This window comes from Bacillus cereus group sp. BfR-BA-01350 (assembly GCF_022663775.1).
GTDB classification, from domain to species: Bacteria; Bacillota; Bacilli; order Bacillales; family Bacillaceae_G; genus Bacillus_A; species Bacillus_A paranthracis.
Genome location: NZ_JAKUGD010000001.1, coordinates 461,373 through 519,043, shown reverse-complemented (window position 1 = coordinate 519,043; position 57,671 = coordinate 461,373). Strand labels below are relative to the sequence as shown.

Sequence of the window (57,671 nt, the reverse complement as noted above, 5' to 3'; positions counted from 1 at the left end):
AAAAAGTACTGCAATTCCTTATTGCTAGTCATTGCTTCTTGTACAATTTCTCGTGACATTTTATAAGAACTATTGCTATTTAATCCTTTACTAATCAACTTTTGCCCAACATCAGTCTTGTCGTTAGTTGCTCCGATCCCTTCATTTGCTAATTGTTCACGAAATCGGTCGCCGACTATTGAAATATTCGTTACGGAACTTGTTGCTTTATTCGGATTTGGATCATTTGTTAAATTCAATAACGGCAAATAAGATTCCCAACTATGCGAATGATAAATAAATGCAACTTGTCGTTTTCCTGTCGTTTGAGCTGGTTGCTTTTTCTCTTTATTCGTATCCGGCTTTGGAGCCTGTCCACCTTCTCCAGTCCGTTCTTTTACTACTTCTTCAAGTGGAACGCTCGACTCTATAGGCAAGTTAGAATAATTTGTTCCTTCACCCGCAATGACAATTTCTGTATCGTACTTACCGAAACCAGGTAGCTCTTTGCCGACAAAACTGCGTACATCGTTAAAACGAATATTTGTAGCCATAGAAAAGAGAAACGAAGATATTGAAAAATCTTGATTTAAATTTCGATATTCCTGTGTAAAATAATGATTCTCCTTCCCAAGAACGTACATGTAACCATTCATTGATAACTCATTTAACCAATTATATAAATACGTTGACTTTGTCTCTTTCATAGAGGTTACCATCATACTAATAAGAAAAAAAGTCGCTAGTACTGTAGCAATAATAAATAATACTAACTTACGTACACTCGTGAACTTCACATAAAAAAAGCCTCGATTCATACTATCACCTCTCTATTTCAAGTTATGTACAAGCTCTAGAGAATAGACCGTCTAAATTCCGGCTATATTGTTAATGAGGTGAAATGAATTGAAGCTACTAATAGGAACATTACCCATTGTATTATCATTTATTTTTTATTGGCTCGCTAAGCATTCTACAGTCCGCGTTGTGTTACATATTTCAGCGTACTTCGCACTTTATGTACTCGGTACAATCATTTCTATTCATATATATGATGTTTTAATGCAAGATTTAGTTTTTATGACAAGCATTCATGGAATTTTACTAAATCCATTTTTTCTTATTTCAGGAGCATATATAGGGATATACACTTTATACTTACTTTTATCTTACACTATTACAAATATAAAAAATGGAGTATAATGAAATGCGACCACCATTCATCTGTCATACATGCAAAAAAAGAATTGCTCGAAAGAAAGATCTTATTACTGCCACACGATACTTCCGCTTGTATTTATTTCACAGTGATTGCTTTAAGCAACAGCAAGTGTTTCTCTCACGATTTATCCCTGTGAATACACTTTTTAATTTCTTTCTTATTATATATGGACTTATTTTTGGCAGCCTTCTTATGCTTACAGAGCCATCTATCATTTGGCTTATTTTCTTATTTCCCATTTTATATCGGTTTCTTTCCTTTTATTATGTTGAACGTTTTTTCTCTACATAACATGCAGACTGTCCTCTAGGAATGCTTAAACATTCCCACTCATTTTCTTTTAACATTTTACCAATGTAAATTATTTGTCCAATATGTAAAGCATAATGAGAAATTTGTCTTTCAATTGCTTGTATGACAGTATGTGCTTCACCGCGAATATATACCGTCTGTATTAAATGTTCCGGCGTTAACACATTCATCGTTTTAAAAACGTATTCCCATCCTTCATTCCATGCTGCGAGTACCTCTTCCTTAGAAGAATAACCACCTTCAAATTCAGCATCTCGGTTACGATCTATTTTTTCACCGTCAGATGTTAGAAAATCCGTCCATCTAGAACGCATATTACCGTGTAGATGCTTAATTATGATTGCTATGCTATTTGTTTCTTCATGAGAAGACCATTCAATCTGTTCATATGATAATTGTGAAAGCACCCGTTCCCCTTGTTTCTTTGTTGATTTAAAATTGGAAATGGCACATTGTAAATATTCTTGTCCAATATCCATGTTCTCCCGCCTTTACATTAACTAATTTTTGTTCCATTTGGTAATTCCATATTAGGCTGCAGTAATACAACATCACCAGCTTCAGGTACTCCTCCTAAAACAAGCACTTCTGATTTAAATCCAGCTACACGTTTTGGCGGGAAATTTACAACAGCAACGATTTGCTGACCAATTAAATCGTCCGGGTTATATCTCTTCGTAATTTGAGCACTTGACTGCTTCATTCCAAGCTCCCCAAAATCAATTTCTAGTTTAATCGCTGGAACTCTCGCTTCTTTAAATTCCTCTGCGTGTGTTACAGTTCCAATTCTTACATCCAAAGTTAAGAAATCTTCAAAGTTAGCCATTTTATCATTCCTGGTTTGAAATTCTTATAAAAATCTATACATTGTTGGCGAACCAAGTCAAATGCCAACTACCGAAAAGGAATCTCACCTTTTTTCCTGTCCGTAAGGGTTGTGACCTTTTCATCCACCTATTGTGAAAGAGTGACGGCAGGTTCCTGTTAGGAACGGTCTGTTTTTGCATACTACCATTCATCCAAGTCAGTAGTATGCAAGAGGTTATAAGAACGAAACCAGTACCCCCTTCTCATTTAAATTTTAAATACGAATTGTTGATTGCTCATATAAACAGTTTTGTGAAGAATGCTCCACAATTTCCAATTATGATGTTCTTTCCACGTTTGAATTGTTTGTAACCATTTTTTATATACTTTTTTCGTATTCTTTTTACTTTCTTCCATAGAAGCAACAAGAATACGCAGTTTTGTTGTAATTTGGTTTTTTAATAATAAAATAATTTCTTTTGGTACTTGTTCTTGTAATTCTAATCCACGTCTTGCGATCGTGAATGCGGCTGTTTCATGAACGCTAATACCGTATTTCTTACTATATTTTAATTTTCCAATCACACTTGTATAAGCAGGATTCACTGTTTTGACAGAAAACCCATTGCGAAGAGCCATACGAATTAAACTGTTCAACATCTTTTTATACGTAAATTGATGGAAATTACGATTACTGTATGCATCAGTATCCTGAGATTGTTGAAACTTTAAATCTTCTAAAACAATTCCACCTACATTGTTTTCCAACAACCATGTTTTAATTTGTTGTACGATTTGTCCAATTATCGTTCCGCGTTTGTTTGTTGAAAACGTATTAAGATTGTGTAGACAAAAAATTTTTGAACCTTTAAAATTACCTTGTTTTGTACATAAACTAACTGCAATACGGTCCGGATTTACATCGATTCCTGCAATTACATCTGATTGTGGTGTTTCCTTGAGATCTAGTACAAGACCTATTTCCGTTTCATCAAACGTAATATTTACATAAAATTCATTTTGTTTACGAATGATTTCTACACTATATTTTTGATGCTCTATAATCGGTTTTCCTTTTGGATTTACACCGAGTTGCTCTCCCATAACGACATTTGTAATTTGATGATAAAAACGATATGGAATGATAATCGGAACTTTGATTCGTGGGCTTTTTGTTTTTCCATTTGTTAGTCTTAATGGATTTGCAATTTCTAACCATCCTTGCCCACAGTCATCAACTGTAATGCGCATGTTCAAATTCCCTTTTTTACTTTTATCTCCACGATAATTGTCGTGTACGCAAATCTTTCCATTCTTGATTGGATATCTTGCTTTTCATTCTTTCATAGAAATTTTTCCGCCCACCAAAAATAATAGGAGGTAATGTTTTATTTTTAATATGTTTTGCATACATTTCTATTCTCTGTTCTAATTTTTGTTTTCGTTTTCTTAAACCAATTAAACAAGTTTCTAATGAAACTTGTTTAGGTCTTTTTTTGCCGCTTTCATAATCATCTATTTTTTGTAACGTCTTTTCTAACTTTTTTTGATTGTTTTCTAGGTAAACAGGAAGAAGTTCTTTTTGAGAGGAAAGGATTGTTTGCGCTTGTAAAACCGCATCTTCACAAAAACGTTTATTTAACAAATATTTAGGCTGTAGTTTTTTTATCAATTCTTTCTCGTTTTCGCCCTCAATCAAACGATTCAAACTATATCGTTTTGCACTTTCGAACGTACGAATCAAAGTAATTAAATCTTCCGTTTGTTCTTTTGTGATAGAACTGATTTTACAAGCCCGTGTTGTTTTCATCCTTTCCACCCTTTTCTAATACGGATTTTTTAGTGTTCTATCCGCAATAAAAATACCTTCTTTATCCCAATTCCGTAAAGTTTGTTGTGTTTTTCCTAATATGTTTGTAGCTTTCTCAATTGAAATATAATTTTTCATTTTCATCACCTAAAAATATTACGTGTTGAATTCCATAAAATAAACAACCTTAAATTATATTTTTTTATATTTATTTACTCTTATTTCCTCCCAATTATTAATTAGACAAAACCTAAAAATCCCCTTTTAAAAAAGAAAGGCGCCTAAGCACCTTTCTTTTGTAATTCACTTGATTCATTTGATCTATAGAAAAAGAAACCGAGAATGCCGCCGATACATGACGGGATTAACCACCCTATTCCTTCTTTATATAATGGTAACATTTGTAATACGTTAGAAATCGCTTCAATTTTAATGTTCGCACTTTCTAAACCATTAAAGAAACTAATTAACAATGCACCTAAAATAGCTCCAATATAAATGGTATTACGCTTCCCAATCCATTTATGGAAGTAAGAAAGTATGATTAATACGATTGCAACTGGATAAATAATCATTAACACTGGTAAAGTAACTGCGATTAATTGTGTTAAACCTAGGTTAGATACAATTAAACTAAATACACATACCATTGTTACAATCGTTTTATGCGAAAGTTTTGGGAATAAGTTTGTAAAGAAGCCAGCACAGGCTGATGTTAATCCAACAGAAGTTGTTAAACAAGCAAGTATAATAACAAGTCCTAATAAAATTTTACCACCTGTTCCATATAACTCATTTACAACATTCGTTAAAATAAGTCCACCATTCTCTGATATTCCAAGTGATGTACTTGTTGAACCAAGATACGCAAGTGATAAATAAATTAACGTTAAACCAAGTACTGCAATAATACCTGATACTACTGTTATTTTTGCAATTTGATTACTCTCTTTTATTCCTTTAGAGCGGATAACTTGTACAACGACAATTCCAAATACAAGTGCACTAATCGCATCCATCGTTAAATACCCTTGAATAAATCCACCAAAGAAAGCATTTTCTTTGTATGCCGCTAGCGGCGCAGCTGGTTCTCCAATCGGATCAATAATTGCCTTTCCGACAATTACAGCAACAATTAATACTAACAATGGTGTAAGAAATTTCCCGAACCAATCCACTAATTTTGATGGATTTAAAGATAAATACCAAGTTATTCCGAAGAAAATTATAGTGAAAAGAAATAGCATGTACCACTCTGAAACCAATGCCTCTGATAAAAATGGCTTCATACCCATTTCAAATGAAACGGCTCCAGTACGCGGAATCGCGAAAAATGGTCCAATCGCTAAATAACTAATTAACGGGAAAACAAATGCAAATATAGGGTGAACTCTAGAAGATAGCGCTTTCAAGTCCCCCTCTACAAACGCGACAGCTGTAACAGCTAATAGGGGTAATCCGACTCCCGTTACAAGGAATCCAATTGTAGCAACCCAAACATTCTCTCCAGCTTGTTGCCCTAAAACTGGTGGGAAAATTAAATTTCCTGCTCCTAAAAATAGTGCAAATAACATTAAACCAATTGCTACCGTATCACCTGGCCTTAAACGTCCCTTCATGCTTTTCATTTGCATAGCACTTTTTCATTGTTTATCTCTATTTTCACAATATGCTATGCATCCTCCTCTCTGCTCAAGATGATAAAATATGCCCCTTACAAAGCAGTGTCTTTCTCCATAATTTCTCCATTCCCCTTATTCTTACTCTAATTATTAATTTTTGATTTTTTTGAATTTTTAAATCATTAGAGTGGTATTGCGTGGAGTATAGTTGTCAGACCTCTTTGTTTTTATCACACATATAGTAACATATTTAGTTGAAAAATAAAAACATATTTTCAAATTGACTTTTTTGAAAATCAAAATTATCTACATTTTTTATTCTTTTGCACAAATATTGTTTCAAACTCACTTATTATCCTATCGTTATTTTCAAATAATTTTATACACGTAACATAACAAAAGCCATCCAACATAATTAGACGGCTTTTGCATATTATTCTATCGTTTCAACTTCACGTGGATTTTTCATCTCTTCCACATACACCACTCTAAATCCGTGATCTTCTAAATCTTTCAATAACGTCTCTAATTCACCATCGTTAAACTCTTCTCCTAATGTAAACATAATTCTACGAACCAATAAGGCATCATTATCAAAAGTCATTAAACTTTGGATACCTGTATATTTTTTTAATACTGTCGATAATTTTTGAATTGCGCCATTATAATCCTGTGTCCCAATCATAACAGAATATTTACTAGAATGAACGCCCCAAGCGTCTTCTAATAACTCAAAAACTTTTTTATGCGTTAAAATCCCAAGAAAGGCTCCTTTTTCATCAACTACTGATAAATAAGGTAATTTTTTTATTGTAAAAAATACTTTAAAGAACGAAGAATCTTCTCTGACATATCCTTCTTTATCGTTTAATAGTTGTAATACACTCTCTTCCATTGAACCTTTATATTCTAAAATATCTACTTTATATATATTCCCTAAATATTTCTCTTTTTTTTCATCTAAAACTGGTACACAACGATAACCAGTTTTATTTAAATGCTCTAGCGCTTCCCCTACTGTAATTGAACTTGAGCAAAATAAAACTTCCCTTTTCGGCACATAATTCCCTTTAATCCTCATAAACAGCCTCCTTATGTTAAAATACTTTCTGTGCCATAACTATATTATATTTTCAGAAAAAAATAAATAATTTATTTTATTTTTCTGAAAATTATTCATTTTCTTGTCATAATTTATTCACGTTTCATTCAATTCTATCCACTACAATACTAAACTTCTTTAAGAAAAATATATTGTAACTTACTCCGAAAAAAGCTAAAATAAGAATAAGAATTTTCTGAATATTCAAAGAGTAGGTGATTACATGTCTTTATTGCGCTCACATATATATAAATTTATCGTTGGTGTTCTCATTATATTTATCATTAGTCCTATTCCAGCTTTATTCATTACACATAAATACTCATACATCACCGGCTTTATAAGCATTTTCCATAACTTCGCACAACTTTCTTCGATGACAATTCCAACGATTGATTGGATGCACGAATCTATCTTTTTCTCAGCAAATGAGATGGTACATACTGCTAATCAATCAACACCGTTATTCCCTTACATGTGGGAAATATATTTTTTATCGATTGTTCGTTTTACCTTTACTCTTGCGATCGGATTCTTCATCAGCTTAGGGGTTGGCCATTTATTTTTTAAAGCACCTCAATCGGTTAAAAAGTTCGCTTCTTTATTAAGATGGATCCCTTATTCTTTATGTACTGTATTATTACAATGCGCAGTCTTATTACTACTCCTATACATCACAAAATTTATAAAGATTCCTTACTACTCATCTTTTATCATCGTTTTTAGTACTTCCATGCTTATCGTTATGCAAGCAATAAAAAAATGGATTCCTTTCTTAAGTAATACAAATGAATATGAAATAAAACAAGCTTCTTTCCTTGTAGATACATTGTTTTTAGCGCTTACTTCGAATCATAAATCTATTTTAGGTTCCATTATTCTTTCATTCGTTTTTATGGAATGCGTTTTTCACGCAAGTGGGCTATTGCAATTTATCGTTCAATTCGGCGGAAATGCCCCTATTATTGTTACAATTAGCTTATTGCTTTTATATATCCCGTATTGCATACTCTCATTCCTTCAAACACTATGGACGACAAACTACTTTAAACAACAATCATACGCTTTAACGAGAAGTATTCCAAAACCTTAATTTGAAATAACCCTCTAGAATCTGAAAGGAGGGGGTTATTCCTTTTGTATAGCGGACAAAATAACAACAAATTCAAAAACCATTGCAGAAACATACCAATATTTACCCTTTTTCTTTGACTATTCTTTTCATTTGGATTTATTATAAAAGTATAACATAATTGCAGGAGGTGACATCTTTATTCCAAACGACGGAATAGAGAATACACTTGGACATATTAAATATTTTTCTCATCTTTGTTCTTATCCTTATTTCCGGCTTTTTCGTTGCATCAGAATTTGCTGTTGTAAAAGTACGAAAAAGTCGAATTGACCAGCTTGCAAACGAAGGCAATAAACAAGCCTTAGCTGCAAGAAGTGTCATTTCTAATTTAGATGTTTATTTATCAGCTTGTCAGCTCGGGATTACAATTACTTCTTTAGGGCTTGGTTGGCTTGGTGAACCGACTGTGGAACATTTACTACGACCGCTCTTTGAAAAGATTAATATTACTGGAACAATGGCAAATACTTTATCATTTATTATTGCTTTTAGTGTGATTACATTTTTCCATGTTGTATTAGGTGAATTAGTTCCAAAGTCATTCGCAATTCAAAAAGCAGAGGCAATCACGCTTAAGTTTGCACGACCACTTATTTTATTTGATAAAATTATGTACCCGTTCATTTGGTTACTTAATAGTACTGCTATCTTTTTCACAAAACTACTCGGTTTAGAACCTGCGAAAGAAAATGAACTTGCCCATTCTGAAGAGGAACTACGACTCATTTTAGGTGAAAGTTTCAAAAGCGGCGAAATAAATCAAACCGAATATAAATATGTAAATAATATTTTTGAATTTGACGACCGAGTTGCGAAAGAAATTATGGTCCCTCGTACAGAGATGATTTGCTTATCTACTGAAAATACGTTAGAAGAAAATATGGATATCGTCGCAACTGAAAAGTATACACGCTACCCTATCATCGAAAAAGATAAAGATGATATTATCGGTATGATCAATACGAAAGAAGTATTTCACGATCAAACGAAAGGCATTCATAAGCCACTTGAATCTTACATACATCCAGTACTAACTGTATTTGAAACTGTTCCAATTCGTAAAACACTGGTACATCTACAAAAGAATCGCGTTCAGATGGCAATCGTTATGGATGAATATGGTGGTACTGCTGGACTTTTAACAATGGAAGATATTCTTGAAGAAATCATTGGAGAAATTCAAGATGAGTTTGATGCAGATGAATCACCTATGATTGAAAAACGTACGCCTAAACTTACTGTTCTAGATGGAAAAGTACTTATTTCTGAAGTAAATGATATGTTTGGCTTACATATTGATGAGAGCGACTTAGATACAATTGGAGGCTGGCTATTATCGCAAGCAGTTGACGTAAATATTGAAGCTGGCTACTCCATCGAATATGCCGGTTTTCAATTTAAGGCATTAGAACTTGATGGACATCAAGTCAAAAAAATTGCTGTACATAAATTAGATATACAAAAGGAGTTATAAAGTGACTGTTTTCTTAACAATCTGTATCATTGCCTGTTTCATTATTTCATTTCTAGCTTTTATTTATCCTATTATCCCGGGCATCCTAGCTGTCTGGGCTGGATATTTCATTTACCATTTTGGTATAAATGGCGGAGAACTAACGATTTCTTTTTGGATTATTCAAGCTATTTTCACACTATTCATTTTCGTTGCTGATTTTATTGCAAATGGATATTTCTTAAAGAAATACGGTAGTTCTAAATGGGGCGAACGTGTCGGAATGATTTCGATCATTGCCGGATCTTTCTTCTTCCCACCATTCGGACTTATTATCATACCGTTCTTAGCGGTATTTATAACCGAATTAATGCATAAAAAAGCGCCAAAAGACGCTTTTCTAGTAGGAGTTGCTACTGTAGTTGGTTTTTTAAGCAGTACAGTAGCGAAAGCCATTCTCCAAATCATTATGATTATCATATTTGTATGTTATATCGTCTTTTAACCATCCCAATTTCGGGATGGTTTTTTAATATGAAATACCTACTCGACTATTCTCATATTTGTTTTCACTACACAGATTCCATGTAAATTGCGCTGTATCACCAACTGTTATTTTTGCTCCTCCTTCTGGTAATACATCTTTTTCAGTTCGATATACCCCTGTCACATCACCGTCAATTAAATGCGTCGGACAAACGACCGTCCAACATAAATTACTACTACTAAGTATCTTATATGCAGCTAAATGATCTTCTGCTGCTGTTGTCGACTTTCTCTTTGATTCCGTTGATTGAAAACGATATAAATTTAGATTTGTTCTTGCTTGTAAAATACCGGCTGTTCCTATTGTAATGATTTTACGAACTCCTTCTTCTTCCATTTTCTTTATAATTTGTGGCATACTCTTCGCTAACGTCCCATTTTGATCCGTTCCAAGTGCACTAATTACTATATCGCTTCCTTCTATCGCTTGCTTTATATCATTTTCATTTAATACATTACCTTCTATAACTCGTAATCTTTCATGATTTATTTCTACTCTACTTGAATCACGCGCTAATGCAGTCACTTCTGCTGAATCTTTTAATGCTAATTTAATTATGTTTGAACCTACTCGCCCTGTTGCTCCCAATATACATACTTTCATTTGTTTTCCCCCTCTTTCATTCTTTCTCTATTTTTCAATAATCTCAATCAATTTACAACAAAAAAGCTTCCTCACATAAAAGAGGAAGCTCTATTATTACATTATTTCTTTTCTTTAGAATCCGTAGACTTCTCAGTTCCACTTGTTTCTTTATCCTTTTTATCCTCTTGTTGTGTTGTTGTATCGTCTTCTTTCTTCTTGTCCTCACCTTTACTACAACCTACCATTAATAAAGAACTTGCAAGTGCCATAGCAGTTAATGATTTAACCCATTTGTTCATTTGCGTTTCCTCCTTGTGATAGAATATGTACAACCTTATATTACTCTCTGTTTTTAAAGTAGAGATTGATAAATAGTAAATAAACAGTAAATCTTTGTAAATTTTCTGATAATAAATATGTAAACTTAATCATTTTTCTCCACGAAAAATAAAAAACTAAGGCGCCTATCTTTCCGCCTTAGTCTCTTATGCAAATTTCTCATTTTCATATACATGTTTAATCTTATACTCTTTCTTCACCACATATTGCCATACACTATAGGCATAACGATTCATTTTCAGGAAGCAGTTTTCTAAAAACGAGCGAAATTCTGGATTTGCAACTTCAACTGCCACTTGAGCAAACTTTAACGCTAACCGTTTCAAATGCGCAATATAACAAGTTGCAATATAAATATCATCTGTATATTTACTATCAGTTTCCTTTTCCATTTCATGAAAATGAAATGAAATTGGTTCACAAGTTATATGCTGTACATTCTCTCCTTCTTGAAAATTCACTTGTTCATTATATGCTTGCAACATATATGGTAAATGATGCTGTAATAGCTCCTTTAATTCTTCGTCTCTTACCTGTCCTGTATACTCCCCAACCTTATATATAAGCATATAACTATACCTCATCAATTCTTTCATACAATCCATGAAAGTGCCTCCCTACTTTTTGTCTATATGCTATAAATATGATGCTATAACATTTGCTATTCTTGCTAAAAACCAATCCCATTTACTAATTTTCTCAAAATCTTCTTCCGAAAATCTTTTTGATTTATGGAAGTCTTCTTTTAGTCGATCCCATACGTCAGCAACAACTGTTCTATCATATATGACACAGTTAGATTCACAATTTAAATAAAAACTTCTATTATCAAAATTCGCTGTACCTATATCAACAATTTCTCCATCAATGATTGTTACTTTCCCATGAAAAAAACCATTCCGATATTGATAAATCTCCGCTCCAGCATGTAACATGTCTTTCAAATACGGATAGGCAGCTTGTTTTAACAATACTGCATCACTTTTAAATGGTACGAGAATTTTCACATTGACACCGCGGTTTAATGCATCTTTTAACGCTTTTATCATTTCTTTACTTGGTACAAAATATGGCGTTGCAATAATTAAAGATTTTTTAGCCTGCTTTATAAGCGCTCCATATTTTTCCCATAAACCTTTTCCGTCTGAAAATAAATATTGATATTTCACATTCCCTATTGCAGGTAAACTTTCATGTACAGGCATTTTTTCTCCCGTATCTTCTTTCCAGTCAGCAGAGAATTTTCTTTCCATATCCGTGGCACCATTCCCCTTGACTCGTACATGATAATCACGCCACGGACCAAATTTCGGATTTTGTCCAAGGTATTCCTTGCCGATGTTAAAGCCACCAATATATGATACTTTTCCATCTATTGTAACAATGCGTCTATGGTTCCGTTGATGCAACGAGTAGAATATATGTTTCAGTTTAGGTTTTTTACTAAATGTAAACTGAACACCATTGCTTTTCAGTTGACGAATTACCTTTTTCCTCAGCTTATATCCACCTATTCGATCGACTGACAATTTCACTTCTACTCCGCTAGATGCCTTTTTCTGGAGCAACTGCAATAACTCTTTGCTTATTTCATCTTTACCTACAATATAAAAATGGATATATATGTACTTTTCTGCATTGCGTATATCATCAAATAATTTCGTATATAATTCTTCACCGTTCGTATACAGTTGAAATTCACCCAATCGAACTTGTCCTAATTCATATTCACTAGCCATTTTTTTCCCCATTTCCACATCGATGTTCATCCAAATGAATACACCTATTAAACAAAGGATTACAACGAAAAAGTGTTTCATGGATATTTTCCTTTCTCCACTTACTGTTATTTCTATATCTTCCCTTTTTTAATACAATATCATTCAAGAAAATATGTCATTGCATGATATATGTCCATATCAAACGATAGCTCATTTGCATATTGTATGTTGTATCTTAAAATAAAAGGAGGAAATAACAATGGGCTTCGCACATGGTAATGGATTCGCGCTATTAGTCGTATTATTTATCCTCTTAATCATCGTCGGTGCTGCTTGCTTCTGCTAAGTAGTTACTGTCACATGATATGCGGATAGAAAAACTATAAAAGCGGACACCTACTTTTAGGTGTCCGCTTTTCATATGAAAAACATTTCGGTCTGTTATAATACCATTAACGACTAAATATTCAACTCAAAAAGTTAGTAATGTAGCTACTTTCTTACTCTCTGCCTTACGTATATGACGTTGTTCTGCACGCAACACTGCAATGCGATGTAATTCTTTCTCTTCTTCTGTTTCAGGGATTACTCGCGGCACAGGAACTGGATTATTTTCCTTACTCAGTGCAACAAAAGTAACAAAAGACGTTGCTGCGATACGCTTCTCACCTGAAATTAAATCTTCCGCTACTACCTTCACAAATACTTCCATAGAAGTTCTACCCGTCCAAATTACGAAGGATTCATAACTAACACAATCTGAAGAGCGAACTGGATGTAAGAAATCAACCCAATCCATAGAGGCTGTGACACATTCTTTTCTTGCATGCCTCGTTGCTGAAATAGAAGCAACCATATCCATCTCGGCTAATATCTTTCCACCAAATAGCGTATTGTGATCATTTAAATCTGTCGGAAATACTCGGCTCGTTTTAAACACTCTGGATTCATTTGCTGTTTTTCCCTTTACTTCAGTCATTGTTATCACCTCTTTGATTATTTAACCCGCTATTTGTAGACAATAAGAATCCCACCACAAAATTCGGCTCGAGCAAAGAAGTTTGGCAAGAGTTCCCTTCCCCATTCACACTTGAACAGTATGATCCTATTACAACTACTCATTTAATATTAACAACATTCAGAACCTTTAGTCCATAAAAAAGAACCGATGTTATCAATCGGCTCCTCTAAATACATATTGCTCTTTCGGTTGTTCAACTTTATTCCATTTCGTTACTTCTAAAACAGGGATATTCGCATGGAACGGCTGATAAAATTCAGTAGAAATTTCTCCCTCTATTTGAATCCAATCATCGTTTTTCCATTCTACACCTTCTGGCTTTTTCACTAACATACCATATACACCAGAATCCGCTACACAATGTATAATACCGAAACGGAATAAGAAGTATTGTTCTTTTTTAGAAGAATCATCTTTGAAAACAAAACCTTTAAATGATAATTTTTTCCCAGTAAACTCACCAGGGTAATTGTAAATCGTCTCCATTCCTTTTAGGAAGTTTTCATCATTTAAAGTAACACTATCCTTTGTTACAAACTCTTTCTTCCCTTTCTCCATTACACCACGGTATCCTTCTTTTCCGTAATATATACTCGTGTCAGGTCTTAAAAATTGCCTTCTCATAAATGGATCTGTACTTTCTGCTTGTGCAACAGGAAAATGAAACCCTTTTGCCTTAACTATATCTGAATCTAACGTTGCAATTGGAAAAAATAATCCCGAAACAATTGGAAAACAGAACAATGTGTACGAGAATGCTTTTTTCCACCATGTATTCTCATCTTTTGAATGGTCATGCCCGCAATGGCTATGATCACAACTACAATCCTGTTTTCCTTGTTCTTTCTCATGTTCTTTTTGGAAAACGATAATAATTTGAACGATCGTTAAGAAACCTAAAATAATAGCTGCTGTTGTTGATAAATAGGCATACTTCATATTGATATACTTCGTAATATTACCTGAAATATGAAGCTGCGCGATTAAGATTGTAAAACCTAATAATATATATGCTCGAAACATAACCTACCACCCCATCGCATAAATGAGTAGTGAGCTTGCATAAACAACAAGTGTAACTGTAACTGTAACGACAATTACAAATTTTGTTTTAAATGTCGCAAGCATCATAAACATATTTTTAATATCCACCATCGGTCCATATACAAGGAACGCAACAAGTGACGCTGTTGAAAATGTACTTTGGAATGATGAAGCAATAAACGCATCCGCTTCTGAACAAAGTGATAATATATATGCAAGTCCCATCATAACAGCTGGTGAAGAAAACGGCCCTTGTCCTATAGCAAGAAGTGTTGAAGTTTGTACGAATGTTTGAACTGCAGCTGCAATTAACGCTCCTAATACTAAATATTTCCCCATCGAGAAAAATTCCTCAACAGCATGCGTACATACATCCCACATTTTTTTACGTAACGGACGCTTATGATTCACTTCTGGGAAGTGATCATCTCGTAATTGATGTTCTTTAAACATAAATGATAATATAATTCCAACGATAATTGCTACGATAATCGCTACAATCGAACGATACCATACCATGTGCATACTACTTCCAAAAGCAACGTATGTTGCAAATAATACGACCGGATTAATAATTGGACCAGTTAACATAAATGCAATCCCGGCATATGGCGGAACCCCTTTTCCGATTAATCGCCTAACAATCGGAACGATTCCACATTCACAGCCCGGAAACATCATACCTAAAAAAGTAGCCATTAAAACAGACAGAAAACGGTTTTTCGGCATCCATTTTGCTACCATATCTTCTGTCACAAACATTTGAATGAATCCTGAAATAAATACACCAATGAGCACGAAAGGAAGTGCTTCGATCAATATGGAGATAAAGATTGTATTCATTTGCAGGAATGCTTTCGGTAATTGAAACAATTCCATGATGTATTTCCTCCAACTTTTCATTAACAATATGTAATTTTAACCCCATTTTATTAATTGGACAAGACTTATACGGAATTCACACCTTTCATATACATGACATTTTATAAGTTTTATTCTATTCCAAACTTTGGATTTCATAGCAAAAAAGCTGCTCTAGCGCAGTTATACAACTATGCTAGAGCAGCTTTTTTATCGTTAAAAGTAACGTTTCTTCCAAAAAACAAATGCTAATGTAAGAGATAGTGTTACACATATGATGAGTACAATTACAAAACCATGTGCTTCTCCTTCAAACGGAACTTTTACGTTCATTCCAAAGAAACTAGAAACCATCGTTGGCAACGATAAAATGATTGTAATAGACGTTAACAATTTCATAACACTATTTAAATTATTTGATATAACGGAGCTAAAAGTATTCATCATTCCACTTAAAATGTGACTATATATTTCCGCCATTTCAATAGCCTGTTTATTTTCAATTAATACATCTTCTAATAAATCTTGATCGTCTTCATACATTTTTAAAAATGTACTGTTACGCATTAATTTTTGAATTACAATTTTATTCGCCTTTAATGATGTTGTAAAGTAAACTAAACTTTTTTCAAGGCCTAGCAATGTGAAAATCTCTTTATTTTTCATCGATTTATTTAATTGGTGCTCTAAATCAATTGTTTTTCTGTTAATTTGCTTTAAGTATCTTAAATAATAAGTAGAAATCGTATATAAGAGCTGAAGTGCAAAGCGTGTCTTTTTAAACGTATAAAATTCTTTAATACGTTGATTAATAAAACGTTCAAAAATTGGATTTTCTTCTAAACAAATTGTAACAAAGCAATCTGGCATTACAATCATACCTATTGGAATCGTGTCATAAATCGAATTTCCTTCTTCATCATGTCTAACTGTTGGAATATCCACGATTATTAAAGTATTATTGTCTTCCTTTTCGATACGAGAGCGTTCTTCATCATCTAAAGGGTCTTTAATGAAATCTAAGTCTACATTTAAAGTTTGTACTAGATATTGAATTTCTTCTTCCGTTGGATGAAGTACATTAATCCAGCAACCCTTTTGCATTTCCTCAACCTCTTGTAGTTTTCCGTTTCGGTCTGTTAAATAAATATTTAACATACTATCACCCCGATTCTTTTTACATGTAGGAATCTACCTCTCTTACATAACAGTTTTTGAACCGCCATTCTCAGCATATGAAACATACGTTTAAATTTCAATAGAAAAATTATTTTGAAAACGTTTTTATAAGAAAAATATTATAAACAAAGAAAAAGACAGAGTGCTCTCTGCCTTAAAAAGCTTATGTTGCCTTTATAACATATTTAGAAAGCATCCACAAGTTAAAGCCAACTGAAATCGTATAACCAGCGTATGTTGAAATAATAAAACTTACATAATCAAAATACGGAAGCAATACAATATTTAAAACTATCTTTACAATAATGCCAATCACTAACCCTAGCACCGTTTTCTGTTGCTGATTGATTCCTTGGAGCATCGCAGCTGTTACTGTAAAAAGCGAAAATAGTATACAGGCAGGAGCGTAATACTGTAAAATAATACTTCCCATCTCTGGATCATTTCCGGCACCGAATAAAAGAGTATATACCGGCTTTGCTAACATCATCATTCCAATCGCCGCTGGTACCGTAATACCTACTACTAATAGATTCGTCCTCGTAAAATGTTTGTACAGTAACTTCACATTTCCTGCTGTATAAGCTTTTGTCATCTCAGGTACGAGTGACATACTAAAAGCAGTCGCAACGGAAACTGGGATAAGTACAACCATCTGAACAAGTCCAATTATTGCATTAATCTTCTCTGCTTCTCCTTGCATATATCCCATTTGTATAAGCAATTTATTAATTGTAAATGTGTCAATCGTCTGATACAACGGAATTGCTAAACCAACCACCACAAATGGTATTGAATATGTAAAGAGCTCCTTATATAGCGAAAAAAAAGATTTCGTTGTTTGCGGTATACTTACCATTTCTTTTTTCTTTAAGTGCTTTCTCCTCCTTATGTAATACGCACTTAAAACAGTCAGTCCACCTATCGCTCCCATAAAAGCACCGAACGTTGAAATACCAACAGCTAGAGAGACAGAAGCTTTTAAAATATATAAAACGACAAAACTTCCTATCAAAATGGTTAAGACTCGAAAAAATTGCTCTACAACTACACTTAGAGCAGAAGGCCCCATCGATTGGAACCCTTGAAAAAAGCCTCGTAATAAACTCATTACTGGTACAAGTATTAACGCAAAACTGACAATTTGAATATTAGTAGTAACCGCCGCTACACTATTCCCCGTTTGATCATTTCCATCGATTACAAGTTTAGCCAAATGCGGAGCTAGCATATATAACGTAAAACACGAAATAACTCCCATTATAAACATAAACACCATTCCACTTTTCAGCACTCTCTTCACCGTATGATAATCATTTAGTTGATCATATTTTGATACCATCTTTGAAACCGCAAGTGGTAGTCCCATCGTGGCAATGCTGAGCATAATTGTATATGGACGATAAGCATACGTGTATAAAACATACCCACTCGTACCGACCATAGCTGTAAATGGTATAACATATATAAACCCTAACATTTTAGATATCATCGTTGCCATTGTTAAAAATATCGTTCCACGTATAAACGGTGACCCTTTCATCACATTCCCCCGCTACACTTTATTATTACACATTATGGACAACTCTTTTTTTTTAGAACCGAAACAAGTAAAAAAAGCCAATGAAAAATCATTGACTTTAACGCGCTGCTTTTTTCTTTTTGAAATACTTTAAACCGAAGTATAGAGCAATAAAGAGAATCGCTCCTATAATTATGTAATGTGTGTAATCAGATGCATATTCTTTAATATGTCGCCAATTTCCACCAAGCTTTTCACCTAAATATATAAATAGTATTGACCACGGAATAATCGCAACTACTGTATACAGTGTGAATAGTTTTAATGGCATCTTAGCTAATCCTGCTGGAATAGAAATTGCATGACGTACAACTGGGATAAAACGTGCCGAAAAGATTACTCCTGCTCCGTAACGCTTAAACCAATTTTCTGCTATGTCTAAATGGTTTTTATTAATAAGCAGATATTTCCCATATTTCTCTACAACTGGACGTCCCCCGTAGTATCCAAGCCAGTATAAAAAGATTTGGGCTAAAGTACCACCGATTGTTCCAGCAATAACTGCACCAACAAAGCTAATTTTACCATCTGCGACTAAAAAGCCAGCATACGAAAGTACAATTTCACTCGGGATAATTTCAATCATTAAAGCTAGCGCTACTCCAAAGTAACCTAAACTTGCAAAAAATTGCAATAACTGATCTATTATGCTTGCTAACATCTTATTTTCTATCTCCTTTTTTCTTCACATACCATCTCATTATTACATAAAGGTTGCATTCTGCCAATATCTTCATGCCGACAATATCACAGGCATACGCATTATTAATCTATTACTATTTCTTTCTGAGGTTCTTTTAGGTAGGCAAACATTTGTTTAATTTGCTCTTCTGTATTTCTAGCAATCGATAAATTAGGCAATTCATTTTCACCAAAAAACTCCACATCATCTGTTTCAATACTAGTTTTCTTTTCACCACCAATAATTTTACAGCCAATAAAAATTTTATATACATGCGTTGCTGAAGGCGATGGTTGATGTTTTTCTTTATCAAATATAGCTAGTAACTTAAAATGATCTACCTCATAACCTGTCTCTTCGAAAACCTCTTTTGCTGCTACTTCTGTCGGCGTATAACCGATATCAGCCCATCCACCTGGCAATGCCCATTTCCCATCACTTTTTTCTTTCACAAATAATAACTTTTCATTTTGAAAAACGACTGCTCTTATATCGACTTTAGGTGTTTGATAGCCTGTCTCACTTGCAAATAACTTCTCTACAACTTCCCAATCTGTCTTTGTATAATGTGACATCATCGAAATGGAAATATCCCGTAATTGTTGGAAACGTTCTATATCATACACATCCTTAGAATACGTTAAACCCGCTTGAGCTATAGATTGTATTTGTTTTACCCAATCAATCCATTTTACCGTCATGTTTCCACATCTCCATCCTTTATTAAGTATATATTACGCCAATTCTACCAATACTTCTTTATTATACAAAAAAAGAGATTGATAATGTTCCAATCTCTTTCAAAATTAATCCAATTCATGTAAATGATCTTGTATATACTTTCTTCTTTTATTTATATATTCCTCAATCATATCAGCTTCTTGATCAAATATTTCTAATTTTTCTTTCATATATGGATCTTGTAGTAAATAAGGACGAATCGACTCACACAAACTTTCTACTTTCGGCATCATAAATGAAACGGTAAATTGTTCTGCTAATATTTCTTCTAAAATACTTCGGTATTGTTTTCTAAATATAGGTATATCTAACAATCTTGCACTTAATGTGTTATAACCTTGAATACGAATATATTCATGATTAAGTGGTCTCCCTTGTACATCTCGCCCCCAAGTCGCATCATAATCCCACGGTATTACTTCAAATAAATTTGTTTCATCATTATGATATAGTGCATAGTTATGAACGAAACCATCAAAGTTTTGTGTAAAAATAACGCCAGCTAACCATCGTAAATATTTATCAACATGCAAAAACTTCCCAATTTCTTTTTCATAAGATTCCCTCGACAAAGCGTTCGCTTGAAATACAAATTCACTCAGCTGTTCTTCACTATTTTCATTCGAGTATTTAAATTCATAACCCGCAAAGAGCTCGGTCTTAACATCTTTATCTCTCTCACTCATTAAAGAAAAATTCGCATCATCATCTATCGCATAATAAATAGAACCACTCGGTAATCCTCTATTTTTCAAAAAGTTTTCGTCAACTGATTCTAACTGTAAATATACACCTTGAATTTGACCATTAATTTTTATAAACACATGTTGTGATTTCGGTGAAAGTACACCAATATCATGAAAAAAGTCTAAAGATAATTTATTTCGTATGAGAGACGGATCCATAAACTCAGAATTTAAATGAATCTCTTTCGCACCTTGAAATTTTTTAGGCTTATAAAACATAACATGATAAGATTTTTTCTCAAATTCACGAATATGAGCACCACGGTATACGATATCAATATCATACTTCTTTTTTCCATAAGTTAATTTTGCTGGTACTGGACTGTCTGACCAAATGTCTTTTTTTAATTCCACTAAGTACATTGGATGAATAAAAAAATCATATGAAGGTAACATGTTTTCTCATCCCTTCTCAGTTCTCTTCATTCAATGTATGCACTTTGCCTTGTCCATACATCCGCTATCAACCATTTATATAAAATTACACTCTTGTCCTGTTCAGAAAGATACCTATATACATATCCTGTTAATGAAAAAGAATACCTTTTCACCTGAATACATGATAAGGAGGATTTCTATGAAACGTGATATTAGAAAAGCGGTTGAAGAAATCAAAAGTGCTGGGATGGAGGATTTCTTACACCAAGATCCAAGTACTTTTGAATGCGATGATGATAAATTCACTCATCATACTTGTACAACTGGATGTAAATGTACAACTGGGGGTAAATGTCCAAGAACAAGATGTACTCGCGTGAAACATTGTACGTTCGTTACAAAATGTACGCATGTGAAAAAATGGACATTTGTTACAAAATGTACTCGTGTACGCGTTCAAAAATGGACGTTCGTTACGAAAGTGACGCGTAGAAAAGAATGCGTTTTAGTTACAAAACGTACTCGCAGAAAACATTGTACATTCATTACAAAATGCATACGCTTTGAAAAGAAATTTTTCTGGACTAAACGAAGTTTCTGTAAAAAGTGCGAATTCTTCCCGCATAGACACGGCGGCTCTTGCGATGATTCATGCGATCATGGTAAAGACTGTCACGATGATGGACACAAATGGAATGATTGCAAAGGCGGACATAAATTCCCATCTTGCAAACACAAGAAATTTGATCACTTCTGGTATAAAAAACGTAATTGTTAGTTTTTATGCCTACAAAAAAAGGCCGTTTTGCGGCCTTTTTTACGTTTATCCCGCTTTATTGAAAATGACTTATATCTGCAAATTGCTTCACTTCACCTTTACCATCTTCAAATTCTATTATACTGAGACTAGCACTATGCATAAATGGATCATTCCACACATTTTCTATTTCAATACCTGCAAAATGTCCTACAAGTAATTTTGCTGCTGCCGCATGGGAGACAATTAATATACTTTCTCCTTTATGCTTTTCCAAAAGAAGCTGCATCCCCTCAATTACCCTTTTATGAACAGCCTCAAAATTTTCTCCTGATGTTGACTGAAAAAGATGTGGTTCATACCAAAATAACTGTATGTCGTCTGGGTATTGCCTTTCTATATCATCAATTGTCTGTCCTTCCCATATACCCATGCTAATTTCATAGAAATGCTCATCCGCGATTATCGGTATATCACGTTCTCCCTTTATTAACTCTGCAGTATGAAGGGTTCTTTCACTCGGACTACTATAAATCGCATGAATAGATAAATCTTTCATTCGCTCTCCTAATTGCTTAGCTTGCAATATACCATTTTCAGTTAAAGCAGAATTTTTCCGTCCTTGCATTCGCTTCGCTACATTCCATTCCGTTTCACCATGCCTTGTTACATATACCGTTGTCTTCACTTCAATTCCCCCTTACCATGTTGGCCGCAATTCCCACGGTTCTACTCGTCCTACAATCCATTCATTACATTTACTTTCAATTCCTTTTATTACCCCATCCGATATTTCTTCATGAGTAAGCCATCTTGCGTATGTATCTTCTAATATAAAACCTAAAATTATTCTATGATAGCTACATCGCGTACCGCCTATTTTTTGTGAGGCTATTCTCGATGCTTTACTGCCTAAAATATGAAAAACTTCGTATGTTTCAGACGACAAGTCTAATTCTCTACAAATAAGTGATAACGCATCTTTTGCACTTGAGTGTATCCATGCGACAACTAATGTTATTGGGCCATTCTGCTCAATTGCGCTTTTAATAGCTACCCTTACATCGTCATCATTATGATAATCTAACGGAAGGCATGTGATATTTTCTGGTATAGCACTCTCTCGTTTAACATTTTCTAATTTCACTTCATCTCTTCCAATAATAGAAACTTGAAACTCTTGCTCACAAAGCCATATAGAAACCCTCTTTAGCATTCCTGTTCCACCAATTACTAGCGCATGCAACTTCTTTTCCTCCTTAGTAAAATGTCATATGAGGTTTATCTTCCCTATAATAATTAAGTCTGTCTTGCAATGTCCCTGAATGAAATTCAAACTTATGCCCGTCTGGGTCAACAAAATAGATAGATTCACAATCCCTTACATCACGTTCTCTTCCTTGTAAAATATGAACATCATTTTCTTCTAATCGCTGCAGTAGACGTTCAAAGTCTTTCTGTTCAACAGAAAACGCAATATGTGTATAAGATTGATGAATCTCGTTTCTTGGAATATGTATTTCTTCATTAAGCGCTATCCATACTCCACATATATTAAAATATGCAAGTTTTCTTCCTCTAACTAATAATTCTCCTTCCAATACTTTTTCGTAAAATGTAATAGAATCTTCTAAATTAGATACTGAAAAACAAAGATGATTGATCCCTTTTAACAACTCTAATTCCTCCTATACAAATAAAAGATGAGCGAAAATTCACTCATCTTTTATTATACTATTTTTTGGTAATATATGCCCATTTATAACTGAAGTCCCCACCAAACGTATGATTTGCAATACCTTTTACGTATGGTTTCTCTAAGTATGCGGTACTTTGTTGGTACGTAGGAGAAATGGCAGCATCTTGACCAATTAAGATTTTTTCCGCTTCTGCAAGTGCATTCCAGCGTGCTTTATCATCTTTTAATAGTTCTCCTTTTGATTTCGCTACTAACTCATCATACTTTGGATTAGAATAATCCATTTCATTAAATGAGCTTCCAGTAACAAACATATCAATATAAGTCATTGGATCTGGATAATCTGGACTCCATGCAGATAACGAGAATTCATATTCAAATTTCTTTTCTAAATCCAACTTCTGCTTATATGGCTGTTGTTTTAAATTCACTTTAATACCAGGTAAATTTTTCTCTAACTCTTCTTTAATAAAGTCTCCTACTTTTTTACGACTACCGTTATCATCATTTAGTAATTCGACTGTAATTGTATCTTGGCCAAGTTCTTTCTTTGCTTCTTCCCATAATTTTTTCGCTTTTGCTGCATTATCTTTACTGTCACGGAAATTTTTATTTACAGTACGGAAATCTTTCCCATCTGGTCCTGTCGTAAATTTTTCAGGTACTAAGAAATATGCTGGCAGTGATCCGTCATTTAAAATAACATTTGCAATTCCTTTTTTATCATATGCTAGGTCAATTGCTTCACGAACCTTTTGATTTTTAAACGTTGCATTTTTTTGGTTAAAGCGCAAGAAATACATACGCGGATCTAACTTCGTTTTAAATTCATCTGGCTTATTCTTTTTATATTTATCAACAAATTCAGAAGTTAAAATAACACGGTCCGCTTGATCACTATCATATAAATTTACTCCTGTGCTTGTTTCCTTCACAATATTCACATTAATTTCTTCTAACTTCACAGTATCTTTATCCCAATAATTAGGGTTTTTCTTTAACTGATAACTTCTTTCATGTTTCCATTCACTCATCGTAAACGGTCCATTATATAATAATTTATCTGCTTCTAATCCGTATTTATCTCCTTGTTCTTTCACATATTTTTCATTTAAAGGGAAGAATGTTGGGAATGAAGTAAGCTCAAGGAAATATGGTGCTGGTTGTTCTAATTCTACTACTAACGTTTTATCATCCTTCGCTTTCACTCCTAATTGATCTAACGGTAACTCTCCTTTATTTACTTTCTGTGCATTTTTCACATCAAATAAAATAAATGCATACTCAGCTGCCATTGCTTTATCTAATGTACGTTGCCATGCATATACAAAATCTTGCGCTCGAACTGGATCACCATTTGACCATTTTGCATCACGTAATTCAAATGTATATGTCTTTTTATCTTCACTAATTTTCACGTCTTTTGCCATACCTGGAGTTGGTTTATTATCCTTATCCAAACGATATAATCCTTCCATTGCATTTACAAAGGCACGGAATGATACAGAGTCTGTTGATTTTGACGTATCCATTGAAGGAATTTCAGCTGTTTCTAGTAAGTTTAATACTTGCTTATCTGCTGCCCCCTTACCTGTTTCTTTCTTCGTTGTAGATGCCTTCTCCCCATTTCCGCAACCTGCAACTAATACACTAGTCGATAATGCAACTGCAGCAATCGTTGTTACCTTTCTCTTCATTCTTCCTTCCCCCAATCTATATGTATAAATGAAAGCCAGTATAATACATATTATTATACAAAAGATTCAGATTATTTCAAATATTATTTTCGTATATACAAAAAAAGAAGCGGATAGAGAGCTCTACTATCCACTTCTTTTTCTTTTTCTTTTACTTGTAATCCATCCTCTATGTCAAATGGATTTTGAACTTTAAATATTTCGTCCATTATCTTTAAAAATTCTTCCTCATTTTTAGATTCGCCATTAATCATAAGTGAGTATGGCTCAATCTCACCCAATTTATAATCAACAACAAATTGGATCGTAACCTTTTTCTTCGACATATCCGGACTATCCCCTTGGAACTCTACCAATTCTAATCCTTCAGTGCCACGATAATATGCCCAACCCGGATTTCTAAAATAATTTTCAAACGATTCACCAATTGAAAAGAATGGATATTCATATAGCGAGCTTGTACGAACTTTTTGAATAATATCTCGATCAGTCGGGAAAAAGAAATGGCTGATAAAAATACTAGCAACCGCTAAAATCGTAACAATTGTTGCTCCCATTTTACTCGTTCCACCACTATCACGAATGAGGTACTTTTCAACCGATCCATCTTGAATTTCTCTTGCTTTTATTCGATATATACGCCTTTCTGCAAATTGATAATATAATCCATTCGCAAAAATCGCCATTCCAAATAAAATAAAAACGAGTAATAGAAACGTAAGAGGCACCATATTAATGATCGGCAATGCTACGTTGAAGCCCATATAATAAGAAAACGCATCACACGCTAATAATAACACTACAAATAAAGCTGCAGGTAAATAATACTTACGATATCCGAGCCAACCTACATTGAAAATAGCTGCCCAACCATTCCAGCTCCACCTAGCAATCCGCTTTTCCTCAAGCTCCCATTTCCTTTTGTAATACGGATATTGTCTCCCTACATATACTTCTAATTCCTTGTCTATTAGCGAACTTCCTTCACTCTGTTCAGTATGCAAAGTCCGCTGGCAACTTTCACAATTTAACTGATTTCCCTCGCAAAGTTGCCCACAATTTATACATTTCAAAACAATCCCTCTTCCCATCCATACGTCATTTCAAAATACCTTCGTGTTTTAATAACCACTCTTTCCTCCATAAACCGCCCGCATACCCAACAAGTTTCCCGCTCTTTCCTATTACACGATGACACGGAACGATTATTGAAATCGGATTGCGACTATTTGCTCCTCCTATTGCTCGTACAGCTTTCGTATTTCCGACTTTCTCTGCAATATCTAAATATGAAGCACTTACGCCATAAGGAATCGTATAGAGCGCATCCCATACATTTTTTTGAAATGATGTTCCCTCAGCAGACAACGGAACTGTGAACTCTTTTCTCTTCCCCTTAAAATATTCATCTAGCTCATTTATACATTGATCTATCATTTCATTTGTACGTTCTTCTTGTCTCTCATCAACAAATATAACAGACGTAATTCCTTTATCGTTCGCTGTAATTTCTAGCAAACCTAATTCACTTTCATAATAAGCCTGGTACATATGTCATCCTCCAATTCACTTCATATTCATTATTGTAACACGAATAGACAAAATTTTTCGTATAAGCGTTTTATTAGAGAAACGAAAAAGAGAATGATACAATGTAAGAAAATTCAATCTAGGAGGCTATTGGATGAATTCCGAACTTTTTTCACCTTATACAATTAAGGACGTTACACTAAAAAACCGGATTGTTATGTCACCTATGTGCATGTATTCATCAGAAAACGAGGATGGCCAAGTAACGAATTTCCATCTCGTTCATTATGGAACAAGAGCTGCCGGTCAAGTTGGTTTAGTAATGATTGAAGCAACAGCCGTGTTACCTGAAGGTCGAATTTCAAATAAAGACTTAGGCATTTGGGATGACAGTCTAATTGAAGGCTTACATAAAACGACAACTTTTATACATGATAACGGTGCAAAAGCTGCCATTCAACTCGCTCATGCTGGAAGAAAAGCTGAATTAGAAACGGATGCTCTCGCTCCATCCGCCATTCCGTTTAATGAAACTATGAAAACACCAGTAGAAATGAGTAAACACCAAATTAAAGATACTGTATTAGCTTTTCAGCAGGCTGCAATACGATCAAAACAAGCTGGATTTGACGTTATTGAAATACATGGCGCCCACGGTTATCTCATTAATGAATTTCTTTCTCCGCTTTCCAATAAGCGGACTGATGAATATGGCGGTTCACCTGAAAACCGCTATCGTTTCTTACGCGAAATCATTGACTCGATAAATGAAGTTTGGAACGGACCGTTATTTGTTCGTATTTCAGCAAATGATTATCACCCTGACGGGTTAACGGTTCAAGATTACGTTCAGTATACAAAATGGATGAAAGAACAAGGAGTAGATTTAATCGATTGTAGTTCTGGGGCTGTTGTACCTGCACGCATCGATGTTTATCCTGGATATCAAGTACAATACGCTAAACATTTTAAAGAACATGCTAACATTGCAACTGGTGCTGTTGGATTGATTACGACCGGGGCACAAGCAGAGCAAATTTTAAACAATAACGAAGCAGATTTAATTTTTATCGGACGTGAGTTACTTCGCAATCCTTACTTCCCAAGAATAGCCGCCAATGAACTTGGCTTTGAGTTAGAAGAACCGCATCAATACGAGCGAGCGCCTGGGAAAATTAGTACAAATAAATAAAACCGAGAAGCTTTTCTTCTCGGTTTTATTTATTCTATCGTTGTAATTTCATTCGAATTGTAAATGTGGATACCTGATTCTTCTCGCAATGCAGTTATATACATCCCTTTTGCAACATCTTTAGCTGAAATCGGTTTATACTTTTTGAAGGCTCCTTTAAATATAAAAGGAATCATACGAGATAATTTTTCCGCCATTCGTTCACCAAAGCGAAATTCTTGTCGATTTCCTACTAATAAAGATGGCCTAAAAATGTGAATACCACCGATTACTAACTTTTGCAATTCCTCTTCCATTCTTCCTTTCACTTGTGAATAAAAGAAAAACGATTTAGGATTCGCTCCCATTGAGGACACAACAAGAAAATTTTGCACCCCTTGTTTTTCAGCTAAACAAGCCGCTCGTAACGTATATTCATAATCTACCTTTTTGAAATTAGCTTTCGTTTTTGCTTTTTTGATTGTTGTTCCTAGACAACTAAATACGTCATCTACAGCAAAGAACTCTTTATATTCCTCTAATGCCAAATAATCTACTTGCTTTTGCTGTAACTTTTCATGTTGCCATTGCATTGGTTCTCTTACAAAAATAGTAACCGAATCGTAGTAATCTGATTCAAGTAATAGACGCGTTATCTCTTGCCCAACTAAACCACTTGCACCAAGTACTAACGCTGTTCGCTTATTCATATATGCATATACCTCTTATTTTACTTTTCTCTCCTTTAGTAACATACAACTTTTAGGAGTTTCCTTCTCTCATTTTACCACAAGTAAAGCACTATGCGTACGCATAGTGCTTTGCTCACTCTTTTTTCTCATCTTTCTCTCGTAATTTTGTTACGGTTGATGCATCTCCTAAATTACTTATTAATCTTCTTAAAAAAATTAAGACTACGGCTAACGGTAATACTACCGCTAATATCAATAAAATAGCTTCCATTAAGTAATTCAAACGCTCATCCCCCTCTACACCCTCCTTTCATATATATGAACACAGCGTTGTCACATATGCATGTATCCGCAAAAATAACACATCTATATTTGACAACTTTATAACAAAATCAAATCGGAATGATTATTATTTATTGCAACTTTATAAAAGATGTATTATACTAAGTTCGCAAACTAAAACGTAATTATTCCGTTTTGTATTAAAATGATATTTTTCTTCTATAATTGGGGAAAATATATCCGTAAAAAAAGAAAAGAGGAGAACTTCATGCCTAAAAGATTGACTATATTTTCATTCTTACTTATTTTCACTTTAATTTTTACTGGCTGCTCAAATACAAAAGAAGGTAATGCCAAGAAAGACGGAAAGCTAACTGTTTATACAACTATTTTTCCTCTTGCAGATTTCGCAAAAAAAATTGGTGGCGACTATGTAACTGTTGAAGCGATTTACCCACCTGGTGCAGATTCTCATACATTTGAGCCAAGTCAGAAACAAACAGTACAAGTTGCAAAAGCCGATTTATTCGTTTATAACGGTGCTGAATTAGAACCATTTGCTGAAAAAATGGAAAAAACATTACAAAAAGAAAACGTTAAAATTGTAAATGCATCAAAAGGGATTGAACTGCGTACTTCTACTGAAGAAGAGCATCATGATCACGGAGACGGCCATAAAGAGGATGAACATCATCACGATAAAGACCCACACATTTGGTTAGACCCTACTCTAGCAATGAAACAGGCAGAAAAAATTAAAAATGCACTTGTAGCATTACAACCTGACCATAAACAAGAGTTCGAAAAAAACTTCGCAGCACTTCAAACAAAATTTACTGATTTAGATGATCAATTTAAAGCAGCTGTTGCGAATGCAAAAACGAAAGATATTTTAGTTTCACATGCAGCTTATGGATACTGGGAACAACGCTATGGCCTGAAACAAATTGCTATCGCCGGTATTTCAGCTTCTGATGAACCATCTCAAAAACAACTTGCTGACATTACAAAAACAGTAAAAGAACATAATCTAAAATATATTTTATTTGAAACATTCTCTACTCCAAAAGTAGCATCTGTCATTCAAAAAGAAACGGGCACAAAAATTTTACGCTTAAATCATCTTGCTACTATTTCTGAAGATGATGCGAAGAGCAATAAAGATTACTTCACTTTAATGGAAGAAAACGTAAACACATTGAAAGAAGCTACTAACTAACCAACTTTTGATAAGAAGCTGAATACGACATTCAGCTTCTTTTTTTATGTGTTTCTGCTTGACTTGACCAAAATAAAAAGTAAAATTATCCATATTAGCTTTTAAGCTATATTAATTTAGAAGGTGAGTTGGAATTATGACTCTTCACATTTGTGAAGTAACAGAAAAAAATTGGCGTTCGGTAGCTGCTTTAAACGTCGCAAAAGACCAGCAGCAATTTATTGAAAGCAATGCGTTTTCTTTAGCAGAATCATTATATGAGGGAAACGGAACGTCAGTAGGTTTATATGATGGAGAAACACTTGTAGGATATGCAATGTATGGATGGTATTGTGAAAAACGTAAAAGCGTATGGTTAGACCGCTTTATGATTGACCAACAATATCAAGGAAAAGGATACGCAAAACGTTTCCTTCGCTTGCTTATTCAATTCTTACAAAATAAATTTGAATGTAAAACAATTTATTTAAGTTTACACCCAGACAACAAACTTGCAATGGGATTATATGAGTCATTTGGCTTCCGTTTAAATGGCGATATTGATGATGAAGGCCCTGTTGTAGGTGTTGTAATGGAGTTACTTTTAGATGAACATACAAACCTGTGAAAACAGGTTTTTTTAGTCCTTCGTTTTTGGCAATCTAGTATTTTTCTACAAAACACTTAGTTAAGTCCAAAAAAATAAGCCTGCAATAAACGCAGACTTATTTCACACACTCCTCGAAATGTGCTTGGAACCATTCTTTATTAATATCTTTTCCGATAAAAACAACTTCACTTACTCGATCTTCGCCCTCTTGCCACTCTCTATCATACGAAGCAGCAAATAGCGTATGTACGCCTTGGAAAACGATACGTTTATCCACTCCATCAATCGATAAAATTCCTTTGTAGCGATATAAGTATTCTCCTAGTTCTTGAACGACAGCTGACATCCACTCATTTAGTTTTTGTAAATCTAACGGACGCTCTTCGCGTAGTACAAACGATTTTACACCTTCTAAATGATTATGCTCTGTATGAGGATAAATTTGTAACGTATCTTTCGTTTTAAACGTTTGAATTTTTAGTAACGATGGAATATCCACATCACAATTAGTCGACTGAATTAACTTTGCAGTCGGGTTTATTCCTTGCAGTTCATGTAGGAGATTTTCTTTTTCACTCTCTTCAATTAAATCTAACTTATTCACTAATACAACATCGGCAAATGCAATTTGTTCTTTTGCTTCTAGCCCTTTTTCAAAATGTTTATGTATATGATAACTATCTACTACTGTTACAACACCATTAATTTGGTATGCAGATTGAATAACAGGATCTAAAAAGAATGTTTGAATAATAGGACCTGGATTTGCAAGACCCGTCGTTTCAATTACTAATCCATCAAAGTCCATTTTCCCTTCTGCTTTTACGTCCAGTAATTGTTTTAACGCAACGAGTAAATCCTCACGTACAGTACAGCATAAACAGCCGTTTGTCATTTCCATAATTTCTTCTTCAACATTCATAATCAACTGATTATCAATACCAATTTGCCCGATTTCATTTACGATCACCGCCAATTTCTGACCGTGATTCTCTGATAAAATACGATTTAATAATGTCGTTTTCCCTGAACCAAGAAAACCAGTTAATATTGTTACTGGAATCATTTTGTACCTCTCCTTCTAGCTATATGTTTTTACATTATATCATATAGAAATAATCGTTTTTGTAGCAAAACATATTTATTGTTTGTACGCCCCTCTAACTATATAATAATATGTAGTAAGAAAGCCTTTTCAAAAAAATAATCATTCATCAAGGGGGTACTATAATGGAACGAGTTCAAATGGCCGAAACACTCGAATTTTCTCGTATTATTCAAGGTTTTTGGCGTTTAGCAGAATGGAATATGACGAAACAAGAATTACTTTCTTTCATTGAAGATTGTATGGATATGGGAATTACTACTTTTGATCATGCTGATATTTATGGCGGTTATACGTGTGAAGGACTGTTCGGAGAGGCATTACAACTAAAGCCTTCTTTACGTGAAAACATGCAAATCATCACAAAATGTGGAATCGCTCCCCCATCACCGAAATTTCCAGAGCGATATGTTGCTCACTACAACACTAGTGCAAAACATATTATTCAAAGTGCAGAAGCATCACTTAAAAATTTACATACAGATTATATTGACGTATTACTTATCCATCGTCCTGATCCTTTCATGGATCCAAATGAAGTGGCAGAAGCGTTCTCACGCTTAAAGCAAGAAGGAAAAGTTCGTCATTTTGGTGTATCTAACTTCTTACCTTCCCAATTCAATATGTTAAGTTCATACTTAGATTTCCCGCTTATTACGAACCAAATTGAAGTATCTGCACTGCAACTTGAGCATTTTGAAAAAGGAACAATTGATTTATGTCAGGAGAAACGAATCAACCCAATGATTTGGTCACCTCTTGCTGGCGGAGAAATCTTTACTGGTCAATCAGAACGCGCTGTACGTGTACGTAAAACCGTTCAAAAAGTCGCTACTGAACTAGGTGTTATTAGCATCGATACTGTTATGTATGCATGGTTACTTGCACATCCAGCTAATATGATGCCGATCGTTGGCTCTGGTAAATTAGATCGTGTTAAAACGGCCGCTCTTGCTACAAAAGTTAACTTAGACCGTCAACAATGGTTTACAATTTTCGAAAGCTCTAACGGACATCCTGTACCATAATACACAAAAAGAAGAGCCGTTTCTTTACAGCTCTTCTTTTTCATATGTATTTCTCGTCATAGCAAAGACACACATATCTCTTAATCCATTTCCATCTACTGCAACACTCGCACTTTCTAACGTACCTTCTAATTTGAAGCCCAATTTTTCAGGGATCGCTCTACTCTTCTTATTTAAAGCATCACAACGAATTTCTATGCGGTTTGCTTTTAGTTCAGAAAAGGCGAAATCCGTTATCCCCTTTGCAGCCTCTACCATATAGCCCTGTCCACTAAATCTTGAATCAATCCAATACCCGATTTCAAATTGAGGTATATCCCAATTAATACGATGCAATCCAGCTGATGCAATAAACTCACCTGTTTCTTTCGAAAAAACTAGTAACCTTAAATCCTCACGCTGCAAAAATTGAATATGCGATTTTCTAATGCTCACTTCTACTTCTTCCTCTGTTTGCTCTTTTTGCGCAAAAACCATCCATGGTTTTAATTCTTTCATAGAAGCTTGAATGGCATCGTATACAACTTTACCATCACCTGGTTTCGGCATTCGAATCAATAACCTTTCAGTATAAAATTCAGAAGGAAAATCGAATAATAACGGATTCACTTTCAACCCTCCATATAATTCTTTTATATATAATAATATCCATCTCAAACTATACAGTAAAGATAATTCTGAAATTTACACATTTTATTCATTCACCTCTTCCGCTACACGAACCCCAGATTCAATTGCCCCTTGAATCCATCCATGATATAACGTCGTATGGTCTCCAGCGAAGAATATTCTTCCCTCTGGTTTGACAATCGCTGGTTGCAACTCTGATTCTTGACCTGCCTGAAATAGCGCAAACCCTCCAAGTGCATATGGATCCAACGTCCAACTTTTTGATATACCAGACAAGAATTCATCATATACTTGACCACCTAATATCGTTGCTAAGTTTTGTAATGTATAATAAATACGGTCACCCTTTGATAATCCATCCCATAACAACGCATCATAAGACCACGTATAGCTTCCTAGCATCATAGCTGGTCCCTTCTCTCCAAGTCCATAGCTTGGATAATAGGCGTAACGAATTGGCAAATCCGTTATAATTCTGCCACCTAATTGTCCTTGTTCTTCCCAAAATCGACTTTTAAATTGAATTCCTATTTTTGTTGCTGGCATATAATGCAATTCGCGAATTGCTTTCCACTTTTCATGAGATATAGAATCAAAGGGCTCAACTTCCACAAAACGCATTGTCGAAAACGGAATGGTAACAATAACTAAGTCCCCTGTAATACTACTATATTCAAACGTTTCTTCGTTTCGATAGAAAGCTGTCACACCGTTATCCCGTTGATGTAGCTTCATTAATTTTTGATTATATATAATATTTTCTTCTAATTGTGGTAAAAAGGACTTTGGTAATCTATCATTCCCGCCTACTATTTCACAAAATCCACTCTCCTCTTGCATAATATATAAAAAACGTAATGTCTCAACGAATGACCTTTCTAAAAAACCTTCTAAATCCAACAAAACGCCAATCATCTCAATTGTTACTGGTGAAAAGTAAGTATTATATTGATAAGGGTGATACTTTAAAAATTGTCCTGTAGAGTATCTGCCAAAATCATTTACTACAACATCCCAATTTTTCTCTGGGTTCTTTTTAATAAAATTTATAATAGGCTGTACCGCTAACAATAATAGCTCCTCAGACGTTTTCCCAACTTCATTCATTTCCACAGGATACTTTAATATACTTGGCTCTTTTTCATATTGTTTTAATGTCGTTTTTCGGCCGTTTACGTAAATAATATCAGTCTCATTCCTATTAATAAAAGGGCTTACCTGTAGCCCAAATTTTCTTATATATGCCATCGTTAATGTATGCGAATACGGAATTCTCATCGCCCCTACATCCAAATATAAACCGGTATCTTCCATTCTAACTGTCTCTATGCGGCCACCTACCCGGTTGTTTGCCTCAAAAACCTTCACTTCATGTCCCGCAGCTTTTAATAAAGATGCCGAAACTAATCCAGCCATGCCAGCCCCTACTACAATAATTTGCTTCGGGCTCGTCGTCTTCTTTAATCCTTTATTTATAATTTTTAACGTTTCATCCATCTCAGTGTTATACATTATATCTTTCTGCACAATTCCACCCCTTACTTCATCAAATGGGCATTAGTCGTTTAGTGCATTTTATTCATAAATTTCCATAAACATAACAACAGAGCAAGTTGAATATTCACTAAAAATACATAAGAAATCGCTCTCACATCTCTTCACGCTTCGTATAATATAGCAACAGCAAATAAGGAGTGGTTAAAAATGAAACCAACTTACGACTACAATGCTACAAAAAAGTATTTAGAAGAAAAGAAACAACAGCTATGCAACAAACTTAGTAATATGCATCTATCTAAAAAAGAGCGTGAACAAATAAAACTTGAGATTGATAACTACGAATATATTTTAAATGTAGTCGAAATGAATCATTATGAACGAGGATTTTCACATTAAAAGTGGATATATAATTTATCCACTTTTTATTTTGAGCATTTCATTACGCATTTTTCGTAAGTAAATATATAATAGGATGTACATTAAGATTGAGAGGTATATTCTATGATCAAATTAAGTGTATTAGACCAATCCCCTATTTCAGATGGTAGTACAGCAACCCAAGCTTTTTCACATACAGTTACGCTTGCGCAAGAAGTTGAAAAACTCGGATATACACGCTTTTGGGTATCAGAGCATCACAATTCTGTAAGCCTTGCTGGTTCAAGTCCAGAAATACTTATTTCTCATATTGCAGCAAAAACGGAGCGTATGAGAGTTGGTTCGGGTGGTGTTATGTTACCTCACTATAGCCCGTATAAAGTTGCTGAGAATTTTCGTGTTTTAGAAGCGCTTTATCCAAATCGTATTGACCTTGGTGTCGGCAGAGCACCTGGCGGTATGCCAATTGCAACTCGCGCACTTCAAGAAGGAAAAATGGTCTCACTTGATCAATATCCAGAACAAATTGCAGATGTTGCAATGTACTTACATGATCAAGTACCAGAAAACCATCATTATGCGAATTTAAAAGCTACTCCTGTAATTCCAACATCTCCCGACATGTGGTTGCTTGGCTCTAGTGGAGAGAGTGCAAAGATCGCTGCACAACAAGGTGCTTCTTTTGCATTCGCACAGTTCATAAACGGATACGGTGGACCCGAGGTAATGGAGGCCTATCAAAAACAATTCCAACCTTCCTATTTAGGAGATAAACCAAAATCAATCGTCGCTATTTTTGTTATTTGTGGAGAAACAAATGAAGAGGCGGAAAAAATTGCTTCAAGTTTAGATTTATCAATCTTATTACTAGAACAAGGAAAGCGTACAACTGGTACTCCTTCTATCGAAACTGCTCAAAATTATTCATATAGCACCTATGATTTATTCCGTATAAAAGAAAATCGTCAACGTATGATAGTAGGCGACCCGTCTTCTGTAAAAGAAAAAATCATAAACTTAAGCAAAGCGTACAATACTGAAGAATTTATGATTGTCACAATTACTCATCGATTTGAAGATAAATTAAATTCTTATCGCTTATTGGCAAATGCTTTTCATTTATAATGATAAAAGGGAGATACATCCATTATGATGCGTCTCCCTTCTTACTACTTATTACTTTTGTCTTCTATATATGCAATAGCTTCTTTTAATAGTTCATCAAAATCTTCAGGATAATCATGGTTTAAATTGGGCACAACTTTATACTTATGTTCTATATTCTTATCTCTTAATAATTGTACAAATTGCTGCGTACATTCGAAACAATCTTCATCTTGCTCCCCGCACACTACATATCCCTTTATATTTTGATTCTGTAGCACTTCCAACAACTCATTCCATTCTTCAATCTCTGGAAGCCACGGTGCCATAAAAATAAAACCATCCACAGCTATATCTTTTTGTAAAACCGTGTATAAAGCTACTCCTGCACCAGCAGAAAAACCACCAATTATTACTCTTTCTACTGTATGATTTTCTATAAACTTAACGTAATGCTCTTTTAATTCTTCCTTCCCTCTATGTATATCACCCCAAACAAACCCATCTGAAAACTGAATTTGCGAAGACTGTGGTAAAGCTAACGTATAATCTTGTGACAAAACAGATTTCCAATACGGTTCTATTATTCCTATATTTTCTTGATCACCGTGCATTGCAATAAATAGTTTTTCTTTTTTCTTGCCTTCTATATATTTCACGTCTGCTCGTTCTGTTTTCTTTGCTAACTCTTCTCTTTCTTTACATAATTGAACCATTTTATGAAACTCTTCAAATTTATGTAATAATTTTAAATCGTCGTCAGAAATTAAATACTCATATCCATACCAAAAACCCTTTTCCATAATAGCTTCCTTCATTAAATGCAACGCTTCTTCTTCAAGTCCTGCTGCACTCGCTAATGCATATTTAAAATTATATATTTGAGCCTCATTCCCTACTATACCTTTAGCATGCTCCATTATATAAGTATACGCTTCCAAACTTCCTTTACTTGCATAGCAATGTAACGTTTCATTTAATAATTGAATGTAAGTCATACTATTTTTCATGCACCCATCCCCCGTAACCTTTTATAATATTTATTTTTCAAACCTTTATACAATTCTGTAATTTTTGTATAAAACTCATGCTAACAATACTCTATTCTTGGCGTGATACTTAATCGTTACTCCTCTTTATCCAATAAGTTTAGTAAAAAGTTTAATAAACTGAAAAATCAATAATTTAATAACCCCAAAAAAAAGACAACAATATATTTATTGTTGTTTTCACTACATCTACCCACTCTTTTGTTTTTTTCTATCTGGTTTACTTGAAACTAAATAATGTTTTTCTGAAATATATAAGTCTCTTTTTAATATACGATCTAAGTAAGGTCCTAGTTTCATTCCGCATATGAGGCGATCTTCACTACCTTCTACAATTGGAAACATTTCTTTTTCTGTTACATATTGATCTACTGCCTTTTGTACAATATCAATTTCTTTAACTAGGTTTAGATTTTCTTCTGTATGTTCAAATACCTCAAGCGTTTCCTTCGTAATCAGAAAAATATTTGTTGGAAATGCAGGTAAATACGGCTTTAACAAATCATAATTCACTGTATAATCATCATTTACTAATACTGTATAAACGATATTAGCATTCTTTTCTAGAAACTTGGCCATCGCTTGTTCCAATTCATCTTTCGTAATTTCACGCTCTTCTTTTCCAGTTTTGAAAAAGCGAAACATCGCATCGCCTCCTTTTTACTATATTATAGCATAAAAGAAAACTGAAAAATCACAAAAAAGTCATTGAAAGAATTTTTCAATGACTTTTTTCTTTATATTCTTATATTTATTTTAAGAACGCACTTAGCATCCATACGTGTTGCTCTAATGTTGTATGAATTGCTAACAACATGTCCGCTGATGTTTCATCGCCCGCTTCACCAGCAACTTCCATGCCTTCTTTTAATTCTTGAATCAATGCAGAGTAATCATTCACTAATGTTTGCACCATTTCTTCTGCAGATTCCTTGCTTGTCCCTTCATTCACACTAGATGTTGCCAAATATTCTTTCATTGTCGCTAACGGCTTACCTTCCAATGCTAAAATACGTTCTGCTAATTCATCAATATACGTTCCAGCTTCATTGTAAAACTCTTCAAATTTCTCATGTAATGTAAAGAAGTGTGGTCCTGTCACATACCAATGATAATTATGTAGTTTCACATATAACACATTCCAGTTTGCTACCTGCTTGTTTAATACTTCAACAACATTTGTTTTCGTACTCATACAATCCACTCCTCTTATCATTTCATAATGTTTGTCTTTTAAGAACCTAGTTACATATTACCATACTTTTCCTATCCTTTCGAACGATTGGCTCATATGTAACAAAGTTTTAACACCTTTAATACTTCCCTAATATCTTTTCATTCATGTATGTTTTCTAACAGTTCATACGTCTAATTGTCCAAGCTCATACATATGCATAATAGTAAATCAAGCTCATCGTAGTAGAAAGAGGGATAACATGGACAATCAACAATGGCAAGTAGCAAAGAAAGTCGCTGCTACTTATATTGGAACAGTCGTTGGAGCTGGATTTGCTACTGGACGAGAAATTGTTGAATTTTTTACAGTGAACGGATTTTATGGAACTATTGGTATATGTGTAAGTGGATTTTTTTTTATTTGGCTTGGCACAAAGATGATGTTACTCTCCTCGCAAATCGGTGCATTTTCAGCGCAAGAATTTAACAAATACTTATTTGGGGATGTATTTGGAAATGTTGTAAATACACTATTATTACTCGTATTATTTGGTGTAACGAGCGTTATGTTATCAGGTGCTGGAGCGGTATTTGAAGAGCAACTTCGTTTACCAAGACAACTCGGTATTTTCATTACAGTAATCGCCTGTCTCATTATAGGTAGTCGCGGATTACAAGGGGTTTTTGAAGTTAATACACTTGTCGTACCTATTATGATGATTTTCATTATCGGACTTGCTATTACAACGTTTTTTCACGGTACAACTCCTATTAGTAACACTATTCCTGCAGAAAGCTGGAATATGAAGTGGATAACTAGTCCTATTACATATGTCGCCTTAAATCTTTCTCTCGCCCAAAGCGTCCTCGTCCCGTTAGCCAGTGAAGTAAAAGATCGAAAGGCCATTTTATGGGGCGGTATTTTAGGTGGGGCAGGACTTTCTTTAATATTATTATGTAGCCATTTAGCTATCTTATCAGTCGACCAATTTTATCAATATAACATTCCAATGGCTGAAGTCATAAGAAAATTCAATGCCACTTTTCACTTTTTCTTTGTTCTTATCATTTTCGGTGAAGTATTCACAACTTTAGTTGGCAATGTGTTCGGAATGACAAAACAAATGCAATCCATCACTGGCTGGAAAAATAACAATATTATTTTCTTCATTTTACTAATAAGCTATTGCTTTAGTTACGTCGGTTACAGTGAATTACTCCACATTCTATATCCTATAATCGGGTGGGTCAGCATCGTTTTACTTCCGATTATTGCTTTTAAACAACTTCAAAAAACATAAAAGAAGCATCCATGTTATTGGATGCTTCTTTTATATGTTCATTCACAATCATCACACACTTCCCAGTACGGCCCCATTTCGAGTGCTAAATACGGCTTTAATTGCAACCGAATCATCCGACTAGGCATACGTTCTAAAACGAATTGAATCCCTTCTTCTTCTTCATCTAATTCAACTTTTGAAATCGCAATTCTTTGCATCGTCGAAATAGGCATTCCCTCTTTATATAAAGTGATTTTCACCTCATCATATTCATTAAAATACAATTCAACACTCATTTGATTTTTCAACATTTCATTAACAATTTCATATTTATCATTTCGTTCCTGGATTATATATTTCCAGCCGCCTCTACCTTCTTCTTTCGGAGCTGCTTGAAACAATGTCATCAAATCCTCGTATAGCATAAGATAACCCCTCTCTTACTAAAAAACGATGAGTATTTTATATACCCTTTATCTCTATCAATATCCATATGTATTGTACCATATATCGCCGTTTTTACCGTATTCATTTGCTTCATAAGTATATAAAACACTTTATTCAGTCTTCATTATTATGTGGCTTACTTTATTCCTTAATCCTCCTTAAATTTTAAACCTATTCCCAATCATTATTTGCTCACATCAAAAAAGGAGAGTGATTTACATCACTCTCCTTAAAAGAATTTCCCAGTAGCTGCTAGCGCTAATACTAGTATTAGAATTGTAAATAATAATGATACTATAAAACTAAAAATAGGTAATGCTTTCTTTTCATTCTTCTTAAAGAGTAACTTTAAACTAAGAAAGATGTTTACTGGTACAAATATAAAATAAAAATATTTAACAATTTGCACTGAACTATTTGAAAGTGTTTTAAAAATAAACACTTCAATGAGAAAAACAATAAAAAATGAAATACTTAACCAAAATGAGACATAACTAAGCCAAGAATGTCTTTTTGTCCCCCAATACACTCCCATACGAATCTCCTTTTATTTGTATTCTATATGATTATAATTATACACAAAGTTAACAAATACCTCTATTTTTCGACAAATATTATACAAAATATATATTTAAACCTCATAAAAGTATTGTGTATTTCCATTTAATTTCACAAAAAAAACAGACTACTCCAATAGCATACTGCTATCTTGGAGTAGTCTGTTCTCTATTAAACTTTAAATCTTTCAATTAATACTTGTAACTCTTCAGCCATTTGAGAAAGCGTACCAGCTGCAGAACCAATTTCCTCCATCGAAGCTAATTGTTCTTCCGCTGATGCTGCAACGTTTTGAGTACTCGTCGCATTATTCTGCGCTGTCATTGCAATTTGCCCAACCGAAATAGACACTTCATTTGCACCTTTTGACATCCCGTTAGCTGTTTCAACCATCGTTTTAATTTGATCTGCAATTTCATTTGTAGATTGTAAAATCTCAGTAAAGTTTTGCTTCGTTTCATTCGCAATAACAAGTCCAGATTGAACTTCCTCATTTACATGACCCATAGACTTTACCGTCTTACTCATGTCATCTTGTATTTCACATATTAATTTACTAATTTCACTAGAAGATACGCTAGACTTCTCAGCCAATTTACGTACTTCATCTGCAACAATTGCAAATCCTCTTCCATGCTCTCCTGCTCTTGCAGCTTCAATTGCTGCATTCAAAGCTAGAAGGTTTGTTTGATCTGCAATATTTTGAATGACTTCTAGTATGTCACCAATTTGCTTTGATTTATTATTTAATAACTGTATAACTTCATCCGATTGTGAAACAGATTCTGCAATAGACTGCATTTGGTTTACTGTTTTTCCTACTAGTTTTCCACCATCTTCTGCTTTTTCACGAGTATGAGCAGAAGCCGTATTAATCGATGATGAACTATTTGCTACATGCTGAATTCCTTCTGTTACATCAAATAATAACATTGCACCATTTTCTACACTTGTCGTTTGCGTTGTTGCCCCGCTCGATATTTCATCCATTGCCATCGTAATTTGCTCAGTCGCTTCACTCGCCTGTCTTACACTTGCCGTGAGCTCTTCTGATGCTGCTGCAACATGTCCAGCCGAAGTATTAATTCTTCCGATTAACGTTCGCAATGCATCAGTCATCTCATTAAATCCTTTTGCAAGTTGACCAATTTCATCATTAGAATGAATATCAATTGTTTGCGTTAAATCTCCCTCACTTATTTCTTTAGAAGTAGCAACTAATCTTTTTAATGGCTTCGTAATAGAAAGTGTCACGAAATAAATAAGAGCCCCGCCTATAACTAATGAAATGAACATAACAATTAACATATTATAAAATACAGGCTGCGCAGCTTCAATTACTTCATTTGAGTACATCGTCCCGCCAATTTTCCAACCCGTTTTTACATTTGTAGCAAATACCATTTGCTTTTCGCTACCGTCATACGTATATGAAAAAGCACCATGATTATCTTCATAAATTTTCTTCGCCCAAGAATCAGCTGCTTTTTCTCCTGACTTCTCTTGAAGATGTGCAATTATTTTTTGTTTCCCATCTAAAATGAAAGCATATCCTTTTTTACCAATATTGATTAACTTTGTTGTTTTTAATAGGTTATCTAAACTTAAATCTATCGCTACAACACCGTTTTTATCTTCTGCTTGTTTTGCAATCGTTACGACAATATGTCCATTTCCCTTTGCTTTATACGGCTCAGTAATTACAATACCACCTTGTTTTGCTACTGCATCTTTATACCAAGAACGTTCTGTTGGATCATAGTCTGCTGCCATTTGTATATTTGGTTCTTGTACAAATTTTTTATCATTTCCAGCAACATATACTTGTTCAACATCTTTATTCAAGTTGATATATTGAGATAACATTTTTCTTAATTCATCTTGATTATCCCCTTGATACATATTACCTTGAATCACCCGTGCAAAATTATTTACATCATTAAATTTTGCCTCAATCATTTGATTAATTAAATTATCTAATATTTTTATATTGTCGTGAGCACTACTCGTAATTTGTGATTCAAAATTCTTTTTAGCTGTTTGATAAGACATGCCTCCGATAATAGAGACAGCCGCAATTAAAATGACGAAAAATGAAATTAGTAGTTTTTTTGCTACTTTCATATCACGAAACGAATTTAATAGTCTACCCATTACAAACCTCCTGCTTTTCAATTTCAAAAGTTAAATTTAGTGAACTATAAATATTTCCCATTCCCTAATTATTATTTTCATAACCTATTATGATGAATACTTTGTAAAGTTTAAACAATTAACTTTCCTTTGTCTATATATATGAATAATATTATTATAAAATTTACAAATACAAAAAGCCAAAGGGAATCACCCTTTGACTTTTCACATTTTTTTATGCTGTTTAGAAATCTTTTTCCACTTATCACGCTCTGCTCTTGCAAGAACAGCATCTTGTTTTCTCATAAAATAGGCTAGTTCTCTTTGTAATTTTTTATAACTTTGCAAACGATTTATCGTAATAATTCCGTTATCAATTGCCTTATGCACTGCACACCCTGGCTCATTTTCATGCTTGCAGTCCCTAAAACGGCACGTTTTTGCTAGTTCTTCAATATCAGAAAATGTTGTTTGAATCGCATCGCTTCCTTCCCAAAGCTGTAGCTCCCTCATACCAGGAGTATCAATAACTAAACTACCACTCGGTAATCGGAACAATTCACGATGAGTTGTCGTATGTCTTCCTTTACTATCTTCCTCACGAATATCACCCGTTTTTGCTACTTCAATTCCAATGAGTGCATTTAATAAAGTAGATTTTCCAACCCCGGATGAACCGACTAAAGCAATTGTTTTTCCTGAAGTAACAAATTGTTGCAACGATTCAATACCAGTATGCTCTAAACTATCAACGACGAAGATCGGAACACCAATTGCTACAGCTTCTGTTTCTACAATTTTCTGTTCCACGTCTTCACATAAGCTACTCTTTGTTAAAACAATAACTGGCATTGCACCGCTTTCATATGCTAATAATAAATAACGTTCTATTCTTCTTACATTAAAATCCTGGTTCAGTGCATTCACTAAAAATAGATAATCTACATTTGCTGCTATTACTTGTTCTTCCGTTCGAGTACCAGCCTCTTGCCTAGAAAAAGAGCTTCTTCTAGGAAAAATACGATGAATAATTGCCTTCTTTTCATTCTCTATTTTCTTTATATACACCCAATCACCAACCGCTGGATAATCACCCTTCGTTACTGCTTCATGCCGAAACTTACCAGACAGCTCTGCCATATATTCACCATCATTACAAATAATTCGATATATATGCTTATGCTCGAGTAAAATACGCCCTACTTCAAAGTTCTCTACAGCTTGTTCCTCAAAAAAAGAATCCCAGCCGAACGATTCTAAAATATTTTGATTCAAATTGATATCCTCCCTAGTGTAAGCTAAGTGGAAGGATCGTGCGCTCACTTATATAGTATCGCCCTTTCCATCCACCTTTGTATTTGGTTTATGATTCATATAAGTTATTTTCGCCATAATACATCACCCCGTTCTCATTTTAATTACTCTCATTATATGGAATATTTATTTAAAAAGCTACCTCTTTTAACGTAATTTTCAAATAATTTATTTTTCATCATTCTAATTTGCCCACGGTGACTAATCTCATCTTCTAGCACGTGAAACCACAAATAGTACTGGTTATGCGCTACACCGTTAGGCCACTTTCTTTCTGACATTAGCCATGCATCATCTTGTTTACTCAAATACTTCAGGGATTCTTCTCGAATACTCTGTAAAAGTTGTACATAATACTTCATTTCATGACCACGGATTGTTCTCCCCACTTCGTCTAAATACAGTGCGTCTTCCCATATTTCTAATTCTTCCTTTGTAAAATCACGCTCTTCAAATGAAATAAGCTGATGTGCTTTTTCAATAGCTGCAATATGCTTTAATAAAGCTCCGATGTAATTCCCTCCACTTGGCATAATTGAATCTAATTGCTCAACTGATAGATTGTTTATTTCCTGTAATGTTACAGCCCTCGTATGCTTACTAATTCCCCTATATGTTTTGTATAACCATTCACACTTCTTATTCGGTAATCTATATTCATATCACGCACCCCTTTCTACATTCATATTAAGGAATAACTGCTTCATATAATAGACTCATATATATTAGATTTTTCTGCTATAATTAAATTGAATATAGAAAAACACCAAACAAACTTTCTCAATATGCTTCTATGAAATATTAAAAGGAATCAATATAAAATAATCGAATCTTATTCACTAAAAGGAGTGGATTCGATGGAAATGTATCAATGGCTAACTGCTGTTCTCGTTGGTGGCATTACCGGTTTCGTTTCCCATCTAATCAATAACCAAGGTAAGTTATTGCTTCCACGCCGTTTGAAAACTTTTTTTCACTTTGGGTTTTTGACTGATATTTTCACTGGCAGTCTAGCTGCACTTCTTGGACTCGTTTTATTCGATGTCACCTTAATAAAAGAAATTATTAAAGTATCCATTGTGACTGCTATTTCTGGTCAGACTTTCTTACTACATCAAGCGCTTGGTGGTGAGCAGGCTAAAAACACACAAATTGGGAAAGCTGATGAGAAGATTCAAGAAATTGACAAATTATTACGACGTTAGTCTATACTTTTTTTAAAAATTATTGCTATAATAAACAATAAATATTTTCTATTGCGTCGTTTGTCAGAAGAAAGGGTGTTTCGTATGACAAAAAAGAAAATAGAAGATTTCTTAACAAACACTGAAAAAGAGGAACTGCTAGAAAACTATAAATGTTTACGAGAAGCCCGCACAAAAAGCGAAGCTAACTATTTTGGTGAAGCAGTAAACCATCTATTAAATAAAGCAAAACAACGAATTATTAAAGATGCAGGCATACATGATGAAAATGCAGCAACTGTTCAATCAAAGAGAAAAGCACTGTTTTAGTTCATTAGCTAAAACAGTGCTTTTTATTATGTTATTTTTCACATTACTTTCACATCTATTTCACAATTATAAGTAGTCCTATATGTTATACTCAGTATATCCTTTTCCAAGGAACTATATGCCGATATATGAATCCCTATCTTTATAGGGATTTTTATTTTTGGGCTCTTTTTTATTTGTAAAGACTTTATGACGCAATTCCTGTTTCACGATTCTCAGTTAGTCTTTCACTTTTTCTAAACAGAAATAAAGCTAAAATATATAATAACGCAGTAACTATGCTACTAGAAAAAAACGAACAATCTTGTGGCGCGTTAAACATTCCAATCGCGAAATCAACTTTATCACACCATTTCAAAGTATTACGTGAATCTGGTGTTATGTATACACGCCTTGAAGGCACACAACGTTTCATTTCAATTCGTGAAGATGACTTAAATGCTAGATTCCCCGGTTTATTGGATGTCATAATACATGCAACAGAACCATACTAAAACAACATCTCATAGGAATATGAGATGTTGTTTAGTTTTTTCTATTTTTTTAATACTGTGAAGCTTTATTCATTGAGGATTTTGTTCTTCACTATAACTACCAAATCCCTTCCTAAATTAAAGTTTGAATAAAACGTTTGAACGCTGATATCCCTTCTTCATCTCGTTTAAAAACACCAGCATCTTCAAGCGCCTGAATAAATTTCCGTCCCAATTCTTCTCTCATAATCTCCTGTATATTTTGTTCATTCATCCTATTTTCATATTTGGTTTTTAATTGTTCTGCCCATTGTATATGAGGTGCTGGAATATCATTTGGAATATTAAGTAAAAATTTCCCCACTTCCTGAAGTTCTGTTTTTAAACGAGCAGGAAGTACAGCTAGCCCCATTACTTCAATCAGACCGATATTTTCCTTTTTAATATGTTGTATTTCCACATGAGGGTGGAAAATACCCAGTGGATATTCCTCACTTGTATAATTGTTCCGTAAAACTAGATCCAATTCGTACATATTATTCCGGTAACGAGCAATAGGAGTAATCGTATTATGCGGAACATCATTCGTAAATGCAAATATATTAACAGAAGGATCACTATATCCCTTCCAACTCTCTAATATGTACTCCCCTGCATTTACTATTTGTTCTATGTCGTTACTTCTTAAGCGAATAACTGACATAGGCCATTTAATAATCGAACATTGTATTTTTGGAAAATTAGTTAGTTCAAAAATTAGGTCGTTCGATGCATTTGCCATAGCAAATTCATAGTTTCCGCCTTGATAGTGATCATGTGTTAGAATAGATCCTCCTACAATTGGCAAATCTGCATTGGAACCGAGGAAATAATGCGGGAATTTTTCTACAAATTTTAACAAACGTAAAAATGTTTGACGATCAATTTTCATTTCCCGGTGGTCTGAGGACAATACAATACAGTGTTCATTGAAGTATATATACGGAGAATACTGTAGAAACCAGCTTTCATCTGTAATGTTCATTCGAATCATACGATGATTCGAGCGTGCAGGATGTCCAATTCTGCCCCTATATCCTTCATTCTCTATACAGAGTAAACATTTTGGATAATTTGTATTTTCCAATACTCTTTCTTTAGCAATTTGTTTAGGGTCTTTTTCTGGTTTTGATAAATTAATTGTTATATCAATGGCACCGTATTCCGTATTTACTTTATAATTTATATTTTTGGCAATTTGCTTCATTTGGATATAGTTGCTGTTTTTACTTAATTCATAGAAGTAATCTGTCGCAGCCTTCGGATTTTGTTCGTATTTTTCATAAAATAGAGAATTGATAACGGACGGTTTGGACATAAAAACATCCATGATTGCACTTGCTAAAATCTCCTTCTCATCCAGTACTTCCTCAATGACTTTATGCATACGAGCATATTCTATTAACTCTTCCAACAACTCCGAAATTACTTTCTTTGCAGGCCCAGGAGCTGGCGCTTCCACTACAAAGTCATCTAAACGAAGTAAGGAAAGGATTTTATTCCTTGTATATATTGCATCTTCTTGTTCAATCAATTGAATTTTGATAGCACGATCAATTAACTGCTGGATAGCTTGATATATCATCAGCATTTACCTCCTCTAGTCTCATAGCGTTTTAGGTTGTTACGATGCAAGTTCTATGTACCTTTTATCATTTTATGAACGGACGTATGGGATAACCAACATTCGAATATACGTTTTACTTTCTCCGAAGAAGCTATTAGCATACTAGAATCGCCCGTTTAGCAAGCTATTTTGTTACATTATACGTACGTAAAAGCACTTCTACAATCAACATCTTGTCGTATTTTTTAGACATATTGCTTTTCACTTTTGCTATCTCACTAAAAACATACAAAAGAACATTTTTCAAAAGCAGTTTCCGATTATTTAATGAATACAATGAGACCTATCTCCTTCGAGATAGGTCTCTAATTTACGATATTACACTAGCTATAAAACTACCTTTTCCTTAAAATTCAGATTCTTTATCTCTGTGACGCTCCACCTGTAGTCACCTTTTCGATACGTAAATTATCTAAAATAAACGTACCCGCTCCGGTATCTCCATTTAAATTAGTTCCATCACTGAAAATTCCAACGTAAGTTTGACCGTTCTCAGAACCTGTCACAGTAAACTCTGCTGTTTTTGTATCAGTAGATGCAGTAAGAGTGTTATTCACACTCAATCCCTTTGCACTCGCAATGTCTCGAACATCAATTTCTTGATCCCCTGAAATAAAGCGGAATGCATTTGCTGTTGTTTGGTAGTCAAATGATACTTTATAAGTTACGCCTGGTTCGAAACGATAATTTTGAGGAATAGTACGGTACAGCAAACCTTTATTTCCAGTGTTTACTTTAACGGACCAATTCCCACCTAATACATCATCAACTAATTTTTTACCTGCCCATCCTTTTTGCGTATATGGAGCATGCAATTCCGACAAATGAATTCTGTTGTCTTCTACACCTTCTGTATTACCAATAACAAATGGGTAAATACCTTGTACTACCGATTCAAAATCTTGTTTAAATTCCGTCGGTGAGACATTATTTTTTAAAGACTTTTGAACAATTCGAATGTCATCAAATTTTGTGTTTCCTTTTCCAGAATCACGGCTTAGAGTTAATTTAGCCTTATTAGATGCAGCTGTAAAACTCACTTGCATGATTTGCATTTTGCTATTATATCCATCATTTGTGGCATGTGAATCTGCCTTAACATAGTTCTTTTGCAGGCTGCGAAGTGTGTAATTGCTAGCATCTTCTTTCCCACCTGTTACTGTAATTCCGGCCTTTACATCACTATTGTTTTCAACATATACTTCTGCTACGTAATCTTTACCTGGTTCCAAACCAGTAAGGACACGGGAAACAGTTGTATCTTTTGATGGACTATCAATGTTTAAGTAGTAATCTCCACTACTTACATTACGGTTGTTTCCAGTTTGATTCGTTCTGATGACGCTTACTGCTTTATTATCACCCTCAATAGTTGTATATGCGCTTACTTTTCCTGTATTGAATCCCCCATCATATATATGAGCATCCTTGCCCCAATTGTAGTCAAGGATTTCCAAACCCTTATCTCTTTTTGGTACGACAACATAAGGAGTTGCGGCACTAGCTGTCAAAGTTATCTTATTATTCACGACCTTTACTTCTTTCATATCTGTTCTACCTTGATCTGTCAATTTGTATACATAAACAGTAGTGGCATTTTTATATTCATCTGGAAGTGTCCAAGTCGTTGTACCACCTTCCAAATTCCAGTGATATAATTTTTCTGAATCAGCAGTTGGATTTTTAAAGTCTTGTTTCACCCAAGGAATTAAATACGCATGGCCATCAAGTATAACATTTCCATTTAGCTTAATAACACGTTCTCTAGCATTGTCTTTTCTAGTTACATCGACAACATCCCCATTGCTTGGGTCCTTCAATTTTATTTCCTTTTCTAAATTCGTCTTGCTTTTATCCCCTTCTACATCTGTCCAGTTCGTTACATAATATTTTTGTAAGAATTTAGTAGGTAAATTCGTATCAAATGTCATACGAATAAAGTTATCGAAATTCTTATCAGATTGCCATCCTTCGAAACCAGCTAATTCAAATCCACCAAGCAATGGATGGTCAGCAGTTCCACCTACTTCAGGCCAATTTAACACCCATGAGTCTCTTTGGTGATTACTAATAAAGCGCAGTACTTCTGAGTTAATACCTTTACTTTCCGGTCCACCGTAGTTTTTATCAGTAGCCCAATGTTGCCACGTTGAATAATTGGCCATAGAACCACCAAATTCGGTTGTTAATCTCCAACCTCTATCTTTAAATTGATCTGCTATTCTATTTGATTCCCATTGATTTTGATACCATACATCCAAATAAATAAAGTCAAGATCAGGAGCAGCAGTTTTCAATTCATCAAGTCTTTTCGCACGCGATCCAGAATACAAATCTTTTAATTTATTAATTGTGTAAGATTGATCTAACCATCCCCATCCTAACGAACTTGGACGATCAATAAAATCATTATTGAAAGCTTTTGCTTCTGGATAAGTTTCTTGAGCATTTATATGGACACCAAATTGGGTATTATACTTATGTCCCTCTTTAATAAGCGTATTTAAATCTTTAACGCCTCCCATACGTTCGCCCACATCACCATAATCTGGATGACCACTATCATGCCCTTCGTTTGCATATCCTTTTAATATGACCGCTTGCCCCAATTCATCTGTAGCAAGAGCAACCTTTTTCACATTATCGGATGTTTTTAAGAATGGTTGTTGCGCTTGTGAGCCGAAATTCATTGCAATACGCATTCCAACATTATTGTTTACATCTTGGTATCCTTTAATGTCTTGCATAATATCACGGTATGCAATCGCCGCATCTTGCCAGTCTGCCTTATTATCATTATTCAAATCTTTAGCAATAGCTATTTTAATAGTTGGTTTATCTTTTTGTGGTTCTGGCATAAAATCTCTTTGATAATAAAGTGCACTAGAACCGATTCCCATTGCTTTAGCACCATTTTTATTTACATATCGATTTGCAACTAAATTTTTATAGCCGTCCACTTCTGAACTAGACCATACACCTGCGCTCAATTCGTCAGCTGACAAGAATGCTATATAATTTTTAGTAGATGTACCTATTTCTCCCATAGAAGAATCTACGCTTACATCTACATCACCTGTTTTCCTAACATCTGTACTAATATTCGTTAATTTAGCTTTTGCGCCTTTTTGTTCCGAATTTACCGATATAAAGTTCATATCAGCAAACTCAACCGTCTCGATTTTGGCACTACCATTATTCTTAATTTCATCGAAACTATAAACAACCTTATTATCATTCACCTTTAAAGATACCTTAAATACCGCATCAAAATTTTTCATTTCATCCACAACTTTTAATGTATATAGTGCTTCACTATCGTTTAACTTTTCAAAGTTTACTTTAGGATAGTATAGTCCACCATTTACTTTCAATCCGTAAACAGGAGCTTCCTGTCCGCTCATTACTTTATCGCCCACTTTGTATTTCACAATCCGCGGGAATACTTGGTCAATTGTGACGTCCATATACTTTGACTTTATTATATTTTCTACTGGTTGAGTATCTGGAGGCTTTGGTGCACTATATTCCTTTATTTTGACATTTGAAATCGTAATATCGGCAGCACCTCGGCTTTTTTCAAATCCTAGTAAGCCAGCTTGATCTACACCACCTGTTAAAGTCCAAGAATCTACCTTTTTACCATCAATGTATAACGTCGCAACATCGTCCATGAATACTAAACGTAAATGGTATGTTTGTTTTGCTTTTAACGGCACGTTTGAAGTCATCGACGTCCAATTGTTTATAGGGCCAAAAGTTTCTCCAAAATACTGATCGTTCGTATCCCCTGTTCCCACATATGTGTATGTAGATGAATTTTGAACACGATAGATGAATCCAAAACGATTCATCTTATCAGTATTAGTAGTAACATCCGCTTCAAAAACACCATCTTTAATCGCCTTCATTTGGTTGTAGACAATTCGATTCTTTTGGGTAGATGTAACACCGAAAGTGGCTGAACCATCTTCATTATAGGTAACTTTTCCGTCACCTGAGATAATTTTCAAGTCACCTTCTTCCAATTTATTATCCGTAATGTCGACAAGTTTTTCATTGCCTGGATCTGTGCCTCCATCCCCAGGCGCCTTTCCTAATTCAATGAGTACTTGACTATTTTTATCTCCATAAGCCCCAAGTTTAATCGCTTCCTTACCTGTAAGAAGGTTATTTACATCATTAGATAAGGTAACCGGTCCAAATAAATCTTTTCCATCTAACGTAATATTCAAAGTGGTTTTATTATAATCAATTTTAATAGAGTGCGAAGTTCCAGCCTCTGGAAGTAGAACATTAGGTCTAGTTTTTAGCCATTCACCTTTCCCTTGATATTTGTATTCGTAGAACCACCCAAGTGAGTCGTAGCCTACAAAAACGAAATTATTATTGTCAATATAATGAGGATAGAAGCCGAATCTAGTATCTTCTCCCTTAGTTTCTGGAATAAAACTATATTCCATCGTTCCTGATTCTTTAGCGACTTTATTCTGCTCTTGAAAAACTGCAGCTTTAGCCCCATTATCGTTGCCAGCACCTGCTCCAAGCCTTGCATATGACTTACCATTTTGTTCTATTAATGCATTGATTTCGTTTCCAACAGATGAAATTGTAACCCATGGATTAGACGTATTTGCCCCTACATGCAGCGGCACAATCATGCTTACTAAAAGTGTTGGCACAATCAACATACATGCAAGAAGGGTATTAAAAACTCTCTTGAAATGCTTATTTTCCAATTCTTCTCCTCCTTTGAATTTAAAATTTTGGTTAAAGACGATACCTGGACATTAATTTTTAAATAAACAAAAACCTGAAAGGCACCGCTTTCACTTATGTTTAGAATAGTTTTTTTTAAGTGCCTCCACAATAAAGATATTGTTTCTTTTTTTAGGTATATTGTCTTTTTAAAAACGCTTACAATACAAAGATATTGTTAGCTTTTTTAAGTGTATTTTTTGGCGAAACCCCACTAAAATTCAATTAGTTTGATTGTACATGGCTATTAGTACTTACCATTTTCTTTATATATAAAGGGTCCCCATATACCTTTACCCGAAGCTATAGTTACTACTGCCCTTGCTATTCTCGATTTTCATTCTAGGGTTTTCACCATGTTGGACACACTAAAAAAAGAGCAGACGAATGTCTGCTCTTAATTTGTCATTCCGTTTAAAAATTGATTCTGATGCAATTATCACTTAAAGCTAGAAAAAGGACATATAGAAGGAAAGATATCGTACTAACTTTGAAGATCCGCTGTTTGTTTTACTTTAGCAAACCATGAGTTGGCTGTCTCTTTCAACACAAGATTTAGTTCTTCAGCGTTCCTTTTACCAGTATCTTTTAACCAATCACGACCTGCTTGTTCCCCGCTTATAGCAAAAGGTGCCACACCGTCCTTCCAGGTTGCCCGACCACATAACACTCCGTTAAAGGTAGAACCGGATTCTTTAGCAAATTTCAATGTTTCTTGGAATAATTTAGCACTTACACCTGCACTTAAGAAGATAAACGGCAGCTCAGTTACTTCACTTTGTTCTTTGAAAAAAGAAGCAGCTTCTTCTTTTCTGTAAACGAATTCACCTGTCGTATACCCTTCCACAAAATTCATATCCACCGGAACCTCTACTTTTAAAACATCTACTTGGTATTGAGATTTCGAGAACTCCTTCATAGCCTCAATCACTTTATGTGGTTTTATTTTTGCGTACTCTTTACTTTTCGCATCATCATTTTCAGCATCATAAGTAACAATCTCCAAGAAAAATGGAATATCTTCAGCAGCACACTCAGATCCGATACGTTCCATATAGACATGTTTATAGTTATTAATTTTTTCATCTTCATCGAAATCATAGTAGAGTAAGAATTTAATAGCATCGGCACCTGCTGCCTTTAATCGTTTCACTGACCATTCCGATAATAAATCTGGTAACCGTCCTACTTCTGACGCATCGTATCCGGTTTTTTCATACGCTACTATTAAGCCTGATTCTTTATGTCGGACCTTTGCCGCTGGCAGTCCGTATTCCGGGTCCAAAAGAATTGCTGTTGCAAATGGTGTTAATTCCTCAGAAACCAATTCTTTGAAACGGATAATGCCCTCATCTCCAACATGACTTGCACCGCCAGACGCAATCATTTTTTTCAATGAACCGCGTTGATCAATAGCCAATGCTCCAATTATGCCATTTTCAGCAGATAAACGTTTTAGAGCTCCCAATTTATTCTTGGTTAGTTCTAACATCAACATTCTCCTCTACTAATCTATTTTTTCAATTTTAATGAGATCAAAGTATTGTTTAAACTTATTTATATTAATATAACCAGTACCAACTTCCATCGTATTTAATATTCCTGTAGTCATCGACGTTTTAAGAACAGTCTCAACCGTTTGATTTTGATATAATGCCACAGCTAGCCCTGCAACTGTCGCATCACCAGATCCAACTGGATTGACCACTTCTATTTTTGGAACCGTAACTTGGTAATAGTCCTCACCATTCCTGACAAAGGCACCTTCACTACCCAATGACACGATAATCCACTCAATTCCAGTAAATAGTTCATGGTTTAATGCTTGCTTCAAATCTATGATTCCCATTTCCATGTTAATGCCCAACAACTGAGATAATTCTGCTTTATTTGGTTTGATGGCAAATGGTTTTTCCTTATGCACCAAGGCGTTTTTCAAAGATTTCCCTGATGAATCTATAATCACTGGAATTCCATTGTTATTACAGATTTCTAACATTTGATAATAAAAGTTAGTCGGTAACCCTTTCGGCAAACTACCTGAAATTGTCACAAGTGAAGCTGTTGTAAGCAAACATTCAAATTTTTCTAAAAAAGTTACCCCTTCTTCATTGGATAATGTCGGCCCTGATTCTAAAATCTCTGTTTGCATCCCTTCATGAAGAATGGCAATACAATTTCTTGATTCTTTTTTAATTTTTAAAAAGTCATTTGGAATATTGTTTTTATTTAATTCTTGAATAATGTATTCGCCAATCGTACCACCAATCACACCTGTCGCTAGAACAGCTTCTTCCATTTGAGCGATCACTCGCGCCACATTCAATCCTTTTCCACCAGCAGTTTTATGAACTGTTTCCACACGGTTAACAACATCTAACTTTAATTCATGAGTCGAATAGGAAATATCGACAGATGGATTCATGGTGACAGATAAAATCATTTGAAATCCCTCTTTCAGAAAAATATTTAAGCTTGAAAATGGCACACACCATCAAGATAGGTAGCTGCTAAATCCATCGCTGGCGTCAGTACTATAAAGTCAGCGGCATATCCTTCAGCGATTTTCCCACATTCGCCATCTAGTTGAATACTTTTAGCTGGTGCAGTACTCGCCATGTAAATTGCTTGCTCGGGCGCGGCAATTCCCCAATCGACGACATTTTTGACAGCATCTTTTAATTGCAAAATGCTACCTGCTAAACTTCCGCTTTCCAAACGAGCCATCCCACCTTTTACTTTCACAGGAAATTCTCCCAATTGATACGTTCCTTCAGGCATACCTCCGGCCATCATACAATCGGATACCATTACAACCTCTTCTCTGTCACGGACATTCATTAAAATATTTAAAGCAACAGGATGAACATGATGTCCATCACATATGATTTCGGTAAAAACATCTTTTAAATTCATGGCTGCTCCAACCATCCCTGGCTCACGATGGTGCAGCGGACTCATACCATTGAAAGTATGAACAAAAACGGATGCGCCTTTTTCACTAGCTTGCTTGGCTTCTTCATAAGTTGCATCACTATGGGCCAATGCTACTATAATCTCTTCTCCTACAGCATATTCAATGAATTCCGCTGCTCCTTTTCTTTCAGGTGCAATCGCAATTTTTTTAATAGAATCATTTGATAATTTCTGCCAACCTTTCAACATATCAACTGATGGGTCACAAAAATATTTCGTGTTTTGTGCTCCTTTATGCTTTTCAGTAAAAAACGGCCCTTCTAAAAAGATCCCTTTAATTTTTGCGCCCTGTACTTTTTTGTAATTGGCACCAATCATTTCAACGACATTATTCAACGATTCTATTGAGGATGTTAAAGTTGTCGGTAAAAAGGATGTAACGCCGCAAGAAAGGAGTCCTACCGATATTTGATTTAGTCCTTCAAAATTATTGTCCATAACGTCGTGATTTCTAAAACCATGAATATGTGTATCCACTAGACCAGGAGCAATCCAATATCCTGCATAATCGATGATTTCTTCCGCTTCTTCTGGCCTGTTATCTAAAAAGATACCGAATTTTCCATCTTTTATCTCCAAAAAACCAGGACCTACGACCTTCCCCTCAAGAAAAAACTTATCTGCAAAGATAAAAATAGACATGTATGTTTCCCCTAACCTAGTTACTCATATTCGTAGATAGTAACACCTTTAACGACACGGTTCACCGTTCCTGTCGGTGAAGGTGTATCTGGTGTATTACCTACTTTCACGGAGGCTAACAGTGATATTGTTTGCCCAATCATAACAAAAGGTAATGCTAAGTAAGCATCTGGTACAGACTGTGCCTCGCTACCAAATACAAACCTATTCCCAGCGTAATTCGTTTCTCCATTAACCTCGATGGCACATATATAGCTGGCAATGTTGTCTTGTTGCATTTCGTTTAACATATCTAAATCATATTGACGTGTATATGGATTGTTAGAAACAAACACAAAAACTAATGATTTTTCGTTTACAAATGATTTTGGACCGTGCCGGAATCCTAGTGGTGAATCAAAAGCGGTGACAATTTTTCCAGCTGTCAGTTCTAATATTTTTAATTGTGATTCTTTCGCTAAACCTTCTAAACTACCAGAACCTAAGTAAATAATTCGGTCAAAATCCAAATCTACTATCTTTTGGATAGCGTCTTCTCTTTGAATGACACTTTCACCCATTTGATAAATTTCTTTCACTATCTTTGATTTTTCTTCAGTCGATATAGAATCAAAAACAAGTAATGCCGTTAACGCCATGCAAGTATAACTCCCTGTCATTGCAAAACCATGATCATTTGATTTTTCGGGCATCAATAGCAATAAGTTTTTGTCATTATTCACGGCCTGTTTAGCTAATTTTCCATCTTTCGCACAAGTAATCGTTATTTGATACAAATCGCTTACTATTTGCTCAGCTAATTGTACGGAAGCGACACTTTCTGGGCTGTTCCCGCTTCTAGCAAATGAAACGAGTAAGGTTGGAAAATCCTTTTTGAAAAATTGGTAAGGATTTGAAACTAACGTAGTTGTCGGGATACTTAGTACTTCCCACTGCTGTTCATCTACTTTTTCTATTACATAAGGGGTGACTGTATCACCGACATAAGCAGACGTTCCAGCACCTGTAAAAATAACTCGAACCCGATTATGTTTCGTTACTATTTTTTGCAAAAACTCATCAATTCTCTCGCTCTTCTCCATATACAAAGCAAAGGTTTCAATCCATAAATCAGGCTGCCGTCTTATTTCCGCCGTTGTTATCGATGCGCCTAACGAAACTAATTTTTCTTGACTTAATGTAAACATATTCGTCACTCCTCTACCTATTTGCCATCATTCTCTCCATAAAAGAAAAGAAGACCAGCATCGCCTCATTACATACCTTCAAATACTCGTAATCCCGCACCAACAACTCCATTATTTCGTGCCAATGTACTGATGCTCATCTGCTCCAAAAGATGTTGTTGCTCAGGAAGCTGAAAACTCTTTAGCTTCACTTTGATCAACTCCAGTAGAAATGGATTTTTCACAATGACACTGCCACCAAAAACC

At 34.6% G+C, this 57,671-nt stretch carries 58 protein-coding genes and 3 pseudogenes (2 of these 61 cut by a window edge); 17 read left to right on the top strand and 44 right to left on the bottom strand.

All coding sequences use genetic code 11. The annotated features are described in order from the left end of the window. A protein-coding gene (gene spoIIP, locus MR147_RS02630) for a stage II sporulation protein SpoIIP (protein ID WP_074607266.1) crosses the window boundary here: on the bottom strand, positions 1-797 show its 5' portion. The gene continues 358 nt to the left of window position 1, outside the view; only the first 797 of its 1,155 coding nucleotides appear in the window; its start codon is at positions 795-797; the stop codon falls past the left edge of the window. Between the two features lie 88 nt (positions 798-885). On the opposite strand from spoIIP, the gene MR147_RS02625 reads away from it, so the two are divergent. Further along, positions 886-1,182 carry a hypothetical protein gene (locus tag MR147_RS02625; RefSeq protein WP_000770748.1) on the top strand — a complete coding sequence of 99 codons (297 nt, stop codon included), beginning with the start codon at positions 886-888 and terminating at the stop codon, positions 1,180-1,182. 4 nt (positions 1,183-1,186) lie between these two features. Beyond that, positions 1,187-1,492 (top strand): permease, encoded by a 306-nt coding sequence (locus MR147_RS02620; RefSeq protein ID WP_074607265.1) that lies wholly within the window; start codon positions 1,187-1,189, stop codon positions 1,490-1,492. Here the strand turns inward: MR147_RS02620 and MR147_RS02615 are convergent. The 5 genes and pseudogenes from MR147_RS02615 to cbpA all read right to left on the bottom strand — a co-directional run bounded on the left by MR147_RS02615 (position 1,465) and on the right by cbpA (position 6,833). Then, positions 1,465-1,992, bottom strand: a complete 528-nt coding sequence (locus MR147_RS02615; RefSeq protein ID WP_242303603.1) for a DUF1572 domain-containing protein — start codon at positions 1,990-1,992, stop codon at positions 1,465-1,467. The genes MR147_RS02620 and MR147_RS02615 overlap by 28 nt on opposite strands. A 17-nt stretch (positions 1,993-2,009) precedes the next feature. Further along, a complete protein-coding gene (gene csaA / locus MR147_RS02610; protein WP_044790769.1) occupies positions 2,010-2,339 on the bottom strand; it encodes a chaperone CsaA in 330 nt (109 codons plus the stop codon). A 248-nt stretch (positions 2,340-2,587) separates the two neighbouring features. After that, positions 2,588-4,130 (bottom strand): annotated as a pseudogene (locus MR147_RS02605) (IS200/IS605 family accessory protein TnpB-related protein). Positions 4,131-4,411: 281 nt separating this feature from the next. After that, positions 4,412-5,749 (bottom strand): branched-chain amino acid transport system II carrier protein BrnQ4, encoded by a 1,338-nt coding sequence (gene brnQ4, locus MR147_RS02600; RefSeq protein ID WP_074607285.1) that lies wholly within the window; start codon positions 5,747-5,749, stop codon positions 4,412-4,414. Positions 5,750-6,185: 436 nt separating this feature from the next. After that, positions 6,186-6,833, bottom strand: a complete 648-nt coding sequence (cbpA, locus tag MR147_RS02595) for a cyclic di-AMP binding protein CbpA (RefSeq protein WP_242303602.1) — start codon at positions 6,831-6,833, stop codon at positions 6,186-6,188. Positions 6,834-7,077: 244 nt separating this feature from the next. Here cbpA and MR147_RS02590 point away from each other — a divergent pair, with 244 nt between their 5' ends. The 3 genes from MR147_RS02590 to MR147_RS02580 all read left to right on the top strand — a co-directional run bounded on the left by MR147_RS02590 (position 7,078) and on the right by MR147_RS02580 (position 9,947). Next, positions 7,078-7,947 carry a hypothetical protein gene (locus MR147_RS02590; RefSeq protein WP_074607255.1) on the top strand — a complete coding sequence of 290 codons (870 nt, stop codon included), beginning with the start codon at positions 7,078-7,080 and terminating at the stop codon, positions 7,945-7,947. A 208-nt stretch (positions 7,948-8,155) separates the two neighbouring features. Beyond that, entirely contained in the window at positions 8,156-9,463 is a 1,308-nt protein-coding gene (locus MR147_RS02585) for a hemolysin family protein (RefSeq protein ID WP_000353728.1), read from the top strand. Position 9,464: 1 nt separating this feature from the next. After that, entirely contained in the window at positions 9,465-9,947 is a 483-nt protein-coding gene (locus tag MR147_RS02580) for a DUF456 domain-containing protein (RefSeq protein WP_000215659.1), read from the top strand. A 24-nt stretch (positions 9,948-9,971) separates the two neighbouring features. Here MR147_RS02580 and MR147_RS02575 read toward each other — a convergent pair whose 3' ends face one another. The 4 genes from MR147_RS02575 to cls form a co-directional block, all read right to left on the bottom strand. Then, on the bottom strand, positions 9,972-10,592 hold the full coding sequence (locus tag MR147_RS02575; RefSeq protein ID WP_074607253.1) for an NAD(P)-dependent oxidoreductase: 621 nt from the start codon (positions 10,590-10,592) through the stop codon (positions 9,972-9,974). A gap of 101 nt (positions 10,593-10,693) precedes the next feature. Next, complete coding sequence (locus MR147_RS02570; protein ID WP_001045960.1) at positions 10,694-10,873, bottom strand: hypothetical protein; 180 nt, start codon at positions 10,871-10,873, stop codon at positions 10,694-10,696. Positions 10,874-11,059: 186 nt separating this feature from the next. Then, positions 11,060-11,518 (bottom strand): spore coat protein, encoded by a 459-nt coding sequence (locus tag MR147_RS02565; RefSeq protein WP_242303601.1) that lies wholly within the window; start codon positions 11,516-11,518, stop codon positions 11,060-11,062. Positions 11,519-11,548: 30 nt separating this feature from the next. Next, positions 11,549-12,733 (bottom strand): cardiolipin synthase, encoded by a 1,185-nt coding sequence (gene cls, locus MR147_RS02560; protein ID WP_242303600.1) that lies wholly within the window; start codon positions 12,731-12,733, stop codon positions 11,549-11,551. A 160-nt stretch (positions 12,734-12,893) separates the two neighbouring features. On the opposite strand from cls, the gene MR147_RS02555 reads away from it, so the two are divergent. Then, on the top strand, positions 12,894-12,980 hold the full coding sequence (locus tag MR147_RS02555) for a YjcZ family sporulation protein (protein WP_000505094.1): 87 nt from the start codon (positions 12,894-12,896) through the stop codon (positions 12,978-12,980). A gap of 126 nt (positions 12,981-13,106) precedes the next feature. Here the strand turns inward: MR147_RS02555 and MR147_RS02550 are convergent, their stop codons facing one another. From MR147_RS02550 to cotH, 8 genes are all read right to left on the bottom strand, one after another. Beyond that, positions 13,107-13,613, bottom strand: coding sequence for an acyl-CoA thioesterase (locus MR147_RS02550; protein WP_000141167.1), 507 nt, complete (start codon positions 13,611-13,613; stop codon positions 13,107-13,109). Positions 13,614-13,808: 195 nt separating this feature from the next. Next, on the bottom strand, positions 13,809-14,678 hold the full coding sequence (locus MR147_RS02545) for a TIGR03943 family putative permease subunit (protein ID WP_000488047.1): 870 nt from the start codon (positions 14,676-14,678) through the stop codon (positions 13,809-13,811). Positions 14,679-14,681: 3 nt separating this feature from the next. Beyond that, the gene (locus MR147_RS02540) at positions 14,682-15,578 is read right to left on the bottom strand and encodes a permease (protein ID WP_000418724.1); all 897 of its coding nucleotides are present in this window, start codon (positions 15,576-15,578) and stop codon (positions 14,682-14,684) included. Between the two features lie 198 nt (positions 15,579-15,776). Beyond that, the gene (locus MR147_RS02535; RefSeq protein WP_000932393.1) at positions 15,777-16,718 is read right to left on the bottom strand and encodes a magnesium transporter CorA family protein; all 942 of its coding nucleotides are present in this window, start codon (positions 16,716-16,718) and stop codon (positions 15,777-15,779) included. Positions 16,719-16,902: 184 nt separating this feature from the next. After that, positions 16,903-18,282, bottom strand: a complete 1,380-nt coding sequence (locus tag MR147_RS02530) for a putative polysaccharide biosynthesis protein (RefSeq protein ID WP_074607249.1) — start codon at positions 18,280-18,282, stop codon at positions 16,903-16,905. Between the two features lie 97 nt (positions 18,283-18,379). Next, positions 18,380-18,982, bottom strand: a complete 603-nt coding sequence (gene uptA, locus MR147_RS02525; protein WP_074607247.1) for an undecaprenyl phosphate transporter UptA — start codon at positions 18,980-18,982, stop codon at positions 18,380-18,382. A gap of 104 nt (positions 18,983-19,086) precedes the next feature. Then, positions 19,087-19,704: an NUDIX hydrolase N-terminal domain-containing protein gene (locus MR147_RS02520; RefSeq protein WP_074607246.1), complete on the bottom strand. Its 618-nt coding sequence runs from the start codon at positions 19,702-19,704 to the stop codon at positions 19,087-19,089. A 105-nt stretch (positions 19,705-19,809) separates the two neighbouring features. Beyond that, positions 19,810-20,886, bottom strand: a complete 1,077-nt coding sequence (gene cotH, locus MR147_RS02515) for a spore coat protein CotH (RefSeq protein ID WP_074607244.1) — start codon at positions 20,884-20,886, stop codon at positions 19,810-19,812. Positions 20,887-21,067: 181 nt separating this feature from the next. Here cotH and exsB point away from each other — a divergent pair, with 181 nt between their 5' ends. Next, on the top strand, positions 21,068-21,646 hold the full coding sequence (gene exsB, locus MR147_RS02510; protein WP_000817501.1) for an exosporium protein ExsB: 579 nt from the start codon (positions 21,068-21,070) through the stop codon (positions 21,644-21,646). A 55-nt stretch (positions 21,647-21,701) separates the two neighbouring features. Here exsB and MR147_RS02505 read toward each other — a convergent pair whose 3' ends face one another. From MR147_RS02505 to MR147_RS02480, 6 genes are all read right to left on the bottom strand, one after another. Beyond that, a complete protein-coding gene (locus tag MR147_RS02505) occupies positions 21,702-22,313 on the bottom strand; it encodes a phosphoserine phosphatase 1 (RefSeq protein ID WP_000859181.1) in 612 nt (203 codons plus the stop codon). A gap of 12 nt (positions 22,314-22,325) precedes the next feature. Next, a complete protein-coding gene (locus MR147_RS02500) occupies positions 22,326-22,871 on the bottom strand; it encodes a short-chain dehydrogenase (RefSeq protein ID WP_074607243.1) in 546 nt (181 codons plus the stop codon). A 13-nt stretch (positions 22,872-22,884) separates the two neighbouring features. After that, positions 22,885-23,301, bottom strand: a complete 417-nt coding sequence (fosB, locus tag MR147_RS02495) for a FosBx1 family fosfomycin resistance bacillithiol transferase (RefSeq protein WP_000911692.1) — start codon at positions 23,299-23,301, stop codon at positions 22,885-22,887. A gap of 58 nt (positions 23,302-23,359) precedes the next feature. Further along, entirely contained in the window at positions 23,360-25,021 is a 1,662-nt protein-coding gene (locus MR147_RS02490) for a peptide ABC transporter substrate-binding protein (RefSeq protein WP_070805838.1), read from the bottom strand. Between the two features lie 83 nt (positions 25,022-25,104). Continuing rightward, entirely contained in the window at positions 25,105-26,094 is a 990-nt protein-coding gene (locus MR147_RS02485) for a DUF2628 domain-containing protein (protein WP_242303599.1), read from the bottom strand. 25 nt (positions 26,095-26,119) lie between these two features. Then, on the bottom strand, positions 26,120-26,572 hold the full coding sequence (locus tag MR147_RS02480; RefSeq protein ID WP_000283897.1) for a methylated-DNA--[protein]-cysteine S-methyltransferase: 453 nt from the start codon (positions 26,570-26,572) through the stop codon (positions 26,120-26,122). A gap of 133 nt (positions 26,573-26,705) precedes the next feature. On the opposite strand from MR147_RS02480, the gene namA reads away from it, so the two are divergent. Continuing rightward, a complete protein-coding gene (namA, locus tag MR147_RS02475) occupies positions 26,706-27,743 on the top strand; it encodes an NADPH dehydrogenase NamA (protein WP_242303598.1) in 1,038 nt (345 codons plus the stop codon). A gap of 29 nt (positions 27,744-27,772) precedes the next feature. Here the strand turns inward: namA and MR147_RS02470 are convergent, their stop codons facing one another. Both MR147_RS02470 and MR147_RS02465 read right to left on the bottom strand, forming a co-directional pair. After that, positions 27,773-28,432 (bottom strand): oxidoreductase, encoded by a 660-nt coding sequence (locus MR147_RS02470; RefSeq protein ID WP_001042754.1) that lies wholly within the window; start codon positions 28,430-28,432, stop codon positions 27,773-27,775. Positions 28,433-28,547: 115 nt separating this feature from the next. Next, positions 28,548-28,697: a hypothetical protein gene (locus MR147_RS02465; protein WP_242303597.1), complete on the bottom strand. Its 150-nt coding sequence runs from the start codon at positions 28,695-28,697 to the stop codon at positions 28,548-28,550. Positions 28,698-28,964: 267 nt separating this feature from the next. Between MR147_RS02465 and MR147_RS02460 the strand changes: the two genes are divergently transcribed. Continuing rightward, positions 28,965-29,915 (top strand): metal ABC transporter substrate-binding protein, encoded by a 951-nt coding sequence (locus MR147_RS02460; protein WP_242303596.1) that lies wholly within the window; start codon positions 28,965-28,967, stop codon positions 29,913-29,915. A gap of 136 nt (positions 29,916-30,051) precedes the next feature. Then, complete coding sequence (locus MR147_RS02455) at positions 30,052-30,522, top strand: GNAT family N-acetyltransferase (RefSeq protein ID WP_000172423.1); 471 nt, start codon at positions 30,052-30,054, stop codon at positions 30,520-30,522. Positions 30,523-30,619: 97 nt separating this feature from the next. Here the strand turns inward: MR147_RS02455 and MR147_RS02450 are convergent, their stop codons facing one another. Next, positions 30,620-31,570 (bottom strand): CobW family GTP-binding protein, encoded by a 951-nt coding sequence (locus tag MR147_RS02450; protein WP_070172627.1) that lies wholly within the window; start codon positions 31,568-31,570, stop codon positions 30,620-30,622. 164 nt (positions 31,571-31,734) lie between these two features. On the opposite strand from MR147_RS02450, the gene MR147_RS02445 reads away from it, so the two are divergent. Then, positions 31,735-32,637, top strand: a complete 903-nt coding sequence (locus MR147_RS02445; protein ID WP_242303595.1) for an aldo/keto reductase — start codon at positions 31,735-31,737, stop codon at positions 32,635-32,637. A 24-nt stretch (positions 32,638-32,661) separates the two neighbouring features. Here MR147_RS02445 and MR147_RS02440 read toward each other — a convergent pair whose 3' ends face one another. Continuing rightward, a complete protein-coding gene (locus tag MR147_RS02440; protein ID WP_074607237.1) occupies positions 32,662-33,246 on the bottom strand; it encodes a GNAT family N-acetyltransferase in 585 nt (194 codons plus the stop codon). Positions 33,247-33,330: 84 nt separating this feature from the next. Then, on the bottom strand, positions 33,331-34,794 hold the full coding sequence (locus MR147_RS02435) for a flavin monoamine oxidase family protein (protein WP_139302747.1): 1,464 nt from the start codon (positions 34,792-34,794) through the stop codon (positions 33,331-33,333). A 177-nt stretch (positions 34,795-34,971) separates the two neighbouring features. Between MR147_RS02435 and MR147_RS02430 the strand changes: the two genes are divergently transcribed. Then, positions 34,972-35,163, top strand: a complete 192-nt coding sequence (locus MR147_RS02430; RefSeq protein ID WP_000805515.1) for a DUF3896 domain-containing protein — start codon at positions 34,972-34,974, stop codon at positions 35,161-35,163. Between the two features lie 105 nt (positions 35,164-35,268). Continuing rightward, positions 35,269-36,270, top strand: a complete 1,002-nt coding sequence (locus tag MR147_RS02425) for an LLM class flavin-dependent oxidoreductase (RefSeq protein WP_000594068.1) — start codon at positions 35,269-35,271, stop codon at positions 36,268-36,270. A gap of 44 nt (positions 36,271-36,314) precedes the next feature. Here MR147_RS02425 and MR147_RS02420 read toward each other — a convergent pair whose 3' ends face one another. The 3 genes from MR147_RS02420 to MR147_RS02410 all read right to left on the bottom strand — a co-directional run bounded on the left by MR147_RS02420 (position 36,315) and on the right by MR147_RS02410 (position 38,493). Continuing rightward, entirely contained in the window at positions 36,315-37,259 is a 945-nt protein-coding gene (locus tag MR147_RS02420; protein ID WP_074607235.1) for an alpha/beta hydrolase, read from the bottom strand. A 228-nt stretch (positions 37,260-37,487) separates the two neighbouring features. Next, complete coding sequence (locus MR147_RS02415; protein WP_242303594.1) at positions 37,488-37,943, bottom strand: DUF3939 domain-containing protein; 456 nt, start codon at positions 37,941-37,943, stop codon at positions 37,488-37,490. 106 nt (positions 37,944-38,049) lie between these two features. Further along, entirely contained in the window at positions 38,050-38,493 is a 444-nt protein-coding gene (locus MR147_RS02410; protein WP_000105198.1) for a Dps family protein, read from the bottom strand. Between the two features lie 241 nt (positions 38,494-38,734). On the opposite strand from MR147_RS02410, the gene MR147_RS02405 reads away from it, so the two are divergent. Next, positions 38,735-39,775, top strand: coding sequence for a YkvI family membrane protein (locus MR147_RS02405; RefSeq protein ID WP_048552123.1), 1,041 nt, complete (start codon positions 38,735-38,737; stop codon positions 39,773-39,775). A 38-nt stretch (positions 39,776-39,813) separates the two neighbouring features. On the opposite strand, the gene MR147_RS02400 is transcribed toward MR147_RS02405, so the two are convergent. The 5 genes and pseudogenes from MR147_RS02400 to MR147_RS02380 all read right to left on the bottom strand — a co-directional run bounded on the left by MR147_RS02400 (position 39,814) and on the right by MR147_RS02380 (position 44,870). Further along, positions 39,814-40,182, bottom strand: coding sequence for a DUF3979 family protein (locus MR147_RS02400; protein ID WP_074607232.1), 369 nt, complete (start codon positions 40,180-40,182; stop codon positions 39,814-39,816). A 251-nt stretch (positions 40,183-40,433) separates the two neighbouring features. Further along, positions 40,434-40,739 carry a hypothetical protein gene (locus tag MR147_RS02395; RefSeq protein ID WP_000539566.1) on the bottom strand — a complete coding sequence of 102 codons (306 nt, stop codon included), beginning with the start codon at positions 40,737-40,739 and terminating at the stop codon, positions 40,434-40,436. 194 nt (positions 40,740-40,933) lie between these two features. After that, positions 40,934-42,916, bottom strand: coding sequence for a HAMP domain-containing methyl-accepting chemotaxis protein (locus MR147_RS02390; protein WP_074607231.1), 1,983 nt, complete (start codon positions 42,914-42,916; stop codon positions 40,934-40,936). A 204-nt stretch (positions 42,917-43,120) separates the two neighbouring features. Next, positions 43,121-44,170, bottom strand: coding sequence for a ribosome small subunit-dependent GTPase A (rsgA, locus tag MR147_RS02385; RefSeq protein ID WP_139302746.1), 1,050 nt, complete (start codon positions 44,168-44,170; stop codon positions 43,121-43,123). A gap of 152 nt (positions 44,171-44,322) precedes the next feature. Further along, a pseudogene (locus tag MR147_RS02380) lies at positions 44,323-44,870 on the bottom strand (DinB family protein). 196 nt (positions 44,871-45,066) lie between these two features. On the opposite strand from MR147_RS02380, the gene MR147_RS02375 reads away from it, so the two are divergent. From MR147_RS02375 to MR147_RS02365, 3 genes and pseudogenes are all read left to right on the top strand, one after another. After that, on the top strand, positions 45,067-45,414 hold the full coding sequence (locus MR147_RS02375; RefSeq protein WP_000426320.1) for a DUF4257 domain-containing protein: 348 nt from the start codon (positions 45,067-45,069) through the stop codon (positions 45,412-45,414). An 84-nt stretch (positions 45,415-45,498) separates the two neighbouring features. After that, positions 45,499-45,723, top strand: coding sequence for a hypothetical protein (locus MR147_RS02370; protein ID WP_000162606.1), 225 nt, complete (start codon positions 45,499-45,501; stop codon positions 45,721-45,723). Positions 45,724-45,989: 266 nt separating this feature from the next. Continuing rightward, positions 45,990-46,217, top strand: a pseudogene (locus MR147_RS02365) (ArsR/SmtB family transcription factor); the annotation flags it as partial. 112 nt (positions 46,218-46,329) lie between these two features. On the opposite strand, the gene galT reads toward MR147_RS02365, so the two are convergent. The 7 genes from galT to MR147_RS02330 form a co-directional block, all read right to left on the bottom strand. Continuing rightward, positions 46,330-47,820 (bottom strand): UDP-glucose--hexose-1-phosphate uridylyltransferase, encoded by a 1,491-nt coding sequence (gene galT / locus MR147_RS02360; protein ID WP_242303593.1) that lies wholly within the window; start codon positions 47,818-47,820, stop codon positions 46,330-46,332. A 404-nt stretch (positions 47,821-48,224) separates the two neighbouring features. After that, positions 48,225-52,601, bottom strand: a complete 4,377-nt coding sequence (locus tag MR147_RS02355) for an endo-alpha-N-acetylgalactosaminidase family protein (protein ID WP_242303592.1) — start codon at positions 52,599-52,601, stop codon at positions 48,225-48,227. Between the two features lie 503 nt (positions 52,602-53,104). Continuing rightward, positions 53,105-54,112 (bottom strand): tagatose-bisphosphate aldolase, encoded by a 1,008-nt coding sequence (lacD, locus tag MR147_RS02350; RefSeq protein ID WP_074607221.1) that lies wholly within the window; start codon positions 54,110-54,112, stop codon positions 53,105-53,107. Positions 54,113-54,127: 15 nt separating this feature from the next. Then, positions 54,128-55,063 (bottom strand): hexose kinase, encoded by a 936-nt coding sequence (locus MR147_RS02345; protein ID WP_074607219.1) that lies wholly within the window; start codon positions 55,061-55,063, stop codon positions 54,128-54,130. A gap of 26 nt (positions 55,064-55,089) precedes the next feature. Beyond that, positions 55,090-56,238, bottom strand: a complete 1,149-nt coding sequence (gene nagA, locus MR147_RS02340) for an N-acetylglucosamine-6-phosphate deacetylase (RefSeq protein ID WP_074607218.1) — start codon at positions 56,236-56,238, stop codon at positions 55,090-55,092. 20 nt (positions 56,239-56,258) lie between these two features. Beyond that, positions 56,259-57,425, bottom strand: a complete 1,167-nt coding sequence (locus MR147_RS02335; protein WP_074607216.1) for an SIS domain-containing protein — start codon at positions 57,423-57,425, stop codon at positions 56,259-56,261. 68 nt (positions 57,426-57,493) lie between these two features. Further along, positions 57,494-57,671: the 3' portion of an ROK family protein gene (locus MR147_RS02330; protein WP_242303591.1), read on the bottom strand. 719 nt of this gene lie beyond the right edge of the window; 178 of the gene's 897 nt are visible here — the last part of the coding sequence; its start codon lies off the right edge, out of view; its stop codon occupies positions 57,494-57,496.

Coding starts and splice junctions, on each gene's coding strand:
- MR147_RS02620 (WP_074607265.1), top strand. CDS start 1,187: ATGCGACCACCATTCATCTGTCATACATGCAAAAAAAGAATTGCTCGA.
- MR147_RS02615 (WP_242303603.1), bottom strand. CDS start 1,992: ATGGATATTGGACAAGAATATTTACAATGTGCCATTTCCAATTTTAAA.
- csaA (WP_044790769.1), bottom strand. CDS start 2,339: ATGGCTAACTTTGAAGATTTCTTAACTTTGGATGTAAGAATTGGAACT.
- brnQ4 (WP_074607285.1), bottom strand. CDS start 5,749: ATGAAGGGACGTTTAAGGCCAGGTGATACGGTAGCAATTGGTTTAATG.
- cbpA (WP_242303602.1), bottom strand. CDS start 6,833: ATGAGGATTAAAGGGAATTATGTGCCGAAAAGGGAAGTTTTATTTTGC.
- MR147_RS02590 (WP_074607255.1), top strand. CDS start 7,078: ATGTCTTTATTGCGCTCACATATATATAAATTTATCGTTGGTGTTCTC.
- MR147_RS02575 (WP_074607253.1), bottom strand. CDS start 10,592: ATGAAAGTATGTATATTGGGAGCAACAGGGCGAGTAGGTTCAAACATA.
- MR147_RS02570 (WP_001045960.1), bottom strand. CDS start 10,873: ATGAACAAATGGGTTAAATCATTAACTGCTATGGCACTTGCAAGTTCT.
- MR147_RS02565 (WP_242303601.1), bottom strand. CDS start 11,518: ATGGATTGTATGAAAGAATTGATGAGGTATAGTTATATGCTTATATAT.
- cls (WP_242303600.1), bottom strand. CDS start 12,733: ATGAAACACTTTTTCGTTGTAATCCTTTGTTTAATAGGTGTATTCATT.
- MR147_RS02555 (WP_000505094.1), top strand. CDS start 12,894: ATGGGCTTCGCACATGGTAATGGATTCGCGCTATTAGTCGTATTATTT.
- MR147_RS02550 (WP_000141167.1), bottom strand. CDS start 13,613: ATGACTGAAGTAAAGGGAAAAACAGCAAATGAATCCAGAGTGTTTAAA.
- MR147_RS02545 (WP_000488047.1), bottom strand. CDS start 14,678: ATGTTTCGAGCATATATATTATTAGGTTTTACAATCTTAATCGCGCAG.
- MR147_RS02540 (WP_000418724.1), bottom strand. CDS start 15,578: ATGGAATTGTTTCAATTACCGAAAGCATTCCTGCAAATGAATACAATC.
- MR147_RS02535 (WP_000932393.1), bottom strand. CDS start 16,718: ATGTTAAATATTTATTTAACAGACCGAAACGGAAAACTACAAGAGGTT.
- MR147_RS02530 (WP_074607249.1), bottom strand. CDS start 18,282: ATGAAAGGGTCACCGTTTATACGTGGAACGATATTTTTAACAATGGCA.
- uptA (WP_074607247.1), bottom strand. CDS start 18,982: ATGTTAGCAAGCATAATAGATCAGTTATTGCAATTTTTTGCAAGTTTA.
- MR147_RS02520 (WP_074607246.1), bottom strand. CDS start 19,704: ATGACGGTAAAATGGATTGATTGGGTAAAACAAATACAATCTATAGCT.
- cotH (WP_074607244.1), bottom strand. CDS start 20,886: ATGTTACCTTCATATGATTTTTTTATTCATCCAATGTACTTAGTGGAA.
- exsB (WP_000817501.1), top strand. CDS start 21,068: ATGAAACGTGATATTAGAAAAGCGGTTGAAGAAATCAAAAGTGCTGGG.
- MR147_RS02490 (WP_070805838.1), bottom strand. CDS start 25,021: ATGAAGAGAAAGGTAACAACGATTGCTGCAGTTGCATTATCGACTAGT.
- MR147_RS02480 (WP_000283897.1), bottom strand. CDS start 26,572: ATGTACCAGGCTTATTATGAAAGTGAATTAGGTTTGCTAGAAATTACA.
- namA (WP_242303598.1), top strand. CDS start 26,706: ATGAATTCCGAACTTTTTTCACCTTATACAATTAAGGACGTTACACTA.
- MR147_RS02470 (WP_001042754.1), bottom strand. CDS start 28,432: ATGAATAAGCGAACAGCGTTAGTACTTGGTGCAAGTGGTTTAGTTGGG.
- MR147_RS02460 (WP_242303596.1), top strand. CDS start 28,965: ATGCCTAAAAGATTGACTATATTTTCATTCTTACTTATTTTCACTTTA.
- MR147_RS02455 (WP_000172423.1), top strand. CDS start 30,052: ATGACTCTTCACATTTGTGAAGTAACAGAAAAAAATTGGCGTTCGGTA.
- MR147_RS02450 (WP_070172627.1), bottom strand. CDS start 31,570: ATGATTCCAGTAACAATATTAACTGGTTTTCTTGGTTCAGGGAAAACG.
- MR147_RS02445 (WP_242303595.1), top strand. CDS start 31,735: ATGGAACGAGTTCAAATGGCCGAAACACTCGAATTTTCTCGTATTATT.
- MR147_RS02430 (WP_000805515.1), top strand. CDS start 34,972: ATGAAACCAACTTACGACTACAATGCTACAAAAAAGTATTTAGAAGAA.
- MR147_RS02425 (WP_000594068.1), top strand. CDS start 35,269: ATGATCAAATTAAGTGTATTAGACCAATCCCCTATTTCAGATGGTAGT.
- MR147_RS02420 (WP_074607235.1), bottom strand. CDS start 37,259: ATGAAAAATAGTATGACTTACATTCAATTATTAAATGAAACGTTACAT.
- MR147_RS02415 (WP_242303594.1), bottom strand. CDS start 37,943: ATGTTTCGCTTTTTCAAAACTGGAAAAGAAGAGCGTGAAATTACGAAA.
- MR147_RS02410 (WP_000105198.1), bottom strand. CDS start 38,493: ATGAGTACGAAAACAAATGTTGTTGAAGTATTAAACAAGCAGGTAGCA.
- MR147_RS02405 (WP_048552123.1), top strand. CDS start 38,735: ATGGACAATCAACAATGGCAAGTAGCAAAGAAAGTCGCTGCTACTTAT.
- MR147_RS02400 (WP_074607232.1), bottom strand. CDS start 40,182: ATGCTATACGAGGATTTGATGACATTGTTTCAAGCAGCTCCGAAAGAA.
- MR147_RS02395 (WP_000539566.1), bottom strand. CDS start 40,739: ATGGGAGTGTATTGGGGGACAAAAAGACATTCTTGGCTTAGTTATGTC.
- MR147_RS02390 (WP_074607231.1), bottom strand. CDS start 42,916: ATGGGTAGACTATTAAATTCGTTTCGTGATATGAAAGTAGCAAAAAAA.
- MR147_RS02375 (WP_000426320.1), top strand. CDS start 45,067: ATGGAAATGTATCAATGGCTAACTGCTGTTCTCGTTGGTGGCATTACC.
- MR147_RS02370 (WP_000162606.1), top strand. CDS start 45,499: ATGACAAAAAAGAAAATAGAAGATTTCTTAACAAACACTGAAAAAGAG.
- galT (WP_242303593.1), bottom strand. CDS start 47,820: ATGATATATCAAGCTATCCAGCAGTTAATTGATCGTGCTATCAAAATT.
- lacD (WP_074607221.1), bottom strand. CDS start 54,112: ATGTTAGAACTAACCAAGAATAAATTGGGAGCTCTAAAACGTTTATCT.
- MR147_RS02345 (WP_074607219.1), bottom strand. CDS start 55,063: ATGATTTTATCTGTCACCATGAATCCATCTGTCGATATTTCCTATTCG.
- nagA (WP_074607218.1), bottom strand. CDS start 56,238: ATGTCTATTTTTATCTTTGCAGATAAGTTTTTTCTTGAGGGGAAGGTC.
- MR147_RS02335 (WP_074607216.1), bottom strand. CDS start 57,425: ATGTTTACATTAAGTCAAGAAAAATTAGTTTCGTTAGGCGCATCGATA.